General features: G+C 44.5%; 40 protein-coding genes and 2 pseudogenes (1 of these 42 running past the window's edge). 24 read left to right on the top strand and 18 right to left on the bottom strand.

All coding sequences use genetic code 11. From position 1 onward, the window contains the following. From AAFP11_RS12305 to rpmB, 6 genes are all read left to right on the top strand, one after another. On the top strand, positions 1-331 hold the 3' end of the coding sequence (locus AAFP11_RS12305) for an efflux RND transporter permease subunit (protein ID WP_341737334.1). 2,822 nt of this gene lie to the left of the window's left edge; 331 of the gene's 3,153 nt are visible here — the last part of the coding sequence; its start codon lies off the left edge, out of view; the stop codon is at positions 329-331. Between the two features lie 184 nt (positions 332-515). Continuing rightward, positions 516-1,022, top strand: coding sequence for a hypothetical protein (locus AAFP11_RS12310; protein ID WP_341737335.1), 507 nt, complete (start codon positions 516-518; stop codon positions 1,020-1,022). A gap of 72 nt (positions 1,023-1,094) precedes the next feature. Further along, a complete protein-coding gene (gene rppA / locus AAFP11_RS12315; protein ID WP_341737336.1) occupies positions 1,095-1,784 on the top strand; it encodes a two-component system response regulator RppA in 690 nt (229 codons plus the stop codon). A gap of 153 nt (positions 1,785-1,937) precedes the next feature. Further along, positions 1,938-3,269 (top strand): two-component system sensor histidine kinase RppB, encoded by a 1,332-nt coding sequence (gene rppB, locus AAFP11_RS12320; protein WP_341737337.1) that lies wholly within the window; start codon positions 1,938-1,940, stop codon positions 3,267-3,269. Between the two features lie 164 nt (positions 3,270-3,433). Then, the gene (htpG, locus tag AAFP11_RS12325; RefSeq protein ID WP_341737338.1) at positions 3,434-5,422 is read left to right on the top strand and encodes a molecular chaperone HtpG; all 1,989 of its coding nucleotides are present in this window, start codon (positions 3,434-3,436) and stop codon (positions 5,420-5,422) included. Between the two features lie 159 nt (positions 5,423-5,581). Continuing rightward, on the top strand, positions 5,582-5,818 hold the full coding sequence (rpmB, locus tag AAFP11_RS12330) for a 50S ribosomal protein L28 (protein ID WP_341732957.1): 237 nt from the start codon (positions 5,582-5,584) through the stop codon (positions 5,816-5,818). 77 nt (positions 5,819-5,895) lie between these two features. Here rpmB and AAFP11_RS12335 read toward each other — a convergent pair whose 3' ends face one another. Continuing rightward, a complete protein-coding gene (locus AAFP11_RS12335; protein WP_341737339.1) occupies positions 5,896-7,947 on the bottom strand; it encodes an adenylate/guanylate cyclase domain-containing protein in 2,052 nt (683 codons plus the stop codon). A 322-nt stretch (positions 7,948-8,269) separates the two neighbouring features. Next, positions 8,270-10,144, bottom strand: coding sequence for a proline--tRNA ligase (gene proS, locus AAFP11_RS12340; RefSeq protein ID WP_341737340.1), 1,875 nt, complete (start codon positions 10,142-10,144; stop codon positions 8,270-8,272). An 85-nt stretch (positions 10,145-10,229) separates the two neighbouring features. On the opposite strand from proS, the gene AAFP11_RS12345 reads away from it, so the two are divergent. The 4 genes from AAFP11_RS12345 to AAFP11_RS12360 all read left to right on the top strand — a co-directional run bounded on the left by AAFP11_RS12345 (position 10,230) and on the right by AAFP11_RS12360 (position 15,961). Next, positions 10,230-10,535, top strand: coding sequence for a hypothetical protein (locus AAFP11_RS12345; RefSeq protein WP_341737341.1), 306 nt, complete (start codon positions 10,230-10,232; stop codon positions 10,533-10,535). A gap of 146 nt (positions 10,536-10,681) precedes the next feature. Further along, entirely contained in the window at positions 10,682-11,611 is a 930-nt protein-coding gene (locus AAFP11_RS12350; RefSeq protein ID WP_341737342.1) for a hypothetical protein, read from the top strand. A 430-nt stretch (positions 11,612-12,041) separates the two neighbouring features. Next, complete coding sequence (locus AAFP11_RS12355; RefSeq protein WP_341737343.1) at positions 12,042-15,104, top strand: MFS transporter; 3,063 nt, start codon at positions 12,042-12,044, stop codon at positions 15,102-15,104. A gap of 377 nt (positions 15,105-15,481) precedes the next feature. Next, the gene (locus AAFP11_RS12360) at positions 15,482-15,961 is read left to right on the top strand and encodes an orange carotenoid protein N-terminal domain-containing protein (RefSeq protein ID WP_341737344.1); all 480 of its coding nucleotides are present in this window, start codon (positions 15,482-15,484) and stop codon (positions 15,959-15,961) included. Between the two features lie 217 nt (positions 15,962-16,178). Here the strand turns inward: AAFP11_RS12360 and AAFP11_RS12365 are convergent, their stop codons facing one another. Beyond that, a complete protein-coding gene (locus AAFP11_RS12365) occupies positions 16,179-16,853 on the bottom strand; it encodes an acetoacetate decarboxylase family protein (protein ID WP_341737345.1) in 675 nt (224 codons plus the stop codon). Between the two features lie 203 nt (positions 16,854-17,056). On the opposite strand from AAFP11_RS12365, the gene AAFP11_RS12370 reads away from it, so the two are divergent. From AAFP11_RS12370 to AAFP11_RS12380, 3 genes are all read left to right on the top strand, one after another. Then, complete coding sequence (locus AAFP11_RS12370; protein WP_341737346.1) at positions 17,057-17,719, top strand: glycerol-3-phosphate ABC transporter substrate-binding protein; 663 nt, start codon at positions 17,057-17,059, stop codon at positions 17,717-17,719. Between the two features lie 146 nt (positions 17,720-17,865). Beyond that, entirely contained in the window at positions 17,866-18,720 is an 855-nt protein-coding gene (locus tag AAFP11_RS12375) for a hypothetical protein (RefSeq protein ID WP_341737347.1), read from the top strand. Next, positions 18,717-19,934 carry a tetratricopeptide repeat protein gene (locus AAFP11_RS12380; protein WP_341737348.1) on the top strand — a complete coding sequence of 406 codons (1,218 nt, stop codon included), beginning with the start codon at positions 18,717-18,719 and terminating at the stop codon, positions 19,932-19,934. The genes AAFP11_RS12375 and AAFP11_RS12380 overlap by 4 nt, the downstream gene beginning before the upstream one ends. 161 nt (positions 19,935-20,095) lie before the next feature. Here the strand turns inward: AAFP11_RS12380 and AAFP11_RS12385 are convergent, their stop codons facing one another. The 3 genes from AAFP11_RS12385 to AAFP11_RS12395 form a co-directional block, all read right to left on the bottom strand. Then, the gene (locus AAFP11_RS12385) at positions 20,096-21,577 is read right to left on the bottom strand and encodes an S-layer homology domain-containing protein (RefSeq protein ID WP_341737349.1); all 1,482 of its coding nucleotides are present in this window, start codon (positions 21,575-21,577) and stop codon (positions 20,096-20,098) included. Positions 21,578-21,662: 85 nt separating this feature from the next. Beyond that, on the bottom strand, positions 21,663-22,652 hold the full coding sequence (locus AAFP11_RS12390) for a hypothetical protein (RefSeq protein ID WP_341737350.1): 990 nt from the start codon (positions 22,650-22,652) through the stop codon (positions 21,663-21,665). A gap of 19 nt (positions 22,653-22,671) precedes the next feature. Continuing rightward, on the bottom strand, positions 22,672-23,346 hold the full coding sequence (locus AAFP11_RS12395; RefSeq protein ID WP_341737351.1) for a polysaccharide deacetylase family protein: 675 nt from the start codon (positions 23,344-23,346) through the stop codon (positions 22,672-22,674). A 218-nt stretch (positions 23,347-23,564) separates the two neighbouring features. Here AAFP11_RS12395 and AAFP11_RS12400 point away from each other — a divergent pair, with 218 nt between their 5' ends. From AAFP11_RS12400 to AAFP11_RS12420, 5 genes and pseudogenes are all read left to right on the top strand, one after another. Further along, the gene (locus tag AAFP11_RS12400) at positions 23,565-24,332 is read left to right on the top strand and encodes a ChaB family protein (RefSeq protein WP_341737352.1); all 768 of its coding nucleotides are present in this window, start codon (positions 23,565-23,567) and stop codon (positions 24,330-24,332) included. A 336-nt stretch (positions 24,333-24,668) separates the two neighbouring features. Continuing rightward, positions 24,669-24,827, top strand: a complete 159-nt coding sequence (gene rd, locus AAFP11_RS12405; RefSeq protein ID WP_341737353.1) for a rubredoxin — start codon at positions 24,669-24,671, stop codon at positions 24,825-24,827. A gap of 12 nt (positions 24,828-24,839) precedes the next feature. Further along, positions 24,840-26,123: an NAD(P)/FAD-dependent oxidoreductase gene (locus AAFP11_RS12410; RefSeq protein WP_341737354.1), complete on the top strand. Its 1,284-nt coding sequence runs from the start codon at positions 24,840-24,842 to the stop codon at positions 26,121-26,123. Between the two features lie 125 nt (positions 26,124-26,248). Next, the gene (locus AAFP11_RS12415) at positions 26,249-26,929 is read left to right on the top strand and encodes a hypothetical protein (protein ID WP_341737355.1); all 681 of its coding nucleotides are present in this window, start codon (positions 26,249-26,251) and stop codon (positions 26,927-26,929) included. A gap of 105 nt (positions 26,930-27,034) precedes the next feature. Beyond that, a pseudogene (locus tag AAFP11_RS12420) lies at positions 27,035-27,676 on the top strand (transposase); the annotation flags it as partial. Between the two features lie 197 nt (positions 27,677-27,873). On the opposite strand, the gene AAFP11_RS12425 reads toward AAFP11_RS12420, so the two are convergent. The 4 genes from AAFP11_RS12425 to AAFP11_RS12440 form a co-directional block, all read right to left on the bottom strand. Next, positions 27,874-28,458, bottom strand: coding sequence for a Uma2 family endonuclease (locus AAFP11_RS12425; RefSeq protein WP_341737356.1), 585 nt, complete (start codon positions 28,456-28,458; stop codon positions 27,874-27,876). A 52-nt stretch (positions 28,459-28,510) separates the two neighbouring features. Continuing rightward, entirely contained in the window at positions 28,511-29,257 is a 747-nt protein-coding gene (locus AAFP11_RS12430; RefSeq protein WP_341737357.1) for a HEAT repeat domain-containing protein, read from the bottom strand. Positions 29,258-29,401: 144 nt separating this feature from the next. Beyond that, entirely contained in the window at positions 29,402-29,938 is a 537-nt protein-coding gene (locus AAFP11_RS12435) for a GNAT family N-acetyltransferase (RefSeq protein WP_341737358.1), read from the bottom strand. Between the two features lie 4 nt (positions 29,939-29,942). After that, positions 29,943-30,146: a hypothetical protein gene (locus AAFP11_RS12440; RefSeq protein WP_341737359.1), complete on the bottom strand. Its 204-nt coding sequence runs from the start codon at positions 30,144-30,146 to the stop codon at positions 29,943-29,945. Between the two features lie 137 nt (positions 30,147-30,283). Between AAFP11_RS12440 and AAFP11_RS12445 the strand changes: the two genes are divergently transcribed. Next, positions 30,284-31,651 (top strand): Mbeg1-like protein, encoded by a 1,368-nt coding sequence (locus AAFP11_RS12445; protein WP_341737360.1) that lies wholly within the window; start codon positions 30,284-30,286, stop codon positions 31,649-31,651. A gap of 295 nt (positions 31,652-31,946) precedes the next feature. Then, the gene (locus tag AAFP11_RS12450) at positions 31,947-33,305 is read left to right on the top strand and encodes a calcium-binding protein (RefSeq protein ID WP_341737361.1); all 1,359 of its coding nucleotides are present in this window, start codon (positions 31,947-31,949) and stop codon (positions 33,303-33,305) included. 57 nt (positions 33,306-33,362) lie between these two features. On the opposite strand, the gene AAFP11_RS12455 is transcribed toward AAFP11_RS12450, so the two are convergent. The 3 genes from AAFP11_RS12455 to AAFP11_RS12465 all read right to left on the bottom strand — a co-directional run bounded on the left by AAFP11_RS12455 (position 33,363) and on the right by AAFP11_RS12465 (position 37,192). Beyond that, the gene (locus AAFP11_RS12455) at positions 33,363-34,727 is read right to left on the bottom strand and encodes an MFS transporter (RefSeq protein WP_341737362.1); all 1,365 of its coding nucleotides are present in this window, start codon (positions 34,725-34,727) and stop codon (positions 33,363-33,365) included. Positions 34,728-34,862: 135 nt separating this feature from the next. Beyond that, positions 34,863-35,528 (bottom strand): BsuBI/PstI family type II restriction endonuclease, encoded by a 666-nt coding sequence (locus tag AAFP11_RS12460; RefSeq protein WP_341737363.1) that lies wholly within the window; start codon positions 35,526-35,528, stop codon positions 34,863-34,865. A gap of 89 nt (positions 35,529-35,617) precedes the next feature. Beyond that, entirely contained in the window at positions 35,618-37,192 is a 1,575-nt protein-coding gene (locus AAFP11_RS12465; RefSeq protein ID WP_341737364.1) for an Eco57I restriction-modification methylase domain-containing protein, read from the bottom strand. A 287-nt stretch (positions 37,193-37,479) separates the two neighbouring features. Between AAFP11_RS12465 and AAFP11_RS12470 the strand changes: the two genes are divergently transcribed. Beyond that, positions 37,480-39,087 carry a family 10 glycosylhydrolase gene (locus AAFP11_RS12470; RefSeq protein WP_341737365.1) on the top strand — a complete coding sequence of 536 codons (1,608 nt, stop codon included), beginning with the start codon at positions 37,480-37,482 and terminating at the stop codon, positions 39,085-39,087. 190 nt (positions 39,088-39,277) lie between these two features. Continuing rightward, positions 39,278-39,862 carry a Uma2 family endonuclease gene (locus AAFP11_RS12475; RefSeq protein WP_341737366.1) on the top strand — a complete coding sequence of 195 codons (585 nt, stop codon included), beginning with the start codon at positions 39,278-39,280 and terminating at the stop codon, positions 39,860-39,862. Positions 39,863-40,001: 139 nt separating this feature from the next. On the opposite strand, the gene argF is transcribed toward AAFP11_RS12475, so the two are convergent. Continuing rightward, the gene (argF, locus tag AAFP11_RS12480; RefSeq protein ID WP_341737367.1) at positions 40,002-40,922 is read right to left on the bottom strand and encodes an ornithine carbamoyltransferase; all 921 of its coding nucleotides are present in this window, start codon (positions 40,920-40,922) and stop codon (positions 40,002-40,004) included. 89 nt (positions 40,923-41,011) lie between these two features. After that, entirely contained in the window at positions 41,012-42,025 is a 1,014-nt protein-coding gene (gene dusB, locus AAFP11_RS12485; protein WP_341732985.1) for a tRNA dihydrouridine synthase DusB, read from the bottom strand. 233 nt (positions 42,026-42,258) lie between these two features. Between dusB and AAFP11_RS12490 the strand changes: the two genes are divergently transcribed. Both AAFP11_RS12490 and AAFP11_RS12495 read left to right on the top strand, forming a co-directional pair. Further along, on the top strand, positions 42,259-43,851 hold the full coding sequence (locus AAFP11_RS12490) for a glucose-6-phosphate isomerase (RefSeq protein WP_341737368.1): 1,593 nt from the start codon (positions 42,259-42,261) through the stop codon (positions 43,849-43,851). Positions 43,852-43,929: 78 nt separating this feature from the next. Further along, a complete protein-coding gene (locus AAFP11_RS12495; protein WP_341737369.1) occupies positions 43,930-44,640 on the top strand; it encodes a response regulator transcription factor in 711 nt (236 codons plus the stop codon). Positions 44,641-44,858: 218 nt separating this feature from the next. On the opposite strand, the gene AAFP11_RS12500 is transcribed toward AAFP11_RS12495, so the two are convergent. The 3 genes and pseudogenes from AAFP11_RS12500 to AAFP11_RS12510 all read right to left on the bottom strand — a co-directional run. Further along, a complete protein-coding gene (locus tag AAFP11_RS12500) occupies positions 44,859-45,338 on the bottom strand; it encodes a low molecular weight protein-tyrosine-phosphatase (protein ID WP_340521300.1) in 480 nt (159 codons plus the stop codon). A gap of 170 nt (positions 45,339-45,508) precedes the next feature. Then, positions 45,509-45,856: a YbaB/EbfC family nucleoid-associated protein gene (locus AAFP11_RS12505; RefSeq protein WP_340518952.1), complete on the bottom strand. Its 348-nt coding sequence runs from the start codon at positions 45,854-45,856 to the stop codon at positions 45,509-45,511. Between the two features lie 220 nt (positions 45,857-46,076). Beyond that, positions 46,077-46,264 (bottom strand): annotated as a pseudogene (locus tag AAFP11_RS12510) (UDP-N-acetylenolpyruvoylglucosamine reductase); the annotation flags it as partial.

The following is a 46,264-nucleotide window of genomic DNA, read 5'->3' on the forward strand; positions in this document are numbered from 1 at the left end:
CTTTGTCACTTTATTTGGCGTTGCCACCCGTAACGGTTTGTTATTAGTAGACAACTACAACACCAAATTTGCCGAGGGAATGCCTTTTAAGGAAGCAATTATTAAAGGCTCGATGGAACGGCTAAATGCTATTTTGATGACGGCTTCAACTTCAGCTTTAGGTTTAGCACCTTTAGTCTTAGAAGGCGGGCCCGGAAAGGAAATTCTGCAACCGCTGTCCGTAGTAGTTTTAGGAGGATTGTTTACTTCTACAGCACTAACGCTGTTAGTTTTGCCAGCTTTGTATGCTCAATTCAGTGAACATTTATTAACAGAAAGTAATCACCCCTAAAATATAGCCTTTCTCAGTTAGGTTAGGTGAGGTGAGCGTGTAATGGGTAATGGGTAATGGGTAATGGGTAATGGGTAATGAGGCACTTGTGCTGAGCATAGTCGAAGTATCGATAGTGTAAGTCCTGATAATTTCATTGTTGTGCGTGCTAATCTATAACCATAGTACGCAAACATTAAATCAAATGAAAGCGCTCAAATCAAACTTAGTTATTCTAGGCAGTGTCGGATTGTTGTTTGTAGGAGCTTGCAGTAAAGGCGACGAAGCCAGCGCTCCCAATAGCAGCCAAACACCCCCTCCTGTAGCCTCTGCACCTGCGTCTTCAGCTCCCAAGGCTGCTCCTCCTGCGGGTAGTGCGACAACAAACCATCCTCAAGCATCTAAAGGGGGTCAAGTTGTCGAGTCTGGAGCTTACCACTTAGAACTTTTAACTCAAAAAGAAGCTACCGGAACTCACTTAGATCTTTATTTGCAAAAAGGTGATAACCACGAACCAATTCCCAATGCAAAAGTGTCAGCTCAAGTGCAATTACCAAATGGAAAACAGCAAACTCTAACCCTCAAATACGATCCTGATGGCAAACATTATGCTGTTGTTTTTCCAGGCAAAAATCCCGGCAGTTATCCACTCAAGGTGACGGCGGATGTTAACGGACAAAAAGTAGACGGTCGTTTTACTTTTAATCAATAAACATCTCCCATAATTACTGTGTAACAGGCTCTCCAGCCTGTTTTTTACCATATTTTTGTGTAAATTAGAGTTATGAGAGTTTTGCTAGTTGAAGATGAGCCAGATTTAGGGAAGGCGATCGATCGCACTTTGAAGCAGGAAAAGTATATAGTTGACTGGGCGCAGGATGGCAATGAAGCTTGGGAATACTTAGAAAGTCATTGGACTCAATACAATCTGGCGATTTTTGACTGGCTGCTACCGGGACTGTCTGGCTTAGAACTGCTGCGTAGATTGCGTGCTAAAAATAGCGCATTGCCAGTCTTGATGCTAACAGCAAAAGACAGAATGGAAGATAAAGTTGCCGGACTAGATGCCGGGGCTGATGATTATTTAGTGAAACCGTTTGGGATGGCGGAACTATTAGCAAGATTGCGGGCTTTGCAAAGGCGATCGCCTCAAATTCAACCGCAACAGCTACAGGTGGGAAGTCTAATTTTGGACTGCGGAAGTCGAACAGCTTGCCATCAGGCTATTAACGGCAAAATGCAGATCATTTCACTTACAAACAAAGAGTTTCAATTGCTAGAATACTTCATGAAACATCCGAACCAAATCGTCACCACTGACACAATTCGGAATCAGCTATGGGAAGTTAGTGCAGATACTTTTAGCAATGTGGTAGCGGCTCAAGTGCGCTTACTGCGGCGTAAACTTGAGTCTGTTGGCGGCGCGAATCTAATTGAAACTGTACATGGTGTTGGATACCGGATGAGAAATTAAAGTGCGCGTTTAAAATTCCTTTTAGACTCGGCGGTTGAAACCGCGTCTACACAAACAATGTCCGCCTGCGCGGACTAAGAAAAGAATACTTCTTGTCCCCCCCTTGTTAAGGGGGGTTAGGGGGGATCTCCGGGTCACTTGTCGTTATGAAAAATGAATCAAAATAAACTATTTAATCGGACTCGATCGCAATTAGCAATTTCCTATGCGGCTGTCATGGGTTTGATTTTAAGCTTGTTGGGATTTGGGGTATATAAGGCGATCGCCCACGCTCATTGGGTAGCCATAGATCGCGAATTAGAATCGGTAGCCGGGACGCTGCACGACAGTCTAGAACTCAAATTGCAGCAGCCAGGACGGTTGGAACCCATCGTAAATGAACTTTTGCCCAACCTCCGCGTAATAGGAATTAACGGCATTAAACAACCAATTCGCCCTCGCCATATTTTAAGCGCTATTAACCAAGGCTATTACTATATTCGTTTATTTGATGCTTCCGGGAAATTGATTGCTACAGCCGGGGCAGTTCCTGATGAATTACCCCCAGAATTTAATTCTCAATATTGGCAAACCATTACTGATAGGCAAGGCAATGTTTATCACCAACTTTCTGTATTTTTACACACAAAAAACCAGGAAGATTGGGGATATTTTCAATTAGGTCGCAGTCTGCAAGACTTCAATGAATATCTCAATACAGTCAAATGGGTTTTGAAATTGGGATTGCCTACAGCATTAATTTTGGTTGGGTTTTCTAGTTGGTTGTTGGCAGGATTGGCAATGAAACCGATTTATGCTTCTTACCGACAAATTCAACAGTTTACAGCGGATGCTGCCCACGAATTACGCACCCCTTTAGCTGCTTCTCAGGCGACAGTTGAATCGGCGCTGTTGATGCCTCAATTGAATGAAAAAGAGGCGCGGGAAATTTTGCGGACGATCGATCGCCAAAACCGACGATTGACTCAGTTAGTTGCCGATTTGTTGTTGCTGGCCCGCATGGATAATCAACCCATACCTCCTCGCCCTCAATGGTGTTGTTTAAATGACTTGGTGAACGATTTGGTGGAGGAATTAGCCGCCATGGCGATCGCTAGCGGGGTAGCGCTAACATCCGAACTGCGCGTACAGCAGCAATTAAATGTTGTCGGCGATTCCGACCAACTTTATCGCCTCGTTGCTAATTTAATTGTGAATGGGATTCAATACACTCCGGCTGGGGGAAAAGTAACAGTTATTGTAGATTGCACTCACACCGAGGCGATAATTCAGGTGCAGGATACCGGGATTGGGATTGGGACGACTGAACAAGGGCGAATTTTCGATCGCTTCTACCGAGTAAATAGCGATCGATCGCGCCATACCGGCGGTTCGGGATTGGGATTGGCGATCGCCCAAACCATAGCCCGCGCCCATCGCGGTAGCCTCACCGCCCGCAGCGACTTGGGGCGCGGCACCACTTTCCTGCTACGGCTGCCGCTGTGAGCTATCATGTGGGGGAAACCGATGACAGTTGACAGTTGACAGTTGACAGTTGACAGTTGACAGTTGACAGTTGACAGTTGATAGTTGGCAGTTGATAGTTGATAGTTGACTAATGACTACTGACTACTGACTACTGACTCCTTACAACTACCTAGCGTAAAATTATGACAGTTTTAGAACAGGGAACAATCTCAATCCATACCGAAAATATTTTCCCGATTATCAAGAAGTCGCTATACACTGACCATGAAGTCTTCTTGCGGGAACTAATTTCTAACGGCGTAGACGCAATTGCCAAACTCAAAATGGTTTCCCGTTCCGGCGAATACAGCGGCGACATTGGCGAACCAGAAATCACCATTGCGATCGACAAAGAAAACAAAACACTCTCCATCACCGACAACGGCATCGGCATGACAGCCGATGAAGTTAGAAAATACATTAACCAAGTCGCTTTTTCCAGCGCTGAAGAATTTATTCAAAAATATCAAGGCAGTGGCGACGACGCCATTATCGGTCACTTCGGCCTCGGTTTCTACTCTTCTTTCATGGTCGCTCAAAAAGTAGATATCGAAACCCTTTCTTACCAAGAAGGCGCCCAAGCCGTACACTGGTCCTGCGACGGTTCACCCGCTTTTGAACTATCAGAATCTACCCGCACCCAACGCGGCACTACAATTACCCTCACTCTCCAAGAAGAAGAACAAGAATATCTAGAACCAAGCCGCATTAAGCAGTTAATCAAAACCTACTGCGATTTCATGCCAGTTCCCATCAAATTTGAGGGAGAGGAACTCAACAAACACAAGGCAATTTGGCGGGAATCAGCCAGCAATTTACAAAAAGAAGACTACTTAGAACTATACCGCCACCTTTATCCGTTCCAAGAAGAGCCGCTGCTGTGGGTACACCTGAATACCGATTATCCTTTTATTGTCAACGGCATTCTTTACTTTCCCAAATTGCGCCCTGATGTCGATGTCACCCAAGGCAACATTAAGCTCTTCTGCAATCAGGTTTTTGTCAGCGATCATTGCGAAGAAATTATTCCGAAATTCTTGATGCCACTGCGGGGAGTCATTGACAGTACCGACATTCCGCTGAACGTGTCTCGCAGTTCGCTGCAAAGCAATCGCACGGTGCGGAGAATAGCTGATTATATCGCCAAAAAAGTGGGCGATCGCCTAAAGGAACTTTACCGGGACGATCGGAACGAGTACATCCGTTGCTGGCAAGATATCGGCACTTTTGTCAAGTTCGGAGCACTCAACGATGACAAGTTCAAAAAGCAAATTGAAGATATCTTAATCTATCGCAGCACCTACGAACCAACAGCAGTCAAGCCAGAAACCGAGACACCAGAAGTGCAGGTGCAAGCTGAGGAAGGAGATTTGTGGCAAGATGTCAATCCCAAGTCCGAAACTTCCGGTTCAACCCAACCTTACACCACCCTCAAAGAGTATTTAGAACGCAATCAAAAACGTCACGAAAATCGTGTATTTTACTGTACAGAGCCGGCATCACAAGCAACTTACGTCGCACTGCACAAAAGCCAAGGTTTAGAAGTGTTGTTCATGGATTCTTTCATTGACACGCACTTCATTAGTTTCCTCGAACGAGAATATTCCGATGTCAAATTCTCGCGAGTGGATTCCGACTTAGATGATACCCTAATTGACAAAGAAAAAGAAGCGGAAATTGTCGATCCGACTACCAATAAAACTCGTAGCGAACAAGTTAAAGAATTGTTCCAAAAAGCTCTGAATAAGCCAAAAGTGAATATCCGCACAGAAGCATTAAAGTCAGACGCTGCGGAGGCGACACCACCTGCGATCGTCCTGTTACCCGAAGCTTTGCGCCGGATGCGCGACATGACGGCTCTATTGCAGCAGCAAGCAGCCGAATTCCCCGAAGAGCACGTTTTGCTGGTGAATACAGCCCACCCGTTGATTCAAAATCTGGCTAATTTGAGTCAAGGTTCGATTATTCAAGGCGGTGGCGAGTCTCCGTCGGCCCAGTTGGCGAGCATGATTTGTCACCACGTTTACGACTTGGCCCTGATGGCTCAGAAGGGTTTTGATGCTGAGGGGATGAAGGAGTTTGTGGAGCGATCGAATCAAGTATTGACAAAATTGACCGAACGTGCACTCTAATTAACCCCCCAACCCTCCCTTGCTAAGGTGGGGAACCAGAGGAAGGAGCCAGAGTTTATTTCCACTGATAAAGGGATAAATTAAGGCTTCTTCCTTCTTTCTTCTTCCTTCGGCTATAATGAAAGGCTGCACGCAAAAAACACTAATCTGGAGGGCAATATGTCACGGAAATGTCAGCTAACGGGGAAGAAAGCGAATAATGGTTTTGCAGTTTCTCACTCACACCACCGCACTCACAAGTTGCAAGAAGCAAATTTACAGTGGAAGCGGGTTTGGTGGCCACAGGAGAAACGCTGGGTGAAACTTCACCTTTCCACAAAGGCCATTAAAACCTTGCAACACAAGGGTTTGGAAATTATGGCGAAGGAAGCTGGAATTAACCTCTACAAAATGTAAGAAATTTCAGGACCAAGAAAGGACTAAAGTCCTTACTACAAACCTCTTGTTTAGGTTGGTAGTAAGGACTTTAGTCCTTAATACTGATTTCTACTTTTTAATAAATAAGTATCCATCACACCTTTGCCTTTAACTTCGATTGCAGGACGAATTTCAAATATATACTTTTCCTGCAATTTATGATAGGTTGTGGATGTCACCTGAATGCTCCCTGGCAAGCCGTGGGATTCCATGCGGGAAGCGGTATTAACAGTATCTCCCCACAAATCATAGATGAATTTTTTAATCCCAATCACTCCCGCCACCACCGGACCTGTGTTGATGCCGATTCTGATGCTAAAAAGTTGATTGTGCTGCTTACTAAATTCGGTAATTGCCTGTTGCATATCTATGGCCATTTGGGCGATTTTTTCTGCATGATCTAAGCAAGGAATTGGCAGTCCTCCTACTACCATGTAAGCATCACCAATTGTCTTAATTTTTTCCAAACCGTGTCTTTCTGCGAGGTGATCGAAGGTGGAAAAAATTTCATTTAACAAGGAAACTAATTCCGTTGGAGAAACTCTCGCACTGAGTTGGGTAAAACCTACGATGTCGGCAAATAAAACAGTAACCTCAGCAAAAGTATCGGCGATGGTACTGTCTCCTTGCTTTAAACGCTCGGCTATTTGTTCTGGTAAAATATTCAACAACAACCGTTCTGATTGTTCCTGCTGCACTCGCAATGCACTTAAAGTATCATTCAGAGCATTAGTCCGTTCTTTCACTCTAAATTCTAACTCTTCATTGAGCTTGTAAAGCTCCATTTCTGCCCGCCTGCGGTCCGTGATATCCGTACCGATTGCCAGCATTCCTGCGAACTTTCCCGCCTCGTCAAACAGCGGTTTATTTGCCCAGGATACCCAAACGCGATCGCCACTACGCCGGATACTTTCATTTTCATTGCGCGTATACTTTTCGGGATTTTGTAAAATATCTCTCAACTTTACTGTCAAGTCGTTTCCTATGGTATCTGTAGGGGGGATAATTGTTCCTACTGCATTTTTACCTAGTATTTCTTCTTCTTCATAACCAAAAAAATCCTGTGCAAATTCGTTAAAAAAGGTAATATTTCCTACCCGGTCTAATTTTAAAATAATGCTATTAGCATTTTCCACTAATTCCCGATACTTAATTTCGCTTTGCCGCAGTGCATTCTCCGCTGAAGCACGTTCAGCTACAGTTGCTGCCAACAGCAGAGAGGTAATCACAATTACGCTCATAAAAGCCTGCAAAAATAAGATTGCTTGATTGATACTTTGTGCTTTAGTAATAAAAGGGCCAGCACCCTGAGAACCCCCCCAAATGGCGATGCTGGATACTAGGAAAGATGAGACGACAGCACCCCGTTGACCGAATTGAATTGTCGCCCAAATTACTAAGGGAAATGGCAAGTATTCCAGGGGATACCCGGAAAAGGTAGGGGTTGCTTTGGAACTATATACTACCCAACTGACTGCGATTAATGACATCAAGCCTATTCCTGCCCAGATGCGATTGATGGTGCTAATTTGGCGATCGGCTATTGCTGGTTTTTGGTATAAAATCAACAACATGGGAGCAAAAATCAAAACTCCTAACGTATCTCCCAGATACCAATTCCACCTAATTTCCCAATATTCCCTCCACTCAACTAGACCAGTTAAACATAAGCGTATTGTCCCCAGAGTGCAGTTGATTTGAGTAGCAACTACGGCACCACAAAAAATTAAATTGACAACATCTATCAGCCGATTCAGTGAGGGGCGAAATTTTAATTTATTTAGTAAAATAAAGGCGCACAAAGCTTGCAAACAAGCACAAAAAGCAGAGACTAATGACAGGATTAAGGAGACATTCATGTCGATTTTTTCAAAAAAGAAAACCCCTAACGCTACTCCTGGCCAAAAGCGCCACCCAAACAATAAAAGTGCAGCTTGGGCAATTCCTGCGGGGGGCCAGACGCAGGTAGCTAATTTATTGATGCCGGGAATGGAAACTGCCAGTTTTGCTCCTAAAATATAAACGAGGGCAATGGCAGCTACTTTGCCTAAATATTGCCAATTTATAGATTGAATAAATCGACTAAACTGACTATTGTTTGGGTTCATACTTAGTTTGATAATTTAAATTAATTCATTTGATGCCATTGATAAAATAAGATTAAAAAACATCCTTTGTAGTAAGGAATTTAGTCCTGTCCATGCTAACAGGAAAGAACTGAAGTCCTTACTACTAACCTTAGCCCCGATGAAAAAATCCTTTGTAGTGAGGACTATAGTCCCGTCCATCCTAACACAAACGGACTGAAGTCTTGACTACGAACCTTAGCTCTGATGAAAATATCGTTGGTAGTGAGGACTTTATTGCTTTAATTTTTCACAGTAAAGGAATTAAGTCCTTACTACTAACCTTAAATTCCCGGAAATTTTGTCATTGGATAGCTTCCTTAATCCATTGTTTCAAGGTAGAATTTACTTCTTCAATGAGAATTTCTTGGGATTTGTGAGTCGATCTTTCAACTACTTCAACTTTACCCGATTTCAGGGAACGACCGGGAACAATCCGATAGGGAATGCCAATTAAATCCGCATCTTTGAATTTAACTCCTGCACGTTCATCGCGGTCATCTAACAGAGTTTCAATGCCAGATTGATTGAGTTCTGCGTAGAGTTTTTCGGCGACTTCCATTTGTTGAGTGTCGGAAATATTGGGGATGCTGATGATAACGTGATAGGGGGCGATCGCCACTGGCCAAATTATCCCGTCTTTGTCGTAGGATTGTTCTACGGCAGATTGAGCTAACCGCGACACACCAACGCCGTAACAACCCATAACTAAGGGCATTTCTTCGCCTTGTTCGTTGGTGTAGGTAGCGCCCATTGCTTGAGAATATTTTGTCCCTAATTGAAAGATGTGCCCGACTTCGATGCCTCTGGCTGTTTGCAATGTTTGTTCGGGATTATGAACAGCCCGATCGCCTTTTTTGGCCTTCCTGACATCTACTGCTAAACTTGGTAGGGGAAATTCTTGGCCCCAATTTGCTCCCACAACGTGGTATCCTGATTCGTTCGAGCCAGTGACAAAGTTTGTCAAGTCAATTGCGGTGCGATCGACTAAACGCAAAAACTTGGGAGATACCCCCCCTTGCCCCTCCTTACCAAGGGGGGGATTTGAGTCTTGTTGCCCCCCCTTACCAAGGGGGGGTTGGGGGGGGTTCGAGGCAATGTAATCATCAGCAACATCGGGAGCCATATAACCCAGAGGCAAAGATTTAGCGGCCCATTTTTGCTGAGCTTCCGCATCTGGAACAGTCAAAAATAGGATAGTTTTTGCTTGATAATTTCCCGCTAATTTGGTTAATTCATTCAGCAATTTTACCTGATTGACATCTTGGTCGCCACGAATACTGACCAGTACCAATACAGTCGTACCGCTGTCATAAACTGCCTCATAAAGTACATTTTTGACAACTTGAGTAGGAGAACACTTGAGAAACTTACAGAGTTTTTCAATGGTTTCAGTTCCCGGTGTTTCCCGCTTTTCAAAAGTTGTAAAAGGCGAGGTTTTCGCATCAGCAGGTATAGACACAGCCTTTTCTAAATTAGCAGCATACTGACCATCTTCGGTGTAGAGAACTTCATCTTCCCCAGCTTCCGCCAACACCATAAACTCTTGGGAACCAGAGCCGCCAATGGCTCCCGAATCAGCATCTACTGCTCGGAATTGCAAGCCCGATCGCCGCAGCATATTGCTGTAAGCTTGAGCCATATCCTGATAAGTTTTTTTCAGGCTTTCTTCGTTAGTGTGGAAAGAATAACCATCCTTCATAATAAATTCACGACCGCGCATCAAGCCAAAACGGGGGCGAATTTCATCACGAAATTTAGTTTGAATTTGATACAGATGTGTAGGCAATTGCCGATAAGAACGAATCATATCCTTAGCAACTGTAGTAATTACTTCTTCGTGAGTTGGACCCAATCCCAATTCTGTATCCCGACGGTCTGTGAGAGCAAACATGATACCTTCAGCTTGAGTGTAGGTATCCCAGCGCCCCGATTCCCGCCACAAATCAGCCGGTTGGAGTTGTGGCAAGAGGCATTCTTGAGCGCCTGTAGCGTCCATTTCTTCCCGCACAATTTGGGAGACTTTTTTGAGGACACGCCACATCAAAGGCAGATAAGCGTAAATCCCGCTACCTATGCGGCGGATGTATCCCGCACGGAGTAATAGTTTGTGGCTGGGAATTTCTGCTTCTGCTGGGTCTTCCCGCAGGGTGACAAAAAGCATTTGAGAGAGTCGCATCGGTGATTTCCTTTAATGACTAAATGATTTTAATCTCAGATTAAGCTCTGATATTATCAGAGGTAAGGCTAATTTGATTGAATATATGAATAAAATGTTGCAAAACTACCAAAAAGGTATGTCAGTATTTGATGATTGTCACAATTCTACGGTGCGATCGCAGTGGGTTGCCTTAACAGATGAAATAGGAGAGTTTATTTCAGAACCTAGTTTGAGTGAAATTTGGGATATTCTTCATGCTGCTGGGCGATTGTTTTACAAACTAACCGGAGTTCCTTTAAATTTACTGGCCTATCCTACTGTTCGGAAACACAGCCAGCGTTTTGAGGAGTACGGCTGCATTCGCAGTCAGCGCAACTGTGAAGGTAAATGCTGCAAACAGTTGATATAGCAATCCTAAATCATTTGTGAATTTCTTACTCCCGGACCTTAATAAGGGGAGGGTTGGGGTGGGGTAAAAAACTTTACGACTCATTTAGGATTGCTATAGTTGATAGTTGATAGTTGACAGTTCTAAAATCGAAAATCGAAAATTGCATGACCCGATTCATCCACGACCAATTTGCAAAACAGTATCTGAAAGAATTACTAACCCCTCTCGGTAATGTAGAAACCAGCCGCGACATTGCTGGAGAAGTGAGACAGCTTGACGTTTTATTTTCCCCGAAAGCGGAACCGGAAGTCGAAGCAACAGCCCTCGGCATTCTGGGTCAAATCGCAGCAAAACCCGCTGTATTTGAACCATTCCGCAGTCCAGTCCAACCCGGAGAAATTCGCAGTTGTCTGGGGAAACTCTTTGACCTCCACGCCGAATTTGAACGCATCGCAGCTAGAGAAAATACCCGGATTGCAGAGGCAGACTTGCCCCAATTGTGGATACTGTCGCCGACTGTTTCCGATCCCCTGCTAGCTGGATTTCGAGCGCTTTCCGACCCCGAAAATTGGGTAAATGGAGTTTATTTCCTGGGCCCTTCTCTGAAAGCAGCAATCGTTGTCATTCACCAACTCCCCCGGACTCCAGAAACGCTGTGGCTGAGAGTTTTAGGGAAAGGAAACGTGCAGAAGCAAGCTGTTGCCGAATTGAGAGAATTACCCTCAGATAACGTCTTTCGCTTGAATGCGTTAGAATTGTTGTACAACTTGCGAACGATTTTAGAAGTCCGCCAAGACATAGATCGAGAAGATCGGGAGTTAATTATGGAACTGTCACCCCTCTACTTGCAACGGCTGGAAGATGCAACTCAGCGCGGTATCCAGCAAGGTATTCAGCAAGGTATTCAGCGCGCTCAACGCCTGATGGTTGAGAATCTGCTACAAGTAAAATTTAGTGAGATTGATGAAGAACTAGCCCAAATAATCGAGCCTTTGATTCAACTAGAACCCCTCGATCGCACGCGGCTGATTATGCTGCTCGATCGATCGCAATTACTAGCTCGTTTTGACCCTAACAATCAAACAGAATCTTAACTCAGCAGCGCACTCTGCGATATGTAGGGTGCGCTGAATCGTACTTTACCTACTATAGATAATTGGTGGCGCGCCCTCCGCGTCGGATTTGCAGCTCTTCAACAAACTCTGCATCTTCTACTTATTTTGATACTTATTGAAAAATTGATTTCAGACTTTAGATGGATTCATTTATAAGCCTCAACCCCGATGATAAGTATAGAGAGAGAATGAGAACGCTAAAAAGTTATGACTTTTAATTGCTGAGATTAGAAGCATCCCTACTGATATATTTGCCAAAATAGGAGACTTCCGCTCAGTAGTGAGTAACTCAGAAGTCACAACTTTTGAAAGTGGCAAAAAACCATCTAAAGATGGCCATATCCCTTTGCAGAGATTGGGGGATAGATTTCATTATGCCTAATCAGGCTGAAAATTTAGGAGGTAAATTATGTTAGAAAACGTACCATTCGACCACCCGGATATCGGAGGGCTAATGTTTTTAAGCCCACAGTTCTTTGTAGCCTTAATCGCCGGAGTGATTATGGCTTTCGGCTTCCAATTTTTGTTAACCAATTTCTCGATCGCAGCCAAAATATCTAATTGGGATGAAGCTTTACCCGATGACGATGACGAGTCAGAAAGTTTAGGCACGAAAGTTCGGAAAACAGAAAGTCTAGTAGGCGGTTGGATTTTAGTGACAGTCAACATAGCCTTATTTTTGGCTTGTTTTCTCGCAGTCAAACTAACTTCTATTGCTAGCGTAGATGGAGCGGCAATTATTGGTGTTGTCATCTGGGCTGCGTACTTTTTAACACTTGTATGGCTGGGTTCTAGCGCAGTCGGTTCCTTGATTGGTTCCTTGATGAAAACAGTATTTTCCGGCGTTCAAGGCGTGATGGGTACTGCCGGTGCAGCCATGAGCGGGAAGATGGCTAGCGACCAAATGGTCAATACTGTAGAGGCATCTATAGCCGCTGTTCGCCGCGAATTGAGTTCGGCGGTAGACCCCGATAGCATTCGCGAAACAGTACAAGATTATGTTGGTTCTTTGCAGTTACCGAAGCTAGATGTCAAAGAAATTCGCGGTCAATTTGAAAAGTTGCTGGGCGATGCGGATATCAAATCTTTGGCAGGAAGCGATGTTCTGAAAAATGTTAACCGCCAGACTTTTGTAGATTTAGTTAGCAGTCGCACTGATTTTTCCAAAGATGAAATAAATCAAGTTGCAGACCAACTTGAAGGCGTCTGGAAGCAAGCATTCGGTCAGCAGCAACAACAACAAGACCCCAAGTTAGAGTTGGTTAACTTTCTTAAGTCGGCGGCACCGGATTTGCTGAAGTCTGATGAACTGAATGCCAAACTATCTCAAGTTTTGGCAACTACAGAAAACAAATCTGAGTCTAGCAATGGCATGAACCGCGCGATGCAGTTGGGTGTCGAAGCTCTAGTCGGAACTTTGTTGTCGCGGACGGATTTGTCGGATTTAGATGTGGAAAAAATTTCTGGTAAGTTACAGGAATTCACTGCTAAAGGAACGGAAACAGCTAAATCTCTGGGGTCTAAGGTGGCGGACAAATTGCCTGCTTTGCCTTTCAATACTGTTAAGGCTGATGTAGAAAATTATTTGGTTAACGCTCAGCCTTGGCATTTAAACAGAGAGACAATCAAACAGGAATTTAGGGATGTGATCTACGATCCTGACGCTTCTCCTAGGGCTGTTTTGCGCCAGTTAGAGATGTTGAATCCAGAGTATTTTGTAGGGGTGCTCAACCGTCGCGAGGGGTTAGATTCAGAACAGGCTGCGGAAATTACAGCACAGCTTGAAAGTATCCGCATGGAAGTTTTGGAAACTCTGCAAACTGCTGCGGGTCAAGAACAGTCTCAAGATTTGCGGAGTCGGATTGAAAATTATTTGCGATCGACTGGTAAGGAAGAATTGAATCCTGAAGGTATCGAGAAGGATTTTCAAGCGCTTTTGGAAGACCGGGATGCTGGTTTTGAGGCTTTGCGCGATCGCCTGTCGCAATTCGATCGCGATACTTTGGTACAGTTGCTAGGTCAGCGGGAAGATTTCAGCCCCGAAGAAGCCGACCAATTAATCAGTCGCCTCGAAAGTTCGCGCGATCGAGTGATTTCTAAAGCTCAGGAATTGCAAGAACAAGCGAAATCGAAAGCGCAAGAATTGCGCCAAAAGGTAGAAGAATACCTCCGCAATACTAACAAGGAAGAACTCAATCCTGAAGGTATTGAGCGCGAGTTCCAAACTTTGTTTGAAGACCCGCAAGCAGGCTTTAAGGCGCTGAAGGAACGCTTATCTCAATTCGATCGCGATACCCTGGTGCAGTTGCTGTCGCAGCGCCAAGACCTCAGCGAAGAACAGGTAAATCAGGCGATCGACCGGATTGAATCTGTGCGCGATAACATTATCAACGCGCCGCAAATAGTTGCAGATAAAGCTAAGCAGCAGTACGAAGAAGTTACTACTAAGATTGGCGATTACTTGCGGAATACCAACCTGGAAGAACTAGATCCAGAAGGTATTAACCGAGATTTGACCAAACTATTTGAGAATCCGAAAGAGGGTGCTTTGGCTTTGCGCGAAAGACTTTCTCATGTTGATCGCGAAACTTTGGTCAAGTTGCTTTCACAACGGGAAGATTTGAGCGAAGAACAGATCAATCGGACGATCGATCGCATCTTGGATGAGATCCGCAGCATTGTTAAATCTCCGCGCCGGTTGGCCTCTCGCGCTCAAGCAACTGTGCGGGATTTCCAAGGAAGTCTGGAAAATTACTTGCGGAATACTAACAAGGAAGAACTCAATCCTGAAAGTATTAAACGGGATTTACAATTGTTGTTTAGCGAACCCGGAATGGGGATACAGAATTTGGGCGATCGCCTCAAGCAGTTCGATCGAGCGACTCTGGTAGCCTTGCTGTCACAGCGGCAGGATATTTCGGAAGAAGAAGCTAACAAAATTGCCGACCAAATTGAAACCGTTCGCAACCAATTTGTCGAACAAGTTCAAATGGTTCAGGACAAGTTTCAGTCAGCACTAGACGGTATTTTCGGAAAAATTCGGGATTATCTCAATTCCCTGGAGCGCCCGGAACTTAATTATGAAGGTATCAAGCGCGATTTCCGCAAAGTATTTGACGATCCCCAGGCAGGATTTGAGGCGATTAAGGAACGTGTAAGTCAGTTCGATCGGGAAACTTTAGTTGCTGTAATTAGCTCTCGTCCAGATATTTCCGAAGCTAATGCTAACAAAATTATCGACCAGATTGAAGGAGCACGGGACACGGTTCTGTCGCGCTCAGAACGCCTGCAAGAGTCAGCGAAAAAACGCATCAAACAACTTAAGGAGAAGGCTAAACACCAAGCAGAAGAAGCGCGGGAAGCTGCTGCAAGTGCTGCTTGGTGGTTGTTCGGTACGGCTCTCACTTCTGTAGCTGTTTCGGCTTTAGCAGGTGCGATCGCAGTCGGAGGCATTTCAGGTTTACTTAGCTAAAGTTTAAAAGAGTTTGATCTACAATTCTCCTGATGATAGGCTAGCCAAAAGCTAGCCTTTTTTTTGAATGAAACCCGGTCAGCTTTAGATCCCAGCCTTCTTCAAGAAGTCTGGGATCTATTTTTTGAGGTCCGATCGATCTGCTAAACAATCTTAATCAGTAGCAGATACAACAATCTTGTCCAATCCGCCTCATTCTTTGGTTATAATTTTTTCACTTTTGGGCGAATTTACTGCCATAAATTAGGTTGGGGATCATCTCTGTCTTAAGCAAGATTCTAGGTGCAGTATTTATTCGCTAACTTTTATTAAGAAGTAAAAACAGTTTTCCAAATTAATCAGAAAACTGAGCAATAAATTACCCTTTGGAGGCTCAAATGACATTTACCACCACCAGCGCTTACGACCAAGGAAAAGCAGACATCAAGACCTTGAGTGTAGACGACCAATTAGGTTTACTGTGGTTTGTTTACACAGAAATGGGCAAATCGATTACCCCTGCTGCTCCCGGTGCTGCTGGTTCCGAAATCGCTCAGGGTTTGTTCGATCGCGTCAAGGAATTGCCCCACGAAGAACAACTGCAAGTGATGCGCGATATTGCCTCAAAAGCGAATACTGAGATTAGCCGCATTTATGGCTCCCTGAGTCCAGAAACAAAGCTGGCTTTTTGGTATTTCTTAGCAGTCGGAATGGACGAAGGAACTATTATTCCCATGCCTGCTGACTATCAGCTACCAGAAGCAGGAAAAGCATTATTAGGCAAGATTGAAGGCATGGACTTTCAGCAGCAAATTGATTTTCTGCGCGGTACTGTTTTAGAAATGGGTGCAGAAGCTGCTCCGGGCGCTGGCATTTAAAAAAATTAGCAATTTTTACATAATTTATGCTGTGAGAACCCCGAATTATTTAATAATTCGGGGTTCTGAGTTTTATCAAGATTTTAGCACTTGCTTAGTTAAGTAAGTCCACCTAATTAAATGCAAGATTCAAATCGCTCAAAAGCTTACTGGCTTGCTATTCTTCACATCGATCCTCTTCCTTCTTCACATCGATCCTCTTCCTTCTTCCTGATACTTAATAGCTGAACTTAACTGCTCTGTTACCGACAACTTCCGGCCCATTTGCGATTAAATGTAGTTCTTCGCAGGCAACAGTTAGCAAAGGCTGACCTAAGTTTAACCTGGAAAAATGGCTCTCTTGAGGTATTTCTAATTCGCCTCGAATTAATCCGGTGCGACATTGAAATTGTCCTTGAAAAAATAGCAAATTATTGCTGTTGGCACTGAAAACATTGCCACTCAAAGACAGCGGTAACGCCCAACCTTGTTGACTGTAACTGAGACTGCACAGTTGACAGTTTCCTTGACGCACAGTGATGCGGTATCCCAGGGATGATGCTTTGATCGAATCGCTGCCTTCCCAACTAAATTGAGCTATTTCTTTAGGTAGTCCCCAAATCTCGCGTCCGCCTGCTACAGAGTTAGGATTGTCTACATAAATGTGGGAAATCCAAGCGCCCCATTTGCCACCATAATTGGCTATCCCACTAACTATAATTAATTCGTTATATTCCATTACGGAACCTAACCCATAGGAGGAGAAATAAATTCCACCCAGGGTTTTTCCGGGAAACAAAGAGATGATTTCTAACTCCGAAGGAACCAGGGGGCGCACGAGTGCAACATCTACTAATTGTAAAGTGGCGATCGCGTATCCTTGCAACTTCCAAGGTGCAGGTGGATATATCATTTTAAGTGATTTTAACCTGAATACTTTATATTTATTTTAGCTTAGGGTCTAAAAAGTAACAACCCTTTGTATTTCTTCACATATTGTTAATAATTTGACGTGTATAAAAATATCAATATGTTTATTTTTATTAAATAGTTGACATTTACTCAAAATTTACATACTCTCTAGTTGTGGATACTTAAAAGGGAACCTAAACCTATATGCTGACATCTTACAAACCAGATGTTTTCGATTGTTTAGATCATTTTTTCACTGCGAAAGACCTGCTAGAGCAAGCCAAAGACAAAATGACAGAACTGGGCGCGATCGTCCGCCGTCACGGTTTGCAAAAGCAGGTTGGTATCTGTTTGCTGCACAAACACTTCGACCTTTTCGATAACGAAAGATTGGTTGAAGAATTTGATGGCAACAATGCTTATATCAAGCCCACGGCAGAATACAGTGATGCTATTCCCTATATGTGGAAGGTAGAACACAATCCAATATCTGGCGAATCGGTTTGGTTTCCCTTAGAGTTTGTCAAAGTTACTGATGCTGTATCAGCAGCAGTGGAACGGTCAGAAGCAGTGGTCAACAATGCTGAATTTCTTCAGGAAATTGCGGAGAAATTGTCAGAATTGGGCATGACTAATATGTTTGGAATCAGCATTTTGCACCGAGATGCAATTAAAGTTGCTGACGGCGAAATTTTGGTAGAAAGTACAGACGACGAAGCCCGCGTCTTGACTTTTTCATCAGTTCCCCGCCCGGATATTGACCCCGCAACTTTAACGCAAACTCTCTGGCAGTTTCCGAATGCAGAAGGGTTTGAAGTAGGGGCTATGTGCTCTCACTGCACTCACTGCACTCACTGCACTCATTAAACAAAATTGCGGCAATAAGGCAATGATTTTGTAGTCAGGACTTGAGTCCTTCCCAGTTCGTAGTAAGGACGTCAGTCCTGACTGTAGATATTCAGAATAAAGGACTAAACTCCTTACTACAAACTGGTTTTTATGATTGAGCAAAAATGTCCCATCTTCGCCGGAGTATAGTAATTTATCGGTGTCAAAATCTGGAATTAGAAACTACAGAACCAGATTTGCAAATTCCTAGAGTGTGGCTGAGTTCAGGTACGCAGCCAGCTTTTGATAACGTACCAGGGAGAATTCAATATTGTGAAGGGGCTTTTATGCCTCAAGAACCTTGGAGAGAACCGACAACCGAGGAGTCGGCTTTGCTGTGGACACAGGAACCACCGCCAAGTTATTCAGGTGTAGGAATTGTGCGTTTACCGTCGGATATTTTAGCTTTGTTGGCTGCTTCCGGTATGGCTGCGCTAACAACTCCGCTACAGGTTGCTGAGTTTAAAACTGAGGAAAAATGCCGACAGGTGCTTGACAACTTAATTGAGTATTTTAAGCCTTTTTGTATGTCGGATGCGCCACCAGTTATCGGCGGTATGGGAGGCAGACAGTCGGGATTGAGTACGGCGACAATTGATAATAAACGGGGATGTCGCAACGGTTTGCATACTGATAGTTGGGACGGACTGCCACTGGCGAAAAAGCAGGAGTCAACTAATAGAATTTGTGTCAACTTAGGTTTAGACAGCCGTTACTTTTTGTTTATTAATTTGACTGAGATGGATATTTTTGAAATGTTGGGCTGTCGCGACTCGGATGTTAACAAACCTTGGACGAGACAGTTAACCAATGAGTTTATGCAGCGCTATCCAGATTATCCTGTTGTGAAACTGAGAATTGCACCGGGAGAGGCTTACATTGCTCCGACTGAGAATATGATTCATGATGCTTCCACTGCTCAAATGAAGCATTTAGATATTAAGGTAATGATGCGTGGTTATTACAGGATTCCATTATGAGTTTTGATGACTGTACTTTGGCAGATTCACTAAAACTAGAGGGGAAATTGGAGGAGGCGATCGCCCTTTATGAAACTGCGGTTAAACTTAATCCAAAATCGCCCTTAGCTTACCACAATTTGGGAAAAGCGCTGCAACAAAATGGGCAAATTGAAAAGGCAGTCGTCTGTCAGCAACAAGCTATTATCCTGCAACCAAACTTTACACCTGCTTACTTCCCCCTACTATACGCGCCGCTGCCTAAAAATTCTCCGCTAATTGACGATATTATTGCTGTTTACCGCCAAGTTATCGAAAATTTGCCCAATTTTCCGTTAGCTTATATTAACTTGGCAGTGGCGCTGAGCAAGCAGGGAAAAATTCAGGAGTCGATCGCACTTTTTCAAACCGCAGTCCGTTTACAAACTGTAGCATCTCGCCCGGAATTGTCGAAAATAGAGTGGAATTCCGAAAAATTGCGATCGCCCGATTTCACAATCATCGGTTCTCCGAGATGCGGCACAACTTCGCTATACAAATATATCACTTCCCACCCTCAAATTTTAGCCACTGCCAATAAAGAAATCTGTTTTTTTTCCGAACATTTCAACAAAGGACTTGCTTGGTATCAAGCGCATTTTCCCCCGGAAACAGAGGGACACGATTTTTTGACAGGAGAAGCAACTCCTACCTATCTCACGCACCCGCTGGCGGCAGAAAGACTGTACGGGTGCTTACCAAAAATGAAGCTGATTGTGATTTTGAGACATCCGGGCGATCGGGCTTTTTCGCACTATCAAATGCTTGTCAGGCGCGGTACGGAAAGCCGGAGTTTTGAAAGTGCGATCGAGGCAGAATTACAATTGTTGCATGGCGCTACAGAAACAAGTTTAGCAGATAGAAATAATTGGAAAGATTGTCATTATATTTACAAAAGCCTTTATTTTTACAGTCTCAAGCAGTGGCTGAATATTTTCCCCAAAGACCAGTTTTTAATTTTGCAAAGCGAAGATTTTTATGCGAATCCAGCTATTTCACTCCAACAAGTTTTTGAATTCTTAGGTGTGCCGGATTTTCAACTCAATCACTACCAAAAATATAATGGTGCTAATTATCAGCCAGGGAATCAAGTAGCAAATCAGCGATTGCGGGAGTATTTCCAGCCACACAATCAGAAATTAGATGAATATCTAAATTCTGTAGGGGCGGGTTTCACCAACAATACATGGCTATAACTAAAGATTAAAACAAACCCGCCCCCACCAAGCGGTAAATCATCATGTAAATTCTTTGAATTAGTTGTGTGGGGGCGGGTTGATTGAAAGTGGGAATTAGATATTTTTCGTAAAACCCGCCCCTAATATCCGCGTTAATCTGTGGCTAAAAACCTCACAATTTACTTAGTAGCGTAACCAGTATTTACCAAAAACTCGCGCAACTTGCCAAAAAACTCAGTGCGATCGCGCCCTTGATAAACCCTCTCCAATAACAGCCAACTTTCCACCTGCTGTCCCAGTACATACTGGTTCGCCATATAAGCAGCGAAAACCCCTTTAGCCTCCTTATTTTCACTTAAACGCTTGTTAGATTCCAACCAAAGTTCACAGGAGTTGGTATAGACTTCCACCGGATACTGCTTAGTTACATCCTGCATTTTACCTTGACGGTATTGCCAAATTTGCAGTGGTAGCCGCGAATCAGCATAACTTGTAAAAGCCTCGGCAAATCGCCCATCTAGACTTTTGAACTCTGGGATATCATTTTTGCCAAAATCGACAATTTCATAGCTCACATTGCCCCAGAAATGCTTGATATGAGTGTATTTTTTGGTCGCCGAGTCGTAGCGATAAATAAACGAATAATTGCAACAGTTAGAGCCGCTCTTGGTGGAGACCAACTCGGCCAACACTTCCGGTTCCTTGTCCCCATCAAAATCCCTGACTCGCAGTGATAAAAACCGCCCTTCTGAAACTTCTTCGCTGGGTTTTCTGTCTGGGTAGTCTACTAGAGAACGGGTCGGAATTAGCACAGGTTCTTCCAATAAAGTTTGACCATCGCGGATAATTTTAATTCGCATATTTTTAGCGTTTTCCGCTTCTTTCACAAAGGAAAATTCGGCCCGAACTTTCTCTAATTCCGAGATTTCTGTGGTTCTAGGTGGCCCAACATTAGGTGGAACTTGGGCGACATATTGGGAGGGAACTAAGGCTGTTTGTCCTGGTTTCGCAACTGCTTGACACAGGAAAGTTGCTACTTCGGCGCGAGTCGCGTTGCGAGTTGGTTCTAGTTGTTTGACAGCGGGATAATTGACCACCAGTTGTTTTTCGGCGGCGGCGGCGATCGCATTTCTTACCGGTTCTGGAATTTCCCGCACATCCTCAAAAGTTGCATCCAAAATTTCAGCCGCAGGTCCAGTGGGTGTATATTTCAATCCGCTGGTTAAAGCCACTAAAACTTGCCACCGAGAAATATTCAAAGTTGGGTTAAAAATACTGCCACTGTAACCGGACATAAAGCCTGTTTGATAAACTTCTCGAATAGCTTGAAAGCCCCAATAATTCGTAGGAATATCTACAAAAGTAATGGGATTACGGACAGTTTTTGCATCAGGAAAAGCCTTGCGAAGCATCGCCGCAAATTCAGCGCGACTGACAGGGCGATTTGGTCGAAAAGTGCCGTCTTCGTAGTAGCCTGTAATTATTTTTTTATCGGCTAAATCTTCGATACAAGCTTGAGCCCAATGGTCTTGTACATCCTTGAATTTAGCTTGAGCAAATGCCGGACTTAGATTTGTGCCCGGAAGCAGCAAATTTCCCAGGATTATCCCCAAAGCTACCAGGAAAGCAATGAATGCTTGACTTTTGTGCGATCGAACCATACAGCATCCTCCTTTGTCACCACATTTGCGATCGAAACTTACGCAAGGTTTACATAGTATTAGGTATTCTACCCTGATTTAGCACTTATTGAGAATCTAAAGTAATCTCCATCGTTAATTGAGTTTTTATTGTCGATTCTTGAGGACTACCAGCACTTTTAACACTCATTTCGCTATTGGAATTCATAGAAACAGCAGAGCGAACAGGCATTAATTTATCCAACCGGATTGTGGATTCTCCCCTACCTTGAGAAGCCAAAGATTGGAGATTTATATTAGAGCCGGCCGGAAGTTGGGGCGAGTTGACACTTTGGGGTTTTGCTTGCTGTTCTAAACCTATATTCAAAACTGCAACTCCCTCTTGAAAACTCATCAATTCATAGGTAGCAATATTGTTGACATTAATTCCGTTAGAATTTAGCGGAAAATCCAATCTCCATTTAGCTCCTTTGCCGACTGCTTCTGCTGGCAGTTGCACTGAAAGTTGCTCTATAGATTGAGACATTTGTCTAATTATTTGCTTGAAGTTATTGTCAGCTCCTGCTGGCACAATAAACTCACCTCCTTTGGTGAAGCCGCGACTGTCCATGATGAAAGCTCCTTTCAATCCTACCAGTTTTTTGACTGCGGAACGCATACTTTCGAGCGCCGTGGCGGGAGCATTTGTACTATCGCTAGTGACATCTGCCTTAGTGTAAGAAAACTGATAGTGAATATCGCCATTGGCATCAATCTTAGTAGCTTCGGTTTCCATAGTCACCACCGATGTGGGGATTTTTATTTCCTGGGCAGACTGACCACTAGCAGATATTTTCATGCCCATTTTTATAGTCATCAAGGTTGTTTGCTTGACATTCAGAGCGGGTTTTAAACGCATTTGCTGTCGCGGTTCTGCTCCCAGATTTATTATTTGGATTTGAGGGGGTTGGGAGGTACGAATGGGCATGGAGTTGTCCGTAGCTGGCGGCTGCTGTGCTACAATTGGAGGCTGTGCAATAACGGCAGCCGGCATCAGCTCGATCGCCCTTCCGGCACTCAAAAAACCAATAGATGCCATAAACAGTGCTTTTTTCATGAATTAATGCTGAAATGAGTTAATTTTTGACCTGTTGCCAAAGTTGTTCTATGCTAACAAAATTGTAACCTCTTGCCAAAAGCAAGGGAATAATTTTTGCCGCAGCCGCCGCCACATCTTCGCCACCGCAATAACCGTCATGCAGTACAATAATTGAACCGTTTCCAGTTTGCTCCATGACGCGGTTGACAACTGTCAAAACCCCCGGCCGCACCCAATCTTCTGGGACAACACTCCACATCACAGGCCGATATTCCCACTGTTTTAATAACTGGAGTGTTTGAGGTGTAAAAAAGCCATTGGGAGGCCGCACATCGCGGATTAGTTTGGGGTCGAAATTGCAAGCTTTGGAAATAGCTTTTTGCGTATCTTCTAAACTTTGCTTTAATTCCTGTGGTTTGAGTTTGGGAAAGGCTACGTGTTGGTAGCCGTGGAGACCGATCCAGTGTCCGCGATCGCAAACTTGTTTAGCCACTTCTGGGTGTCTGTCAACGCAAAAACCCAGCCAGAAAAAACTAGCTGTAATATTATATTTGTCTAAAACTTTTAACAGTTGAGGTGTGTGCTGTCGGTGGGGTCCGTCATCAAAAGTTAGGGCAATTTTGCGACTGTTGACATCTCCCGTCCACAAGCATCCGGGAAAAGCTGTTTTGAGAATCGGGTGAACAACTGGAAATAAAGGTGCTAGCTGCATTAATTAACCTATAAAAATTGAGTTACTCTACTATATAAATCTTCAGAAAAACCACGCTCTGACAGGTTGAATCAGCTTAATTAAATTTTAACTCCTTTGATAGAGTACCCAGAGAACTGCTAGCTAGAGACCTCTATCTCAAGGTCGATGCGATTAGCCTAGGATGTAATCATATACTAAAAATCGTAACTAATCAACCAAAACTGAAGGTCCGAAAAATGACAGAAGCATATTTAGCAGAACGTACAGTGTCAGCCGTATTTAAAGAAGAAGAACAATTAGACGGTGTGATTAGACGGCTGCTCGATCGCGGTGTGTCCCGCGACCACATTTCAGTAATGGGGAAAAATTTTCAGTCCAAAACTAAAATTGCTGGGTTTCTGACTAAAAAAGATGTAATTTTAGGTGGTTTGCGCAGTGGGGCAATTTTTGGTTCGTTATTCGGTTCTTTTTTGGGTTTGCTAACAGGTGTTGGCGTGTTATTTATTCCCTTTGTCGGTGCTGTAGTATCGGCGGGCCCCTTGGGTGCTGTATTGTTGGGTGCAGCTAGTGGGGCGATCGCCGGTTCTGCGGGTGCTGGTTTAGTCTCGGCCTTAGTCGCTTTGGGAATGCCCGAAGACAAAGCAACTATTTATCAAACCCGCGTGGAAGCAGGAGAATTCCTGGTAATGGCAGAAGTTCCGGCCGACAGAAGTGGGGAATTTCAACTATTATTAGAAAGTGCGGGTGGCGAAGAAATAGCTATTAGCGAAATGACACTGCCACGAGCTTGCACAGGTCGTTGTAGTAGTCCGGCAGATTTGTCTCCAGAAGTGCGATCGCACCTGTCGGAAGCAGCTCAAAAAACATTTATGGAATCCTACAACGCCGCCTTTGATGAAAGCAAAGACTCTATACAAGCGGAACACACCGCATGGGAAACTATTCATCAGCAGTACGAAGAAGACGAACATGGCGTTTGGACCAAGCCTTTAGTCAAAGTCTAGTTCCCAGAAAGTGGTAAATTAATAAAAGATAGAGTTTAGCCTCTAGAACTTCGGTTCTGGGGGCTTGTGCAATTTTAGATGGTAGATTGGGAAAAACTGAATGTGTAATAGTTGAAAACTTGCCTAAAGAAGGGTGCTATGGGAAAATTATACCATTTATCTAAAATCGTGTAACAATCTTTGACCCCCCCTAATTGACCCCCCCTAACCCCCCCCTTATAAAGGGGAGGGACAGGACTACTGTTGCATTCTTTTTTAAAATTGGTATCATTATAATACTAATGTTACTTTGTCAAGTACAATATAGATATTTACGAGTTCAAACTCAGTGGATCAATGCAAAAATACGTCTGTACAATTTGCAATTACGTCTATGACCCAGAAGTCGGCGACCCGGAATCGGGAATAGCTCCCGGTACTGCCTTTGAGGATATCCCCGATGATTGGGTTTGTCCCACTTGCGGGGCAAAAAAATCCGATTTTGAACCAGCATAAGCGAGAAAAGAATTGTCCAATCGAAGCCTTAAAATTACAGTGGTCGGCGGCGGTGCAGCGGGGTTTTTTAGTGCAATTACCTGTGCTAAAATGTACCCCCAAGCCCGCGTCACTTTATTAGAAGCTGGGAGGCAACTCCTGGCAAAAGTTCGCATCTCTGGTGGGGGCCGCTGCAACGCAACTCATGCTTGTTTTGACCCCGCTATTTTAGTACAGAATTACCCCAGAGGAGGGAAAGCTCTACGCGGTGCATTTACTCGATTTCAACCGCGGGATACTGTCGAATGGTTTGCTAGTCATTCTGTTACATTGAAAACTGAAGCAGATGGGCGAATGTTTCCGGTGACAGACGATTCTGCGACAATTGTTAATTGTTTGATCCGGGCCGCTGAGGATGCTGGGGTGCAAATTCGCACTGGTGATGCGGTAGTTTCGGTCAAGCAATTAACCTCGGATATCGGGGAGGGCCCGCACAGTTCGGCTTCGCTCACTGACCGCGGGGACACCGCCCCTAGGTTTGAAATTGAGTTGAAGTCGGGGGAGCAATTAAAGTGCGATCGCCTGCTTCTGGCTACTGGTAGCAATCCCTCTGGTTTCAAGTGGGCAAAAGATTTAGGTCACACCATCGAACCGCCTGTTCCTTCTCTATTTACTTTTAACATTTATGATAGCAGAATTCAAGATTTAGCTGGAGTTTCTGTTGCTAATGCTAAGGTAAAATTGCCAGGAGCAAAATTAGAACAAACCGGACCTTTATTAATTACTCACTGGGGTGTGAGTGGGCCTGCTGTACTCAAACTTTCGGCTTGGGGTGCTAGATTTTTGCACGATCGCCATTATCGCACTCCTGTATTAATAAATTGGCTTCCGCAGTACAACCCAGAAGTTTTGCGACAGCAATTGTTAGGGGTGAAGTCCCAGTTGTCCCACCGATTGGTTGTCTCTAGTTGTCCGTTTCCGATTCCGCGTCGCCTGTGGGAACGTTTGACAAGTGCGATCGGCATTGACGAGCCAAAACGCTGGGCCGATATCTCCAATAAAACCCTCGACAAACTCCTCCAAGAGCTGGTCCAAGGCGAATATCAGATAACAGGAAAAGGCGCATTTAAGGAAGAATTCGTCACCTGTGGGGGCGTTAACTTAAAAGAAGTCGATTTCAAAACAATGGAAAGTCGCCGCTGTCGGGGACTTTACTTTGCTGGGGAAATCTTGGATATCGACGGCGTAACAGGTGGTTTCAACTTCCAAAGTGCTTGGACTACGGCGTGGCTGGCTGGAAATGCGATCGGCACATGAACAGGCGAATTACTGGCAAATATTAAAATTTGTGTTAATTTTAATATGGAACGCATAAATTGTGCATCCTGTTCAGCCTGTAAAAAAAATTCGCAGTTTTGCCTAGTCAACATCGGGTCAAACACATGAAAAAGTTAAAGCTGAAAACCCCAGAAGTCCATCGCAACTTTGAATGCCATTTTGACTCACCTTTCATCGAAACAAATGGCTTACTGGAACTCCACCCAGAATTTACAACTCCTGAATTTTTAACCAACTGGAATTTTGAGACAAACCTGTACGAAGAACCTGTTTGGATCGACCACTTTGTCATCACATTTCCCAGTCGCACAGCCTTAGAAAAATACGCCCAATCTTTCCGCCCATTCGGCGCAAAAACAGTCGAAGGACCAGACTTATTTCCCATTAACTTTTGTGCAGAAAACATTAATATTCCCTCGGATTTGTGGCTGCATTTAATGACCTTATTAATGCCAGCCGGCGGCTTAGTCGTATTAGATGCACCCCACGCAGCAGGCGACCAAACATACCGCTTCCAACAACAAAGAGGATTAGAAGCAGTTCACCACGTCGCGATTCGAGTTGAAAACGTGCAAAATGCTGCTATAATATGGGAAAATAAAAACTTCAAACCCCTATCCCAGCAGCCTCTAAATTCCAGCTTGTTAACTCAGTGGTTCCTGCAAAACCCCGCCGGACAAATCATCGAATTAATCGAACGCCACCCCGGCAACAACGCCACCTTTGACTGCAAAAACATCGCAGGTTTACGCCTCAGCGAAGAAGTTCGGCAACGGATTATGTAAGGAATGTAACGGATGGAAAGAAGTCCGAGGGCAAAAAGAAGAAAATTCCCAAGGCCCAATTCCCCATTCCCAATGCCCCGTTCCCCATTACCAATCACAAAATATATAGATGTTGGGTTGAACCATTTTTATACTGACAGCGACGGCGAAACGGTTGCCAATCCTCGGTATCTCCGAAAAAGCGAGAAAGCTTTGAAGAGATTGCATTCGCGAGTTTCTCGGAAAAAGAAAGGTTCTAAAAGTCGAAAAAAAGCGCTCAACAAGTTAGGAAGAAAACACCTGAAGGTTAGTCGGCAGCGTAAAGACTTCGCCATAAAAACGGCGTTGTGCGCGGTAAAATCTAACGATTTTGTAGCCTACGAAAACCTTCAAGTGCGGAATATGGTGAAAAACCACAAGCTTGCTAAATCAATTAGTGATGCAGCATGGTCACAATTTGCTGTCTGGTTGGAATATTTTGGGAAAGTGTACGGTAAAACCGTGAGTGCGGTCGCGCCTGAATACACGTCACAAGAATGTTCAAACTGTGGCAACATGGTTAGGAAAACTCTGTCAACTCGAACCCATATTTGTGATTGCGGTACGGTATTAGATCGCGATCATAACGCAGCTCGCAACATTTTGGTTAAAGGGTTGAAGCAGGAAAAAATTAATTTAAATACGGTGGGGCACACCGAAATTCACGCTCGGGGACAGACCGATCTCTACTCGCTGGTGGTAGCATCAACGAGCAAATCGACTGGCTGATCCAAGAATCCCTGCGCCTTTAGGCCAGGGAGTGTCAAGATATGATAGTGCGTCGGGAACCTGACTTGTTAGATTAGCATTAGGACTTATCCGAAATCTGAGGGGAGCATCCTTTTTTATCAGAAAACTGGGTTTAAAACCCCGTTGTTCTAGGACGGCTTTTCTTGTTCGCGGAAGCGGGTGGTGAGTATATCTATCTAGGCTTCAAAACCTGGTACTTTGCGATAGATATCTGGCAGAGTTAACTCACAATCCACACTAGGCAAATAGAGAAACTGCGATCGCTCTACCCCTACTCTATCTGTCACTTCATGTCGCAGCCATAGACCATCCTTAAGGGTGTAATGAACGATTTGTTGCTGAGTCTGGCTGACTAACACATAGTCTTCTAATGTGGAACAGGTTTGGTAATCGGCAAACTTTTCCGTACTATCAAAATTTGCCGTAGATTTTGATAACACTTCAATAATCAGTTTAGGGTAGCGGATAAAATCTTCGGTGGTCGTGATGTCCTCTGGATGGCAAGTCACAACAACATCGGGGTAATAGTAACAGTCTGCCGTTTCTAGCCTCACCTTAATATCCGATGCCATCACTAAACATGGAGTTGAATCCAGATGATTACCTAAAAGCCGACTCAAATTTGAGCTGAGAACCACATGGGGTTTTTTAGCCCCAGCCATCGCGTAGACACGCCCCCGACGGTACTCGTGCTTGATGGGGCTGACACGCTCAGCTTCTAGGTAGTCTTCGGGGGAGATGTAAAAGTGTTGGGCAACCATAGAAGGTGAAGATGACTGAGAAGGGCTATAGTGTTTTATTGTACTAATTATCTCACAAAATTCCTTCCATCTCTAAGTCTTCAATTATCTGCAAACCGCGCGGATCGCCGACTCGCAACAGCGAAGATTTAGCATCTTCTCGCACGCCCATATCTTCGTCTTCTTCTAAAGATTCAATCAAAGCATCGATCGCCCCGGCATACACTACATTATTCGGCAATTCGCGGGCTAGTTGCCCGATCGCCCAAGCAGAATTACTTCGCACAGCAGACACAGCATCTCGCCGCAGCGATTGAATCAACGGCGGAATCGCAGCAATCACCACATAGTAACCAACCTTTGCCATCTGACCGAGGGAACTGGCAGCCCACAAACGCACCGCTGAAATATCAGTTTTCAAAGCATCAATTAAAGGTACTAAAGCGCGATGATCCCGGCAATTGCCCAGAGCCCAAACTACTCCTTTGCGAACGTAACCGTTCCAATCGCGGTTTAGTTGGTCAATCAGGGGTTCCACAGCATCGGGACTCGGATTTCTGCCCAAGGCATAGGCCGCGCTCACCCGCACTAAGGGGCAGCCGTCTCTCAACAAAATAATTAAATGTGGAATTGCTCGATCGTCTTGCAATTCGCAAAAAGCCCGCGCCGCCGTCATTCGGTGCTGAGCTTCTGGAGATTCGAGCAAAAGGAGCATTTCCTCTGGATCTGGCAGCGGGGGTTCGGATTCGTCGAGTTGATCCAAATAGCTTTCCAGTTCCAGGTCAGTATCAATGGCGATCGGGTAGTCGTTATTGTGCATAAAAAAACTTTACTGCACTGAGGATGCTCCTGGGCAACTCAGTCGGTTGGCGGTTGTCGGTTGGCGGTTATGGGTTGGCGGTTATGGGTTGGCAGTTATCTGTTGTCTGCCCCCAATCAGGAATAACGAATAACAACTAACCAATTATAGAGATTTTATCATCGAGAGGGAATGACTTTTATATCCTAATTTTTGATAAAGATTCAATGCTGGCTGATTACTGATAAATACTTGCAAACCAATTTGTCGATCGCCCCTTTTTTTTGCCCAATTTTCCGCATGATTAACTAAGGACTTACCGATTCCCAGACGGCGGTGTTCCCGCGATACATAAAGCAGAAAAATGTGAGAGTAGCGTTCCCCGCTGCATTGGTCGATCGCATTTCCCAACCACAAACATCCCACAGCGGATTTGAGATTTTGAACTTGAGATTTCGGCTTTGGTTGAGAAGACGGAAGTGCCGATAAATTTGCTTCCTCTTCCCCCATGTTGTTCTGACACTCAACCAACCAAAGCGGCGTCTGCTTGGAAAAATATTGCTCAACGGTTTGAGCCAAATGTCCCAATTCCCCATCTGGGTAAAGCTCTCCGTAGGTCCGGTGCATAAACTTTACCAAAATTGCCCGATCGAGTCCAGAACCCGATCGCAGCCTATAGCCCGGTATCAGATCCCCAGACATCTGATTAGCCAACACAGTTCGGGGAATAGTTGAAGCCCAACAAAATCTGATGCACCGAGGCCGCTTGCTTTTGTTGACTCACTTCCTCAATCGGTGCTGGGGCCGCCATGTCAGCCGGCAAAAAGATGCGAGCGCTGACTGCTACGAGGGCAGCGAAAAATACTAATACCGCTATCAATGGAGCAATGTATTGACGAATGATAGTCATAAGCGCAAAAATCTTAATTTGGAACTGGATAATTTAAAGTATACCATATAAATGCGATCGGTTATAATTAATTTAAATGCACAATTAGGTCGCTGACTGGGCGGTCATCAATACCAACAAACACCAAACATAATATTATGAGTTCCTCCCCTGCGGTTTATGAAGCTCTAGCCAAATCAATTGTTTATTTGAACGATCGACCAGACTCGCAAAATCTAGTGGCGCGTTTTTTGGACACTAACGGCTACTATATCGATCGCATCTTCGACGATCCCCAAACAGGTCTGTATGCGATCGGCTTCGGTGCAGTAGATCCCAAAACCCCCCCCGTTCTGGTATTTCGGGGCACCGACTTTATCGGCGACGATGCTATATTTTCCGACTCGCGCAACATTGGTTTTGCCGAATTTGAAAACAACAAAGATGCGATCGAAAACTGGCTCCAAGAAATCGGGAAAAATAAATCTCAAAATCCCAATCAGTTATTGCCAGATGCGATCGGTCACAGTGCAGGCGGTGCTATAGCTCAAATAGTCGCCACCGAATTTACTTCGATTACTGGGGATATATTTACTTTCAACTCTCCCGGAGTCTCAAAGACTACAGTCAATGCTTTCAATAAAAATCTGACCAGAATTGGCAACAAAAATGTTAATCACTACATCGTCAGCGGAGATATCATCAGCCTGTTTGGCGAACAATTTTTACCAGGAAAAGTATTTGTTCAAACTTTTACAGACCCCAATATTGAGCCACTAACTGTCTTAGCCAAGCATCGTTCCGAAAAGCTGCTCACTAATCCCCCCGCAGGTTTTTTCCAAAGGCAAATTGCTGTAGAAGACTTGAACAGTCCAGAATTTACCTATAACAACGACTCCGATTTTAATGAATTTATAGCGGCGATGAACTTTGCCCTACCAGAAGTGTCAATAGCAATCAGAACCAGAGCAGGTGCAGAAAGTTTGAGAACCGCTTCAGAATTCTCTTTGGTGGAACTCATCAAAGAAATTCAAATTGGTTTAGCTCCCCTACAACCAAACTATTTATTAGGAGACGATCGCAACAATGCAGCCACCGGGGGCAGTGGAGATGATACGATTATCGGCAACGGCGGTAACGATACTCTCAGGGGTAATAGAGGTAACGACAGTATCACTGGCGGTGGCGGAGACGACTTCTTATACGGCGGCAGAAATAACGATTATTTAAACGGAGGCGACGGAGACGATTTGATTGCAGGCGAGTTGGGCAACGATGTTTTAATTGGTGGCAGTGGACGCGATCGTTTTGTATTAGAATCCGGTGGGGGCTCAGATACAATCGTAGACTTTGAAGACTCTCAAGATTTAATTGCACTATCGCGGGGTCTAACTTTTGCTCAGATTAAAATTACTCAAGGTAATGACGGAGTTTTAATTAGTCTCCTGAATAATGGCGAAATTCTTGCTAATATTACTGGCGTATCTGCCAGTCAGATTTCGCGGCCAGATTTTGTCCAGATTTAGATAATTTCTGATTCCTAGTGAAGACTTTAGTCCTCATCATCGGGAGCGATAATGACTAAAGTCCTGATTGACACACCATTCCTTCTTGTCCCAAGTGAAAATTGTGCATAAGTAAATCTACTTAATTAAATGCAAGATACAGGTGACTAAAAAGCTTGCTGTCTGAACATAGTTCCTTCTTGCTGATTCTTTCTTCTTTCTTGCATCTTTTTTCTACTTAAACGATCGCTAGTGTAAACTTAATTAAGTAGCTCCAACAGCAATCCCCAATCAAAATACAGGAAATAACAAAAATATGCCTTCCTCCCCCGCAGTTTACGAAACTATAGCCAAGCGATTAGTTTATATAGATGACAACCCCCAGTTACAATCTGTAGTTCAAGGTGGTTTAACCGCAGCGGGCTATCGAATCGATCGCACCTTCGACGATCCAGCCACCGGATTTCACGCGATCGGCTTAATCTCCACCACCCCAGACAAACCGCCAGTTTTAGTATTTCGGGGCGGTGATACGGCGATCGACGATGTTGCACTCGGAGACACGCGCGGTGTGGGTTTCAACCAATTTGAAGCCAACAAACAAGCATTAGGAAATTGGCTGACACAAATCAGTCAAGATACCACAAAAAACCCAAACCGCTTGCCACCAGACGTTCTGGGACACAGCTTGGGCGGTGCTTTAACCCAGCTAGCAGCCACCGAATTCACATCCGCGATCGGAGATGTTGTCACTTTCAATTCCCCCGGAATTGCTCGAAATACAGTCAATACATTTACCCAAAAAGCGGGCGCAGGCAAAAATGTAACTCACTACATTGTCAGTGGCGACTTTGTGAGTTTAGGTGGAGAAGCTTTTCTGCCCGGAAAAGTTATTTTACAAACATTTACCGATCCGGTTATCAATCCACTCTTAGTCCTAGATAAACATAGTCAATCAGGCCTCTTAACAACTCCCCCTCCAGGTTTAATTCAGACAGAAATCTCGGTCAACCAGTTGAGCAGCCCTGACTTTACTTTCACAGATTCCGACTATTTAGAGTTGTTAGCTGGCTTAGATTTTGCCTTACCAGCACAGGGAGCAGCACTGAAATCACGCAGCACCACAGAGCAATTGAGACTCACACCCGGAGCCTCTTTTTTGGGAATTATTAGTGGAATGCAAGCTGCTCTAGCTCTCTCTCAACCTAATAACTTAGTAGGCGACGATGCCAACAATACAGCCTCCGGTTTTGCCGGGGACGATGTGATTGTTGGCAACGGGGGAAACGATACTCTCACTGGCAATCGTAACAATGATATCATTACTGGCGGTAGTGGTAATGACCAGCTATTCGGCGGCAAAGGAGATGATAATTTAAACGGGGATACAGGCGACGACACCCTCGTTGGGGGAGTCGGTTCGGATCTGTTAATTGGCGGCGCGGGACGCGACGTGTTCGTGTTAGGAATAGGGGCTGGTACTGACACAATAATCGACTTTCAACAGGGTGAAGATTTAATCGGTTTGACCAAAGGTCTTACCTTTAACCAACTGACAGTTAATGCCAGCGATTTTTCAACTCTGATCCAATTTACCAGCACTGGTGAAGTTCTTGCCAGTTTCATTGGTCCTCAAGCCAACACTCTGACAGCTAGGGATTTCATCTCCATTTAATAGAAACCTCCCCAAATATTGATTGTGTGGCAGGCAACCAGCCTGCCCTTTACTAAATTAATCTGGATCGTCCAGTCCAGGTCTTGGCATAGGTGCTAATTTTGATTCATCTTCTAGTGGCAAAAAGAAGATTGTCATCATACCTGGAATCACAGCCAGTGCACTCATCAAGAAATAATTTTGATAGCCAAGATTCGCCTGCAAGTAGCCACTAAAAACCCCCGGAATCAGCACTCCGGCGGCCATGAAGGCGGTGGTAATTGCATAATGGGAGGCTTCATATTCAGGGCGGACAGTCCGCATCAAGAACACTGTATAGGCCGCTACGCCCAGCCCATAGGTAAATTGCTCGATCGAATTTACGACATAAGCCCATTCAATCCCCGGTTGATTGATTGCCAACAGCCAATACAGCACGTTAGTAGAATTTTGCAGAATAGCCGTCGGCCACATCCATTTTTTCAGTCCTTGTTTCGCAATCAAATAGCCCCCTAACAGCCCTCCAACTAACAGAAACATTACCCCTAAAGTACCAGATAACAAGCCCATATCCGAGGTAGAAACTGCTAATCCTCCTTTTTCCACTTTATCCATTAAAAATGGAGGAGCCATTTTAAAAGTCAAGGCATCGCCCAATCGAAAAATCAAGACATAAGCGACAATCCAACCAATTTTATCTTGCTGAAAATAGGTTATAAATGACTCCAGAAAACTGGTGGTTTGCCGAGGTGCGCCCGCTTCCTCCGCATAATTTCTAGGATAGGGCAGATACCACCGTTGAAACAGATAAATCAGCACAAACATAATGGCACAAATGCCAAAAGCTGTCGCCCATCCGTAGCTAAGGGCAGTCACGTTAAAAGACGAACCCAAAAAAGATAACTGAATGTCTTGATATACTTTGGTATCGGTACCATTTCCCGTCACTAAATACTGTTCTGCTAGTTTACCAGCCAAGAAAACCAAGACACCGCTACCGGCAATGACAGCACCTCTATAAGCCGTGTTGCGAACGCCGACAAATAGTGCTTGTTGGTCTTTATTGAGCGTGTTTAAATAAAATCCGTCAATGGCGATGTCGTGAGTAGCCGAAACAAAGGCGATCGCCGTAAAAATGACCAGCGATATAATGATAGGATGGGGTGTTAACACACCAAAAGCTAGGAAAGCGAACAAAAAAGCACAAAGGATTTCCATGTTTAAAATCCACTTGCGCTTAGTTGAATACAAATCAACTACGGGGCCCCACAAACCTTTTAACACCCAAGGAAAAGACAAAAGACTTGTCAATCCGATCAGTTCGTTGCTGGTTCCCAAACCTTTCAAAAAAATCACCGACATTAAATTAACAACGGTGTAAGGGAGACCTTGGGCGAAATACAATACTGATACCCACAATCCAGCGTTATGTTTTTTTTCCATTGCCAAGATATTTTACCTAGTTGCTTATGAGATTTACTGAGTGCGATCGGCATTTTCCGGTCACTGAAACCGCTTGCATCACAGTATATGGCATTGCGATACCAACGGCCGCAATATAAGCTTTGTATCTTAGCATCATTGCGCCTCAGAAATGCTTTGATTTGTCGAATAAGCCTGTAACAGATGCTGACCGTTAAAATGAACCAGGTGAGTAGCCTCTTCTGCTACCCAAACATCAGTTTCCCAAGCAATATCAGATAAATATTCTGCCATTGCTTTGCGACTGAGAAAAGCTGTCACCATCACCAGAGGAATTGTGGAAGATTTGAAAAGCTTTTCTAGTTCAGCTTTACGTTTTGGATTAATGGGCCCGTGGGAAGTCACAGCTTCAATCAATACCAACCAGTTTTTTTCCGTAAAGTGAACAATTACATCTGGCATCTTACCGTGAGCATCTATTGTCACTCCTAATGCAGTGAGCGATGCTTCGTTGAAATGAGCAAATTTTTCATCTGTATCTCCGACATAAAGCAGCTTGCCAGCCGGAGTAAAGCGAGAAGCAAACTCACTCACAATCTTTGATATTAAGACGTTATGACCTCCGGGCGAAAGAGTTTTGATATCACCTTCGATGGTAATTGGAATCCGAGCCATTTCTCGCTCTTGTGCATATCTTTGTTTGAGAGTTTCGACAGAGGCGAGGTAAGTGCGGACATTTTTATCCCAATCAGAACTCCCGTAAGTTCGCAGTAGCTCTAAAGCACTTTCTTCAATCTGATATGCCGTTTTTGGACTATTCACCGGACGTTCTGGATTGTAAAGCCAAGTGCTGCAAGTATTTCTAAAGCTTCATTGATGTGATTTTCGCTAGTCATTTGGTGATTTTATAACTAATTTATTGCGTTCAGTAGTTGTTTTTCGACAAGTTCGTCAATTTCGCATTGTGTCGGAAATATTTCTCCCATTTGATTACCAAGTAAGAGTAATTGCTCTAGACTAGGATACTTCAAACTCCGCAAATCTGTAGCATTGACTTGAGTATGCCCGCTGAAGAGTCGAAAAAACCCATCTACAAGGTTGGAATTCAGATAAATTGCCAATCCTCGCGCGAGGATGAGGTCTAGTCCGCGTCCCTGTTTGTGAAAGTAATTCAAATGATTTTCAAAACCCACCCTAGAATTATTAATTTTGTCAGCATCCCAAACTACTGCCACGATTCGCTTTTTCTCTTCTTTAGATGAGAAACGCTTGACCAAAACATAATGTTCGTTAGGAACGAGCAAAGGAGCAGTTTTATCGTTAACTGCTAAAGCTTGATGTTTTTTCGTTAGTGTGGGATATTCAACATAACCAGCAGAAAAGTGGGCGGGATAAATCAGCGGAACAGTACCATAATCTGGTTCTATTCGCAATTCAGATAAAACCCTAAAATTAACAACCTTGCCTGTTGAAACTGTTAAAAATAGTTTTTTGAGAGTGGAACTAAATTGTGCCATTTTATAGACTATTTTTTGGTCTATAGAATTTGGCAAAATACGAATAAATTGTTCTGAATCACTAGGATTGACTAGCTCGTCATAGCGCAGTGAGTGAGAGGAAATTAGGTCATCATCACCAGTTGTGCTTGAGTTTATAAGTACAGTATCTGGCTTTTCTATTTGTTTGATAGCGCGAACAATAATAGTTTCTTGCAAAACAGCATCATCGGCAAAGGGCAACCGTCGCGATTCAAAGATGTGTAATTGACGTAAAGCCATCATTTCTAGCAATACTTTGCGAAAATCTCGAAAGTATAAACCGTTGCAAAAGCTACGCGGAGTAATCGATACTAATTCACCCTTTGGTTTGAGTAAGTGAGCGGTGGCAACTATAAAACCAGCGTAGAGATTACTGGTTTCTACTCCTATAGAACGAAGCAAACTTCGGACTTGGGATTTAGCATTAATCTTGGTATACGGAGGATTGATTATTGCATTTGTAAATTCTAACCTTAGCGTCTGTATAAATAGATTGGAATGTAACATATCCGCAGCGTCTTGAATGAAATCAAGTTGACGAATATCGTAGGTAAAAGATATACCTGCACTTTGACATTCTATACTGCACCAGTCTAAAGTTTGTTTGAGATACTCAATCAAAATAATGTCAATTTCATAAGCTGTAATGTGCAAGGTGCGAGGTTTTTGGGGGCGCTGACATAGCTCGCAAACAACTGCTGCTAGCAGCGAACCAATACCAGCACCGGCATCTAACAGCGATATATCGGGACAGTTAAATTCAAACATTCTCGCCATTAAAACTGCCACGGATGAAGGTGTTAAAAATTGTCCTTTTTCTCCTCTCTGGCTTTGTTGCAACTTCCGGGTTGCTTCTGGGCGCAACAAGTCTACTCTTTCTAGGAGATTGCTGGCAGTTGTGTTTTTGTCAGCCGGAAGGGTTCGTGTTGGAAAATGTGGTGATATCATTTGTTGAGAAAAAGTCTATCTCTACTTGAGCTTATTTTCGCCTAAATTGGATGAGTGTTATTGAACCGCGAAGACGCGAAGGACACGAAGGAAGAAAGAGGAAGTAAATAAAATCTTCTACGGGGAAGGGAGTAAGAGGCAGGATCGCCTTTTCCTGCATACCGTGTGTTTTGCAATAAGGATTTTACTTATTTGCCCACTTAATATAACATTGTGCGAAAATGTCAACCGGACTCTCAAACGAATAGTCCGTAACAGACAGTTAAACGCTCTCTCACACAATTCTGATGCGTAAATCCAAAACATTCTTTTTGTCAAGCCTGTTTTCGATCGGCTTAACAATCAGTTTTCTCCTGACTCCAGGCTGGTTATCACACTGGTTTCCGAATCGCGCGATAGCAAATCCCCCCCCACAAACCCAAACTTCGGAATTTCGAGCTTTCTGGGTGGACGCATTTAATCCGGGCTTCAAAACACCTCAAGAAGTCACCAAATTGATTGCAGATGCTAAACTGGCTAACGCCAATGCGATTGTCGCCCAAGTTCGTCGCCGTGGTGATGCTTTTTACACCAGTGCGATCGAACCACGCACCCTCGATCCTAACGTTCCAGCCGGTTTCGATCCACTGCAAGATTTGATTGACAAAGCCCACGCCGCAGGCATGGAAGTCCACGCTTGGATGGTAACGCTACCAGTAGTTTCCGGCGGTAAACTTCCTCCCAATCACATTTGGCAACAACACGGACCAAATGCTCCAGGAAGGGACAATTGGGCGATGCTGACTTACGGTGGGGAATCGAAAGGTTTTCTCGATCCTGGCCATCCAGATGCCTTGGATTATACTGTTTCCGTCTATTTGGACTTGCTGAAGCGCTACGATGTGGACGGCGTACAGTTGGATTACGTGCGCTATGGCGGGCCGGATTGGGGCTACAATCCGACGGCGATCGCCCGTTTTAACCAGCAAACTGGGCGCACTGGTACACCGAAACCAAGCGATACCGCCTGGATGCAGTGGCGGCGCGATCGAGTAACGGAATTAGTGCGGAAGCTATATATAGAAGCCCTGGCGATTAAACCGCGAGTGAAAGTGACGGCGGCGACGATCGCCTGGGGCGACGGCCCGAAAAATGATGAAGGTTGGTATAAAACGCAACCTTACAGAGAAGTTTTGCAGGATTGGCGCGCTTGGCTGGAAGAAGGTATTATCGACATGGCGATGCCGATGACCTATCAGCGGGAATACAAACCACAGCAGAAGCGCGGTTACGATAATTGGATCGAGTACGCTAAAGACCACCAATACAACCGCCAAATTGCGATCGGACCTGGTAATTATCTCAACTACATTGAAGACACCCTAGCCCAGATTCGCCGCGCCGAAGCGCCATCTGCCAAAGGAAATCAAGTCGTAGGCACGGTGCTGTATTCCTACGCTAGCAGCAACGTCTATGCTAATGTCGAACTGCGATCGGGCGGTAGTGGCGATTTGCCCCGTCAGCCCTGGAAATTCGTGTCCCAGAGTAATGATTGGTTTTATAACGCCCTGTCCCACCCTAGTCAATACGTTGACGGTGCTACGGGCAGAACTGTTCAAACTCAGCCTGTGTGGCCTACTCCGGCTGCGATTCCCGATATGCCTTGGAAGTCGCGGCCGACTATGGGTGCGATCGCGGGCAATTTGCAACAGTGTTCTAGAACTTGCGACGGTGCGAGCTTGACATTACAGGCGATCGATGGTAGTAGCAAGGTGCGACAACTGCGGGCGGATGGTAAAGGATGGTTTGGGGCGATCGAGCTTTCTCCAGGAACTTATCAGTTAAAGGTTGATGGAACTCAAATTCAACAAACTGTTAATGTGGTTGCAGGTGAGGTCGCAAAAATGAATTTGTAGTAAAGATTTCAGTCTTTTCTACTCGTTCCCAGGAAGAGCCTGGTAACGCAGATAGGCGAGGAAGAGTCTCCCATTTTACTCGACAAACGAGGAAGAGCCTCGCTGACATCGGTTCCCAGGTTCTGCCTGGGAACCCGTTAAGCTACAATTAAATTATTCCACATCATATTATAAATTTAGTGAGGGAACTATGCTCATCACAGAAGCCCCTTTCACGCTCCGCAAATGGACAGTTGAAGAATATCACAAGCTGGGAGAAATAGGATTTTTTAACCCAGAGGAGCGAGTGGAATTAATTGAAGGAAATATTATCCAAATGAGTGCAAAAGGAACTGCTCACACTTCAGCCACTAGACGTACTGCTAGCGTGCTGCGCAATCTTCTGGGAGATCGGGCTGCTGTTTATACCCAAGATCCGATCGCCCTCGACGACAATTCTGAGCCTGAACCGGATATCGCTTTAGTAATAATAGATCCGTTGGATTATGCGACTCACCATCCAACTCCTTCAGAGGTATATCTGATTATCGAAGTAGCAGATAGCAGCTTAACTTACGATCGCGAAGTTAAAGCGAAAATTTACGCGCGATCGGGAATTGCCGATTATTGGGTATTAAATGTGAACGATCGGCAACTTCATGTTTTTCGAGAACCTGCTGAAAATGGGTATCAAAGCGAATTGATTCTTGGGGAAAATGGGAGGATTTCACCGCTGCATTTTCCGGCTGTCAATATCGCAATTCCCGAAATGTTGCCACCAATTAGATCGAATTGAAAACGGCTGTAGCAATTCTATTTATTTTTGAATTAGATTTTTTTGTATTAACCGCAGAGGGCGCTCTTGGCGCAGAGAGAGAAGAGGTTGGGATAGAGAGATTGGCTTTCCTCTGATTCTTCTCTTCTGCTTTCTGTTGTTAATCGCTTTCGAGAATCGCCGCCAGCAAAGCTTGCTGAGCGTGCATCCGATTTTCCGCCTGATCCCAAACCCGCGATTGACTCCCTTCAATTACCCCATCCGTAATCTCTTCATCTCGGTGCGCCGGCAAACAGTGCAATACAATCCCATTCGGATCTGCTAACTCCACCAACTCTTCATTTACCTGATAAGGCTCAAACAAAGGAATCCTGCTTGTCGCTTCCTCTTCCTGTCCCATACTTGCCCAAACATCAGTATAAATTACTTGAGCTTCCTTAGCAGCAGCTTTGGCATCAGCAGTCACAGTCACTTCTGTCTTTCCCTTCGCAATCGCCTTTGCCTTTTCCACAATCTCAGGATTTGGCATAAAATCTTGAGGACAAGCAATTCTCACATTCATCCCCATCATTGCACAGCCCAACATCAGCGAATTCGCCATATTATTGCCATCGCCAAAATAAGCCAAAGTCACCCCTTCCCACTTCCCAAAACACTCTTTTACTGTCATTAAATCCGCCAATACTTGACAGGGGTGTTCGTCATCAGTCAGCGCATTAATTACAGGTATTTTTGCATAATTAGCAAAAGTTACTAAATCCTTTTGGTCGAAAGTCCTAATCGCTAAAACGTCCAAATATCGGTCTAATACTCTGGCTGTATCCACCAAAGGTTCCCCACGGCTGACTTGAGTAACATTAGGATTGAGGTCAATAACTTGACCTCCTAATTTATACATTGCCACCGTAAAACTCACCCGTGTGCGCGTTGAAGCTTTAGAAAATAACAAGCCGAGAACTTTATTTCGTTTCAGCTTCACCATGCCCGATTTCAGGCTCGCACCTAGGTCTAACAAATAAGTTAATTCGTCAATACTTAAATCTGCTAGACTTAATAAATCTCGCCCTTTTAATGAGTCCATATTTACCCCCACACGAGTTTTCAATTATACGTTAAATCTGCGCCCGCAGAGCCGAGCTTTGTTTTTGTTCCCACGAGGTTTCCCTGGTTTCAACTTGCGGGTAATTGCTCGATCGCGCGATCGATCGAATCGCAACCTTGTTCCACCGTTTCTACTACCGCCAACAAGCCCCGCAATTCCGCAGCACCAGGGAAGCCCTTAGCATACCAGGTTAAGTGCTTGCGCGCTTGAGACACACCGCTGTCACCCTTATATTCCCACAAAGCCCGCAAATGTTCCTTAGCACATTCGAGCCGTTCAATTGGTGTCGGAGTTATCTTTTCCACACCAGTTTTGATAAAATAATCCACCTCTCCCACCAAGAAAGGATAGCCCAAAGTTCCCCGCGAACACATCACTCCATCCGCCCCTGTTTCTTCCAGACAGCGTATCGCCGCCTCAACAGAAAAAATGTCTCCGTTGGCGATCACAGGAATCGATAAAACTTCCTTAACACGACGAATCCATTCCCATTTTGCCTGGCCGTTGTAACCTTGCGATCGAGTTCGACCATGGACAGTAATCATTTTTGCTCCCGCATCTTCCATCCGTTTGGCAAAATCCAAAATATTAATTTCTTTGTCCGTCCAACCAATGCGAGTTTTGACAGTCACAGGAACATCTACAGCTTGCACAACTGCCCGCACAATTGCCTCAGCAGTCTCTGGAGCTCGTAGCAAGGAAGAACCGCCACCATTTTTAGTAATTTTGTTAACCGGACAGCCCATATTAATATCAACTGTATCCGCCCCTTCTGCCACTGCCTTCTGTGCCGCTTCTGCCAAAAAATCTGGGCGACAGTCAAATAATTGAATGCTAATCGGGCGTTCATTCGGGTCAACTTCCATAATTCTCGGCAGTTGCTTGACGTAGTGCAAACCCGTAGCATTCACCATTTCGGTATACATCATTGAATCCGGTGCATAGCGGCGCACCAAGCGGCGAAATACTAAATCTGTAACACCCGACAACGGCGATTGCAACACCCGACTGTTGACTTCAAAATCGCCGATTTTCAGAGGAGTTGCTAATCTTTTTTGTAATTCTGGAGAGAGAGTAAGCATAGTCGATTGTTTCTGAGATAGGAACTGAATTCTAATATCTGTATATTGTACAACATTAAGTATTTATACTTGAAAAAGTAAAAAACGAATACCATACCCACAAGAAATTCACTGTTTGTGGAACAGGCAGTTCAGTCTGTGACGGAAACAAGGACAAGATGTGAGTTTTGAACTACAATTGGTTGATTCCCGATGATGCCGATCGAACATTAAAAAAATTGTAGAGAATTCCTATGGATGCCACAGCACTCTGGCAACGTTATCAAGACTGGCTTTACTATCACTCTGGATTGGGACTGTTCCTCGATATCAGCCGCATGAGCTTCGACGACGCTTTCGTCACTATAATGAAACCCAAATTTGACAAAGCTTTCAAAGACATGACAGCTTTAGAAGCAGGGGCGATCGCCAATCCCGATGAACACCGCATGGTAGGCCACTACTGGCTCCGCAACCCCGATATCGCCCCCACCCCAGAACTCAAACAAGAAATAGTCCAGACGATACAACAAATAGAAATATTTGTCAATAAAGTTCAAAGCCGCGACATCAAGCCACCATTCGCTCCCCAATTTACCGATATTATCTCGATCGGCATCGGTGGTTCCGCCCTCGGCCCCCAATTTGTCTCCGCAGCTTTATCCCCAGACATTCCGCCCCTAGCCATACATTTTATCGACAACACTGACCCGGCAGGAATCGATCGCATCCTCAACCAAATCAAAGACAAACTCGTCAGCACCCTAGTAATTACCATCTCCAAATCCGGCGGCACCCCCGAACCCCGCAACGGCATGATCGAAGTGCAAAAAGCCTTCGCCGCCCAAAAACTCGACTTTGCCAAACAAGCCATAGCCATCACCGGAGTAGACAGCCAACTAGACAAATTAGCCAAATCAGAAGGCTGGATTACCACCTTCCCCATGGCAGATTGGGTAGGAGGAAGAACTTCCGAACTCTCCGCAGTCGGACTTTTGCCAGCAGCTTTGCAAGGCATTGACATCCAGGCAATGCTCGACGGTGCTAAAGTCATGGACGAAGCCACCAAAAACACCGAAATTAAACACAATCCCGCCGCCCTTTTAGCCATGAGTTGGTATTTTGCCTGCAACGGACGTGGCGAAAAAGATATGGTAGTTCTCCCCTACAAAGATTCCCTGCTATTGTTCAGTCGCTATTTGCAGCAATTAGTCATGGAATCTATAGGGAAAGAGAAAGATTTAGACGGCAACACAGTTTATCAAGGCATAGCAGTCTACGGCAACAAAGGCACAACAGACCAACACGCTTACGTCCAACAATTGCGAGAAGGTGTCCCGAATTTCTTCCTCACATTTATTGAAGTTTTGCAAGACAGGCAAGGCATTTCTCCAGAGGTGGAAACCGGCGTGACATCGGGAGATTATTTGTCGGGTTTGTTCCAGGGAACTCGACAAGCTTTGTCGGAAAATCAACGAGATTCGATTACTGTCACCATTCCTCAAGTAAATCCTCGCACAGTAGGAGCATTAATTGCTCTGTACGAAAGAGCCGTAGGTTTTTACGGTTCCTTGGTGAATGTCAACGCCTATCACCAACCAGGTGTCGAAGCAGGCAAAAAAGCTGCCGCTGCTGTATTAGACTTGCAAAAACAGGTACTGGAAGTTCTCAAACAGTCGGAAACTCCTCTGTCTGTCACCGAACTAGCCAAAAAAGCCGGCAAGCCAGAGCAAATTGAGACAATTTACCAAATTGTGCGCCATTTGGCTGCTAATGGTCGAGGTGTTGTTTTGGAAGGTAATTTTGGGCAACCTGCTACTTTGACTACAAGCTATAAAGGAAGTTAACCAGTAAAATTAAAAATTAAAAGTGAAATTAGTCATTTTTAATTTTTAATGCTCACTGTTTAATTTTTAAGTTCCCCCATGCCATTGACAATCCTGGTTGCTGATGATGATTTTGCGACTCGCTTGTCGATTAACGATTACCTGGAAATTTTGGGTTATTCGGTCATCCCTGCTGAAAACGGCAAAGAAGCTCTCGGCTTAGTAGAGGAATTTCAGCCGCATTTGATTGTTACCGACATTACAATGCCTGAAATGGACGGCTACGAGTTCGTGCGGCGAGTGCGGACTCGTCCAGCCTTCCGCTTGCTACCGGTGATTTTTTTGACGGAACGGACGAGTTCTCAGGAGCGAATTCGGGGCTATCAAATGGGCTGCGACAATTATCTGGCCAAGCCTTTTGAACTCAATGAGTTGGGAGTGGTAATTCGCTCTTTGTTGGATAGATACGTTCTGATTGCCCAAGCGTTGCCTTCCCAGAGAGAAACTGTTACCACACAGCAGCGCCACCAAGTCAAGGAGACGGGAGAATTAGATTTTTTGACTCAAAAGTCAGAAAGGGGCGATCGCCCTTCTTTTACCCAAAATTCACCGAATTTGACCCAAAGAGAGCAACAAGTGCTGAATTTACTCACAGAAGGTCTGTCTAATATTCAAATAGGCCTTGAGCTCCACCTCAGTCCCCGAACCGTGGAAAAGCACGTCAGCAGCTTGTTCAGAAAAACCGAAAGCAACAATCGTGCAGAACTGGTTCGTTTTGCGATGGAACACCATTTAGTGGGGAATTGGTAATTGGTAATTGGGAATTGGGAATTGGGAATTCCTCACCAATAACAAATAACCCTTCGACTTCGCTGGCTGGCGACGGCAATAACTAATAACTAATAACTAATAACTAATAACTATTGACTGCTGACTTCTGATATCGTTTCCGGCTGCATCGGAATGATTTAACCTTACTAGAACGCAGAGAACACAGAGGGAGATAAGAGAGATGAATAATTCCGATGTTACCGGATTTGATATGACTTCTTCAAATACTCCAACAAGCCCTCGCAAGCATCCAGCAACAAATCGATGACGCGATCGAATCCCTCCGGTCCACCATAATAAGGATCGGGGACTTCCTTCAAGTCATATTTATGGCAAAAATCGCACATCAACCGCACTTTTTCTTTATATTTTCCAGTGTTATCAAGAGCGAGAATATTCCGATAATTTTCCCGATCCATCGCCAGAATCAAATCAAAATTCTCAAAATCTTTCCTTTGAAATTGGCGGGCTGCACCTAACAATTCAATCTCCCGTTTCTTTGCAGCCACTGCCATCCTACTGTCAGGAGGACTGCCAATGTGATAGCCTGCGGTTCCAGCAGAATCGCAAGTAATGCGGTCTCCCAAACCCGCTTTTTCAATCAAATGATTCATAATATTTTCTGCAGAAGGCGATCGGCAGATATTTCCTAAGCACACAAATAATAATTTAGTCATTAGTCAGCAATCAGTAGTCATTAGTCAGTGGTCAGTAGTTATTGGTTATTGGTTATTGGTGGATTCGCGATTCCCCATTCGCGATTCCCCATTCGCGATTCCCATGAACCATGAACAAGTTAGTAGTCAGTAGTCATTAGTCACAAGACTACTGACTACTGACTAACCACTTAGAAACCGGGGAGATTCAGTCCACCAGTCAGTTCTTCCATTTTTTCCCGCATCGTCATGGTTGACTTAGTGTAGGCATCCAGCATCGCCACCGTGACGAGTTCAGACACCACATCCGCACCTTCACCAAGCGCATCAGGGGAGATTTCCACCCGACGGGGTTCTTGGTTTCCGCTGAGAAAAACTTTAACCAGGCCACCGCCGGCAGTTCCCTCAATTTCCATTTGATCCAACTCTTCCTGAAGCTTCTTAGCTCCTTCTTGAACCTGCTGAGCTTTCTTGAAAGCTTCAGTTAGTTCTTTCATTTTGCCCAGGCCGAAGCCAAATCCTTTTCCAGATTGTGTCATAACTACTCAGCGATGCTCAATTAAAAACAGTGTGCCGTTGGTACTTGTTGGCACTCTCATGTGTAAAGACACTGAGATTCTTGATTCGTTGAGGCGACTTGCTGACACAGAATTTCTCCAGCATCAGTAGAGATCGTCCTCTCCACAAGCGTTGAGGGTTTCCACCCAAGTTTCGATCTGCCCGACCGTACGTAATCCCTAACTTAAGATCATGCCCGCTTTATAACGGAAACTCTCCCAGTATTCTAACTTCTGGCTCCAACAATAGCGACCACCGCTCTTGGACTTGCTCTTGAACGTGGCGGATCACTTGAAAAATATCATTAGCCGTTGCCGACCCACAGTTAAGAATAAAATTAGCATGGCGTTGAGCTACTTGAGCCCCGCCAATTTGATATCCCTTCAGTC

This window comes from Microcoleus sp. CAWBG640, from assembly GCF_020883015.1.
In the GTDB taxonomy this organism is placed as follows: Bacteria; Cyanobacteriota; Cyanobacteriia; order Cyanobacteriales; family Microcoleaceae; genus Microcoleus; species Microcoleus anatoxicus.

Excerpts from the sequence above, each read along its gene's own strand:
- AAFP11_RS12385 (WP_341737349.1), bottom strand. The coding sequence starts at position 21,577 with ATGGTTCGATCGCACAAAAGTCAAGCATTCATTGCTTTCCTGGTAGCT.
- AAFP11_RS12345 (WP_341737341.1), top strand. The coding sequence starts at position 10,230 with ATGAATAAAATGTTGCAAAACTACCAAAAAGGTATGTCAGTATTTGAT.
- AAFP11_RS12500 (WP_340521300.1), bottom strand. The coding sequence starts at position 45,338 with ATGACTAAATTATTATTTGTGTGCTTAGGAAATATCTGCCGATCGCCT.
- AAFP11_RS12390 (WP_341737350.1), bottom strand. The coding sequence starts at position 22,652 with ATGAAAAAAGCACTGTTTATGGCATCTATTGGTTTTTTGAGTGCCGGA.
- AAFP11_RS12435 (WP_341737358.1), bottom strand. The coding sequence starts at position 29,938 with ATGTCTGGGGATCTGATACCGGGCTATAGGCTGCGATCGGGTTCTGGA.
- AAFP11_RS12505 (WP_340518952.1), bottom strand. The coding sequence starts at position 45,856 with ATGACACAATCTGGAAAAGGATTTGGCTTCGGCCTGGGCAAAATGAAA.
- rppB (WP_341737337.1), top strand. The coding sequence starts at position 1,938 with ATGAATCAAAATAAACTATTTAATCGGACTCGATCGCAATTAGCAATT.
- AAFP11_RS12440 (WP_341737359.1), bottom strand. The coding sequence starts at position 30,146 with ATGACTATCATTCGTCAATACATTGCTCCATTGATAGCGGTATTAGTA.
- proS (WP_341737340.1), bottom strand. The coding sequence starts at position 10,144 with ATGCGACTCTCTCAAATGCTTTTTGTCACCCTGCGGGAAGACCCAGCA.
- AAFP11_RS12470 (WP_341737365.1), top strand. The coding sequence starts at position 37,480 with ATGCGTAAATCCAAAACATTCTTTTTGTCAAGCCTGTTTTCGATCGGC.
- AAFP11_RS12425 (WP_341737356.1), bottom strand. The coding sequence starts at position 28,458 with ATGGTTGCCCAACACTTTTACATCTCCCCCGAAGACTACCTAGAAGCT.
- AAFP11_RS12350 (WP_341737342.1), top strand. The coding sequence starts at position 10,682 with ATGACCCGATTCATCCACGACCAATTTGCAAAACAGTATCTGAAAGAA.
- AAFP11_RS12475 (WP_341737366.1), top strand. The coding sequence starts at position 39,278 with ATGCTCATCACAGAAGCCCCTTTCACGCTCCGCAAATGGACAGTTGAA.
- AAFP11_RS12310 (WP_341737335.1), top strand. The coding sequence starts at position 516 with ATGAAAGCGCTCAAATCAAACTTAGTTATTCTAGGCAGTGTCGGATTG.
- rppA (WP_341737336.1), top strand. The coding sequence starts at position 1,095 with ATGAGAGTTTTGCTAGTTGAAGATGAGCCAGATTTAGGGAAGGCGATC.
- AAFP11_RS12400 (WP_341737352.1), top strand. The coding sequence starts at position 23,565 with ATGACAGAAGCATATTTAGCAGAACGTACAGTGTCAGCCGTATTTAAA.
- AAFP11_RS12395 (WP_341737351.1), bottom strand. The coding sequence starts at position 23,346 with ATGCAGCTAGCACCTTTATTTCCAGTTGTTCACCCGATTCTCAAAACA.
- rd (WP_341737353.1), top strand. The coding sequence starts at position 24,669 with ATGCAAAAATACGTCTGTACAATTTGCAATTACGTCTATGACCCAGAA.
- AAFP11_RS12370 (WP_341737346.1), top strand. The coding sequence starts at position 17,057 with ATGCTGACATCTTACAAACCAGATGTTTTCGATTGTTTAGATCATTTT.
- AAFP11_RS12380 (WP_341737348.1), top strand. The coding sequence starts at position 18,717 with ATGAGTTTTGATGACTGTACTTTGGCAGATTCACTAAAACTAGAGGGG.
- AAFP11_RS12445 (WP_341737360.1), top strand. The coding sequence starts at position 30,284 with ATGAGTTCCTCCCCTGCGGTTTATGAAGCTCTAGCCAAATCAATTGTT.
- rpmB (WP_341732957.1), top strand. The coding sequence starts at position 5,582 with ATGTCACGGAAATGTCAGCTAACGGGGAAGAAAGCGAATAATGGTTTT.
- AAFP11_RS12355 (WP_341737343.1), top strand. The coding sequence starts at position 12,042 with ATGTTAGAAAACGTACCATTCGACCACCCGGATATCGGAGGGCTAATG.
- AAFP11_RS12495 (WP_341737369.1), top strand. The coding sequence starts at position 43,930 with ATGCCATTGACAATCCTGGTTGCTGATGATGATTTTGCGACTCGCTTG.
- AAFP11_RS12465 (WP_341737364.1), bottom strand. The coding sequence starts at position 37,192 with ATGATATCACCACATTTTCCAACACGAACCCTTCCGGCTGACAAAAAC.
- AAFP11_RS12455 (WP_341737362.1), bottom strand. The coding sequence starts at position 34,727 with ATGGAAAAAAAACATAACGCTGGATTGTGGGTATCAGTATTGTATTTC.
- AAFP11_RS12365 (WP_341737345.1), bottom strand. The coding sequence starts at position 16,853 with ATGATATATCCACCTGCACCTTGGAAGTTGCAAGGATACGCGATCGCC.
- AAFP11_RS12430 (WP_341737357.1), bottom strand. The coding sequence starts at position 29,257 with ATGCACAATAACGACTACCCGATCGCCATTGATACTGACCTGGAACTG.
- AAFP11_RS12490 (WP_341737368.1), top strand. The coding sequence starts at position 42,259 with ATGGATGCCACAGCACTCTGGCAACGTTATCAAGACTGGCTTTACTAT.
- AAFP11_RS12450 (WP_341737361.1), top strand. The coding sequence starts at position 31,947 with ATGCCTTCCTCCCCCGCAGTTTACGAAACTATAGCCAAGCGATTAGTT.
- argF (WP_341737367.1), bottom strand. The coding sequence starts at position 40,922 with ATGGACTCATTAAAAGGGCGAGATTTATTAAGTCTAGCAGATTTAAGT.
- dusB (WP_341732985.1), bottom strand. The coding sequence starts at position 42,025 with ATGCTTACTCTCTCTCCAGAATTACAAAAAAGATTAGCAACTCCTCTG.
- AAFP11_RS12360 (WP_341737344.1), top strand. The coding sequence starts at position 15,482 with ATGACATTTACCACCACCAGCGCTTACGACCAAGGAAAAGCAGACATC.
- htpG (WP_341737338.1), top strand. The coding sequence starts at position 3,434 with ATGACAGTTTTAGAACAGGGAACAATCTCAATCCATACCGAAAATATT.
- AAFP11_RS12415 (WP_341737355.1), top strand. The coding sequence starts at position 26,249 with ATGAAAAAGTTAAAGCTGAAAACCCCAGAAGTCCATCGCAACTTTGAA.
- AAFP11_RS12335 (WP_341737339.1), bottom strand. The coding sequence starts at position 7,947 with ATGAACCCAAACAATAGTCAGTTTAGTCGATTTATTCAATCTATAAAT.
- AAFP11_RS12375 (WP_341737347.1), top strand. The coding sequence starts at position 17,866 with ATGTCCCATCTTCGCCGGAGTATAGTAATTTATCGGTGTCAAAATCTG.